General features: G+C 74.0%; 59 protein-coding genes and 1 pseudogene (1 of these 60 only partly in view). 29 read left to right on the top strand and 31 right to left on the bottom strand.

Annotated features, from left to right (window positions below; translation table 11 throughout):
- From KME80_RS21305 to KME80_RS21295, 3 genes are all read right to left on the bottom strand, one after another.
- Positions 1-557, bottom strand: the 5' portion of a protein-coding gene (locus tag KME80_RS21305; RefSeq protein WP_219507672.1) for a hypothetical protein. 1,348 nt of this gene lie to the left of the window's left edge; 557 of the gene's 1,905 nt are visible here — the first part of the coding sequence; it begins with the start codon at positions 555-557; the stop codon falls past the left edge of the window.
- Positions 542-1,306: an ABC transporter ATP-binding protein gene (locus KME80_RS21300; RefSeq protein WP_219507670.1), complete on the bottom strand. Its 765-nt coding sequence runs from the start codon at positions 1,304-1,306 to the stop codon at positions 542-544. Before KME80_RS21300 ends, KME80_RS21305 begins: the two co-directional genes overlap by 16 nt.
- Positions 1,307-1,415: 109 nt before the next feature.
- Positions 1,416-2,336 carry a coiled-coil domain-containing protein gene (locus tag KME80_RS21295; RefSeq protein WP_219507669.1) on the bottom strand — a complete coding sequence of 307 codons (921 nt, stop codon included), beginning with the start codon at positions 2,334-2,336 and terminating at the stop codon, positions 1,416-1,418.
- Positions 2,337-2,437: 101 nt separating this feature from the next.
- On the opposite strand from KME80_RS21295, the gene KME80_RS21290 reads away from it, so the two are divergent.
- On the top strand, positions 2,438-2,896 hold the full coding sequence (locus KME80_RS21290; RefSeq protein ID WP_219507668.1) for a TipAS antibiotic-recognition domain-containing protein: 459 nt from the start codon (positions 2,438-2,440) through the stop codon (positions 2,894-2,896).
- Here the strand turns inward: KME80_RS21290 and KME80_RS21285 are convergent.
- Complete coding sequence (locus tag KME80_RS21285) at positions 2,883-3,473, bottom strand: TetR/AcrR family transcriptional regulator (protein WP_219507666.1); 591 nt, start codon at positions 3,471-3,473, stop codon at positions 2,883-2,885. The genes KME80_RS21290 and KME80_RS21285 overlap by 14 nt on opposite strands.
- Before the next feature lie 47 nt (positions 3,474-3,520).
- Between KME80_RS21285 and KME80_RS21280 the strand changes: the two genes are divergently transcribed.
- Positions 3,521-4,324: a class I SAM-dependent methyltransferase gene (locus KME80_RS21280; protein ID WP_219507664.1), complete on the top strand. Its 804-nt coding sequence runs from the start codon at positions 3,521-3,523 to the stop codon at positions 4,322-4,324.
- A 12-nt stretch (positions 4,325-4,336) separates the two neighbouring features.
- Here KME80_RS21280 and KME80_RS21275 read toward each other — a convergent pair whose 3' ends face one another.
- The 3 genes from KME80_RS21275 to qcrB all read right to left on the bottom strand — a co-directional run bounded on the left by KME80_RS21275 (position 4,337) and on the right by qcrB (position 7,620).
- Positions 4,337-5,479 carry an RNA polymerase sigma factor gene (locus tag KME80_RS21275; protein WP_219507663.1) on the bottom strand — a complete coding sequence of 381 codons (1,143 nt, stop codon included), beginning with the start codon at positions 5,477-5,479 and terminating at the stop codon, positions 4,337-4,339.
- A gap of 6 nt (positions 5,480-5,485) precedes the next feature.
- On the bottom strand, positions 5,486-5,893 hold the full coding sequence (locus KME80_RS21270; RefSeq protein ID WP_219507661.1) for a YciI family protein: 408 nt from the start codon (positions 5,891-5,893) through the stop codon (positions 5,486-5,488).
- Positions 5,894-6,015: 122 nt separating this feature from the next.
- A complete protein-coding gene (gene qcrB / locus KME80_RS21265) occupies positions 6,016-7,620 on the bottom strand; it encodes a cytochrome bc1 complex cytochrome b subunit (protein ID WP_219507659.1) in 1,605 nt (534 codons plus the stop codon).
- 160 nt (positions 7,621-7,780) lie between these two features.
- Between qcrB and KME80_RS21260 the strand changes: the two genes are divergently transcribed.
- Entirely contained in the window at positions 7,781-8,221 is a 441-nt protein-coding gene (locus KME80_RS21260) for a hypothetical protein (RefSeq protein ID WP_219507657.1), read from the top strand.
- Positions 8,222-8,234: 13 nt separating this feature from the next.
- Here the strand turns inward: KME80_RS21260 and KME80_RS21255 are convergent, their stop codons facing one another.
- Positions 8,235-8,975 (bottom strand): SDR family NAD(P)-dependent oxidoreductase, encoded by a 741-nt coding sequence (locus tag KME80_RS21255; RefSeq protein WP_219507655.1) that lies wholly within the window; start codon positions 8,973-8,975, stop codon positions 8,235-8,237.
- 150 nt (positions 8,976-9,125) lie between these two features.
- Here KME80_RS21255 and KME80_RS21250 point away from each other — a divergent pair, with 150 nt between their 5' ends.
- Positions 9,126-10,016: an RNA polymerase sigma-70 factor gene (locus tag KME80_RS21250; RefSeq protein ID WP_219507653.1), complete on the top strand. Its 891-nt coding sequence runs from the start codon at positions 9,126-9,128 to the stop codon at positions 10,014-10,016.
- A gap of 10 nt (positions 10,017-10,026) precedes the next feature.
- Here the strand turns inward: KME80_RS21250 and KME80_RS21245 are convergent, their stop codons facing one another.
- From KME80_RS21245 to KME80_RS21235, 3 genes are read right to left on the bottom strand one after another with little or no spacing between them, the layout of a single operon-like run.
- Positions 10,027-10,785 (bottom strand): ABC transporter permease, encoded by a 759-nt coding sequence (locus KME80_RS21245; RefSeq protein WP_219507651.1) that lies wholly within the window; start codon positions 10,783-10,785, stop codon positions 10,027-10,029.
- Complete coding sequence (locus tag KME80_RS21240) at positions 10,782-11,714, bottom strand: ATP-binding cassette domain-containing protein (RefSeq protein WP_219507649.1); 933 nt, start codon at positions 11,712-11,714, stop codon at positions 10,782-10,784. Before KME80_RS21240 ends, KME80_RS21245 begins: the two co-directional genes overlap by 4 nt.
- A 5-nt stretch (positions 11,715-11,719) precedes the next feature.
- The gene (locus tag KME80_RS21235; RefSeq protein ID WP_219507647.1) at positions 11,720-12,937 is read right to left on the bottom strand and encodes a cytochrome P450; all 1,218 of its coding nucleotides are present in this window, start codon (positions 12,935-12,937) and stop codon (positions 11,720-11,722) included.
- A gap of 147 nt (positions 12,938-13,084) precedes the next feature.
- Between KME80_RS21235 and KME80_RS53225 the strand changes: the two genes are divergently transcribed.
- Complete coding sequence (locus tag KME80_RS53225) at positions 13,085-13,777, top strand: helix-turn-helix domain-containing protein (protein ID WP_219507645.1); 693 nt, start codon at positions 13,085-13,087, stop codon at positions 13,775-13,777.
- Between the two features lie 23 nt (positions 13,778-13,800).
- Here KME80_RS53225 and KME80_RS21225 read toward each other — a convergent pair whose 3' ends face one another.
- From KME80_RS21225 to KME80_RS21205, 5 genes are read right to left on the bottom strand one after another with little or no spacing between them, the layout of a single operon-like run.
- Positions 13,801-14,928, bottom strand: coding sequence for an alpha/beta hydrolase family protein (locus KME80_RS21225; protein WP_219507644.1), 1,128 nt, complete (start codon positions 14,926-14,928; stop codon positions 13,801-13,803).
- Positions 14,925-16,358 (bottom strand): S41 family peptidase, encoded by a 1,434-nt coding sequence (locus KME80_RS21220; RefSeq protein ID WP_219507643.1) that lies wholly within the window; start codon positions 16,356-16,358, stop codon positions 14,925-14,927. Before KME80_RS21220 ends, KME80_RS21225 begins: the two co-directional genes overlap by 4 nt.
- Entirely contained in the window at positions 16,355-17,404 is a 1,050-nt protein-coding gene (locus KME80_RS21215; protein ID WP_219507642.1) for an ABC-2 membrane transporter-related protein, read from the bottom strand. Before KME80_RS21215 ends, KME80_RS21220 begins: the two co-directional genes overlap by 4 nt.
- Positions 17,401-18,291, bottom strand: a complete 891-nt coding sequence (locus tag KME80_RS21210) for an ABC transporter ATP-binding protein (protein ID WP_219507641.1) — start codon at positions 18,289-18,291, stop codon at positions 17,401-17,403. Before KME80_RS21210 ends, KME80_RS21215 begins: the two co-directional genes overlap by 4 nt.
- A complete protein-coding gene (locus tag KME80_RS21205; protein ID WP_246645326.1) occupies positions 18,288-18,683 on the bottom strand; it encodes a GntR family transcriptional regulator in 396 nt (131 codons plus the stop codon). Before KME80_RS21205 ends, KME80_RS21210 begins: the two co-directional genes overlap by 4 nt.
- A 171-nt stretch (positions 18,684-18,854) precedes the next feature.
- Between KME80_RS21205 and KME80_RS21200 the strand changes: the two genes are divergently transcribed.
- The 4 genes from KME80_RS21200 to KME80_RS21185 are packed head-to-tail and all read left to right on the top strand — an operon-like array spanning position 18,855 to position 21,879.
- Complete coding sequence (locus KME80_RS21200; protein WP_219507640.1) at positions 18,855-19,712, top strand: hypothetical protein; 858 nt, start codon at positions 18,855-18,857, stop codon at positions 19,710-19,712.
- Positions 19,709-20,647 carry an ABC transporter ATP-binding protein gene (locus KME80_RS21195; protein WP_219507639.1) on the top strand — a complete coding sequence of 313 codons (939 nt, stop codon included), beginning with the start codon at positions 19,709-19,711 and terminating at the stop codon, positions 20,645-20,647. Before KME80_RS21200 ends, KME80_RS21195 begins: the two co-directional genes overlap by 4 nt.
- Complete coding sequence (locus KME80_RS21190; RefSeq protein WP_219507637.1) at positions 20,644-21,489, top strand: ABC transporter permease subunit; 846 nt, start codon at positions 20,644-20,646, stop codon at positions 21,487-21,489. The genes KME80_RS21195 and KME80_RS21190 overlap by 4 nt, the downstream gene beginning before the upstream one ends.
- Before the next feature lie 33 nt (positions 21,490-21,522).
- On the top strand, positions 21,523-21,879 hold the full coding sequence (locus KME80_RS21185) for an SdpI family protein (protein WP_219507635.1): 357 nt from the start codon (positions 21,523-21,525) through the stop codon (positions 21,877-21,879).
- Here the strand turns inward: KME80_RS21185 and KME80_RS21180 are convergent.
- On the bottom strand, positions 21,876-23,945 hold the full coding sequence (locus KME80_RS21180) for a SpoIIE family protein phosphatase (protein WP_219507634.1): 2,070 nt from the start codon (positions 23,943-23,945) through the stop codon (positions 21,876-21,878). The two genes, KME80_RS21185 and KME80_RS21180, sit on opposite strands and share 4 nt — an antisense overlap.
- A gap of 246 nt (positions 23,946-24,191) precedes the next feature.
- Between KME80_RS21180 and KME80_RS21175 the strand changes: the two genes are divergently transcribed.
- On the top strand, positions 24,192-24,911 hold the full coding sequence (locus KME80_RS21175; protein ID WP_219507633.1) for a VOC family protein: 720 nt from the start codon (positions 24,192-24,194) through the stop codon (positions 24,909-24,911).
- Between the two features lie 186 nt (positions 24,912-25,097).
- On the opposite strand, the gene KME80_RS21170 is transcribed toward KME80_RS21175, so the two are convergent.
- Positions 25,098-25,520, bottom strand: a complete 423-nt coding sequence (locus KME80_RS21170) for a hypothetical protein (RefSeq protein ID WP_219507631.1) — start codon at positions 25,518-25,520, stop codon at positions 25,098-25,100.
- A gap of 119 nt (positions 25,521-25,639) precedes the next feature.
- Between KME80_RS21170 and KME80_RS21165 the strand changes: the two genes are divergently transcribed.
- The gene (locus KME80_RS21165) at positions 25,640-26,263 is read left to right on the top strand and encodes a TetR/AcrR family transcriptional regulator (RefSeq protein WP_219507629.1); all 624 of its coding nucleotides are present in this window, start codon (positions 25,640-25,642) and stop codon (positions 26,261-26,263) included.
- Positions 26,264-26,340: 77 nt separating this feature from the next.
- Here KME80_RS21165 and KME80_RS21160 read toward each other — a convergent pair whose 3' ends face one another.
- Together KME80_RS21160 and KME80_RS21155 are read right to left on the bottom strand one after the other, a co-directional pair.
- On the bottom strand, positions 26,341-26,754 hold the full coding sequence (locus KME80_RS21160; protein ID WP_219507627.1) for a RidA family protein: 414 nt from the start codon (positions 26,752-26,754) through the stop codon (positions 26,341-26,343).
- A gap of 10 nt (positions 26,755-26,764) precedes the next feature.
- Positions 26,765-27,373, bottom strand: a complete 609-nt coding sequence (locus KME80_RS21155; RefSeq protein WP_219507625.1) for a TIGR03086 family metal-binding protein — start codon at positions 27,371-27,373, stop codon at positions 26,765-26,767.
- 55 nt (positions 27,374-27,428) lie between these two features.
- Between KME80_RS21155 and KME80_RS21150 the strand changes: the two genes are divergently transcribed.
- Entirely contained in the window at positions 27,429-27,863 is a 435-nt protein-coding gene (locus KME80_RS21150; protein WP_219507623.1) for a MarR family winged helix-turn-helix transcriptional regulator, read from the top strand.
- On the opposite strand, the gene KME80_RS21145 is transcribed toward KME80_RS21150, so the two are convergent.
- The gene (locus KME80_RS21145; protein ID WP_219507621.1) at positions 27,853-28,650 is read right to left on the bottom strand and encodes an SDR family NAD(P)-dependent oxidoreductase; all 798 of its coding nucleotides are present in this window, start codon (positions 28,648-28,650) and stop codon (positions 27,853-27,855) included. The genes KME80_RS21150 and KME80_RS21145 overlap by 11 nt on opposite strands.
- A 55-nt stretch (positions 28,651-28,705) precedes the next feature.
- Here KME80_RS21145 and KME80_RS21140 point away from each other — a divergent pair, with 55 nt between their 5' ends.
- The 4 genes from KME80_RS21140 to KME80_RS21125 all read left to right on the top strand — a co-directional run bounded on the left by KME80_RS21140 (position 28,706) and on the right by KME80_RS21125 (position 32,971).
- Entirely contained in the window at positions 28,706-29,299 is a 594-nt protein-coding gene (locus KME80_RS21140; protein ID WP_219507619.1) for a TetR/AcrR family transcriptional regulator, read from the top strand.
- 58 nt (positions 29,300-29,357) lie between these two features.
- Positions 29,358-29,768, top strand: a complete 411-nt coding sequence (locus KME80_RS21135; RefSeq protein WP_219507617.1) for a VOC family protein — start codon at positions 29,358-29,360, stop codon at positions 29,766-29,768.
- 114 nt (positions 29,769-29,882) lie between these two features.
- Positions 29,883-32,273: an ATP-binding cassette domain-containing protein gene (locus KME80_RS21130; protein WP_219507616.1), complete on the top strand. Its 2,391-nt coding sequence runs from the start codon at positions 29,883-29,885 to the stop codon at positions 32,271-32,273.
- A 41-nt stretch (positions 32,274-32,314) separates the two neighbouring features.
- Positions 32,315-32,971, top strand: coding sequence for a maleylpyruvate isomerase N-terminal domain-containing protein (locus KME80_RS21125; protein ID WP_219507614.1), 657 nt, complete (start codon positions 32,315-32,317; stop codon positions 32,969-32,971).
- A gap of 16 nt (positions 32,972-32,987) precedes the next feature.
- Here KME80_RS21125 and KME80_RS21120 read toward each other — a convergent pair whose 3' ends face one another.
- Positions 32,988-33,377: a hypothetical protein gene (locus tag KME80_RS21120; protein WP_219507612.1), complete on the bottom strand. Its 390-nt coding sequence runs from the start codon at positions 33,375-33,377 to the stop codon at positions 32,988-32,990.
- Between the two features lie 175 nt (positions 33,378-33,552).
- Here KME80_RS21120 and KME80_RS21115 point away from each other — a divergent pair, with 175 nt between their 5' ends.
- Together KME80_RS21115 and KME80_RS21110 are read left to right on the top strand one after the other, a co-directional pair.
- On the top strand, positions 33,553-34,515 hold the full coding sequence (locus KME80_RS21115) for an alpha/beta hydrolase (protein ID WP_246645325.1): 963 nt from the start codon (positions 33,553-33,555) through the stop codon (positions 34,513-34,515).
- A 60-nt stretch (positions 34,516-34,575) separates the two neighbouring features.
- The gene (locus tag KME80_RS21110; protein ID WP_219507611.1) at positions 34,576-35,220 is read left to right on the top strand and encodes a dihydrofolate reductase family protein; all 645 of its coding nucleotides are present in this window, start codon (positions 34,576-34,578) and stop codon (positions 35,218-35,220) included.
- Here the strand turns inward: KME80_RS21110 and KME80_RS21105 are convergent.
- Positions 35,196-36,161, bottom strand: coding sequence for a helix-turn-helix domain-containing protein (locus KME80_RS21105; RefSeq protein WP_219507610.1), 966 nt, complete (start codon positions 36,159-36,161; stop codon positions 35,196-35,198). The genes KME80_RS21110 and KME80_RS21105 overlap by 25 nt on opposite strands.
- A 100-nt stretch (positions 36,162-36,261) precedes the next feature.
- Between KME80_RS21105 and KME80_RS21100 the strand changes: the two genes are divergently transcribed.
- Positions 36,262-37,293, top strand: coding sequence for a saccharopine dehydrogenase family protein (locus KME80_RS21100; protein WP_219507609.1), 1,032 nt, complete (start codon positions 36,262-36,264; stop codon positions 37,291-37,293).
- Here the strand turns inward: KME80_RS21100 and KME80_RS21095 are convergent.
- On the bottom strand, positions 37,290-38,225 hold the full coding sequence (locus KME80_RS21095) for an RNA polymerase sigma-70 factor (protein ID WP_219507608.1): 936 nt from the start codon (positions 38,223-38,225) through the stop codon (positions 37,290-37,292). The genes KME80_RS21100 and KME80_RS21095 overlap by 4 nt on opposite strands.
- Positions 38,226-38,369: 144 nt before the next feature.
- On the opposite strand from KME80_RS21095, the gene KME80_RS21090 reads away from it, so the two are divergent.
- The gene (locus KME80_RS21090) at positions 38,370-39,125 is read left to right on the top strand and encodes an SDR family NAD(P)-dependent oxidoreductase (protein WP_219507607.1); all 756 of its coding nucleotides are present in this window, start codon (positions 38,370-38,372) and stop codon (positions 39,123-39,125) included.
- A 24-nt stretch (positions 39,126-39,149) separates the two neighbouring features.
- Here KME80_RS21090 and KME80_RS21085 read toward each other — a convergent pair.
- Both KME80_RS21085 and KME80_RS21080 read right to left on the bottom strand, forming a co-directional pair.
- Positions 39,150-40,238 (bottom strand): annotated as a pseudogene (locus tag KME80_RS21085) (CU044_5270 family protein); the annotation flags it as partial.
- A gap of 113 nt (positions 40,239-40,351) precedes the next feature.
- Positions 40,352-40,900 (bottom strand): TetR/AcrR family transcriptional regulator, encoded by a 549-nt coding sequence (locus KME80_RS21080; RefSeq protein ID WP_219507606.1) that lies wholly within the window; start codon positions 40,898-40,900, stop codon positions 40,352-40,354.
- Between the two features lie 98 nt (positions 40,901-40,998).
- Between KME80_RS21080 and KME80_RS21075 the strand changes: the two genes are divergently transcribed.
- Together KME80_RS21075 and KME80_RS21070 are read left to right on the top strand one after the other, a co-directional pair.
- On the top strand, positions 40,999-41,286 hold the full coding sequence (locus KME80_RS21075) for an antibiotic biosynthesis monooxygenase family protein (protein ID WP_219507604.1): 288 nt from the start codon (positions 40,999-41,001) through the stop codon (positions 41,284-41,286).
- 13 nt (positions 41,287-41,299) lie between these two features.
- Positions 41,300-41,908, top strand: coding sequence for a DUF2867 domain-containing protein (locus tag KME80_RS21070; RefSeq protein WP_246645324.1), 609 nt, complete (start codon positions 41,300-41,302; stop codon positions 41,906-41,908).
- Here KME80_RS21070 and KME80_RS21065 read toward each other — a convergent pair.
- Both KME80_RS21065 and KME80_RS21060 read right to left on the bottom strand, forming a co-directional pair.
- A complete protein-coding gene (locus KME80_RS21065) occupies positions 41,886-43,442 on the bottom strand; it encodes an FAD-dependent monooxygenase (protein ID WP_219507602.1) in 1,557 nt (518 codons plus the stop codon). The two genes, KME80_RS21070 and KME80_RS21065, sit on opposite strands and share 23 nt — an antisense overlap.
- A complete protein-coding gene (locus KME80_RS21060; protein WP_246645323.1) occupies positions 43,439-44,470 on the bottom strand; it encodes a glycoside hydrolase family 113 protein in 1,032 nt (343 codons plus the stop codon). Before KME80_RS21060 ends, KME80_RS21065 begins: the two co-directional genes overlap by 4 nt.
- Before the next feature lie 100 nt (positions 44,471-44,570).
- Between KME80_RS21060 and KME80_RS21055 the strand changes: the two genes are divergently transcribed.
- Positions 44,571-45,251: a TetR/AcrR family transcriptional regulator gene (locus KME80_RS21055; protein ID WP_308125860.1), complete on the top strand. Its 681-nt coding sequence runs from the start codon at positions 44,571-44,573 to the stop codon at positions 45,249-45,251.
- 4 nt (positions 45,252-45,255) lie between these two features.
- Here KME80_RS21055 and KME80_RS21050 read toward each other — a convergent pair whose 3' ends face one another.
- Together KME80_RS21050 and KME80_RS21045 are read right to left on the bottom strand one after the other, a co-directional pair.
- Positions 45,256-46,161 (bottom strand): LLM class flavin-dependent oxidoreductase, encoded by a 906-nt coding sequence (locus tag KME80_RS21050; RefSeq protein ID WP_219507597.1) that lies wholly within the window; start codon positions 46,159-46,161, stop codon positions 45,256-45,258.
- 98 nt (positions 46,162-46,259) lie between these two features.
- Positions 46,260-46,724, bottom strand: coding sequence for a MarR family winged helix-turn-helix transcriptional regulator (locus KME80_RS21045; RefSeq protein WP_219507596.1), 465 nt, complete (start codon positions 46,722-46,724; stop codon positions 46,260-46,262).
- Positions 46,725-46,789: 65 nt separating this feature from the next.
- On the opposite strand from KME80_RS21045, the gene sigJ reads away from it, so the two are divergent.
- The 4 genes from sigJ to KME80_RS21025 all read left to right on the top strand — a co-directional run bounded on the left by sigJ (position 46,790) and on the right by KME80_RS21025 (position 50,478).
- Positions 46,790-47,668, top strand: a complete 879-nt coding sequence (sigJ, locus tag KME80_RS21040) for an RNA polymerase sigma factor SigJ (RefSeq protein ID WP_219507716.1) — start codon at positions 46,790-46,792, stop codon at positions 47,666-47,668.
- A gap of 75 nt (positions 47,669-47,743) precedes the next feature.
- On the top strand, positions 47,744-48,844 hold the full coding sequence (locus KME80_RS21035) for an NAD(P)/FAD-dependent oxidoreductase (protein WP_219507595.1): 1,101 nt from the start codon (positions 47,744-47,746) through the stop codon (positions 48,842-48,844).
- A 72-nt stretch (positions 48,845-48,916) separates the two neighbouring features.
- Positions 48,917-49,879 (top strand): GlxA family transcriptional regulator, encoded by a 963-nt coding sequence (locus KME80_RS21030; RefSeq protein WP_308125859.1) that lies wholly within the window; start codon positions 48,917-48,919, stop codon positions 49,877-49,879.
- Positions 49,876-50,478 carry a DJ-1/PfpI family protein gene (locus KME80_RS21025; RefSeq protein WP_219507593.1) on the top strand — a complete coding sequence of 201 codons (603 nt, stop codon included), beginning with the start codon at positions 49,876-49,878 and terminating at the stop codon, positions 50,476-50,478. The genes KME80_RS21030 and KME80_RS21025 overlap by 4 nt, the downstream gene beginning before the upstream one ends.
- Here the strand turns inward: KME80_RS21025 and KME80_RS21020 are convergent.
- Positions 50,475-51,050, bottom strand: coding sequence for a TetR/AcrR family transcriptional regulator (locus tag KME80_RS21020; protein WP_219507591.1), 576 nt, complete (start codon positions 51,048-51,050; stop codon positions 50,475-50,477). The genes KME80_RS21025 and KME80_RS21020 overlap by 4 nt on opposite strands.
- Before the next feature lie 58 nt (positions 51,051-51,108).
- Between KME80_RS21020 and KME80_RS21015 the strand changes: the two genes are divergently transcribed.
- The gene (locus KME80_RS21015; protein ID WP_219507590.1) at positions 51,109-52,158 is read left to right on the top strand and encodes an FAD-dependent monooxygenase; all 1,050 of its coding nucleotides are present in this window, start codon (positions 51,109-51,111) and stop codon (positions 52,156-52,158) included.
- 33 nt (positions 52,159-52,191) lie between these two features.
- Positions 52,192-53,289: AAA family ATPase (locus KME80_RS21010; RefSeq protein ID WP_246645322.1), on the top strand; the 1,098-nt coding region annotated here is incomplete at its 3' end.

Below are 53,289 nucleotides of genomic sequence, written 5' to 3'. Positions count from 1 at the left end.
GAGTGCGTCCCGGCCAGGAGAGCGGCGCTGACGAACCCGGCCAGCGCCGCTCCCGTGCGCGACCGCATGACCTGGCCGAGCAGCGCGGTGACCAGCTTGGACGCCAGGACCGTGCCGCCGAGCTGCAGCACGGCGGCGAGCACGCCGACGGCGACGGCCGCCGGCCCGAGCCCGGCCGTGACGCCCGCGACCACGAGCGCGGCGAGCGCCACCAGCGTGACCACGGGGGCGACGCCGACGAATGCGGTCGCGGCCAGCCCCGTCGCCAGCGCGCGGTGCGTGAACGAGTGCAGCGCGAAATGCTCCGGGCGCAGCGTCTCGTCGCCGCCGCCGAACAGCGCCGGGCCCAGCAGCCAGCCCGCCGTCCACACGGCCAGCGCGGCGGCGACGAGGTCGAACCGCAGCTCGGCGACGGGGTAGTGCTGTCCGGCCAGCAGCAGGACGCCCGCGGCCAGCGCGAGCCCCACCAGCCCGCCGGTGATCATCTGGGCCGCGCGCGGGCCGGTCATGGAGTTGCGCAGGACGGCCAGCTTCATCCGGATCAGGACGCCAGCCACGTCAGCTCCCCCACCTCAGGCAGCTGGCCGCCGACCAGGCTCACGAACCGCTCCTCCAGGCTCAGACCGCCGCGCACCGCCGCCAGCGGCCCGGCGGCCACGACCCGGCCGGACGCGATCACGGCCACGTGGTCGCAGAGCTGCTCCACCACGGCCATGACGTGGCTGGACAGCACGACCGTCCCGCCGCCCTCGACGTAGCGGCGCAGGATGACCTTGATCGTCGCCGCCGAGACGGGGTCGACCGCCTCCAGCGGCTCGTCCAGCACCAGCAGCCTCGGCGCGTGCAGCAGCGCGGTGGCCAGCCCGATCTTCTTGCGCATGCCGGTCGAGTACTCCATCACCAGCGTGCGGCCGGCGCCGTCCAGGTCCAGGACGGCCAGCAGCTCGTCCGCGCGCCGGTCGACGTCGGCGCGGTCCATGCCGCGCAGCAGCCCGGTGAAGCGCAGCAGCTCGCGGCCGGTCAGCCGTTCGGGCAGGGCGAGCCCGTCGGGCAGGACGCCGATGAGGCGCTTGGCGGCGGGCGCGTCGGCCCACACGTCGACGCCGAAGATCTCGGCGCGGCCCGCGTCCGGCCGCAGCAGGCCGATCGCCATGGACAACGAGGTGGTCTTACCCGCCCCGTTGGGCCCGACCAGGCCGAAGAACGACCCGTCGGGCACCTCCAGGTCGAGGGCGTCGACCGCGCGCTTGGGCCCGAACGTCTTGGACAGGCCGGCGAGCCGCAGCGCCGGCGGATGGCCACGCATGACTTCCCCTTCATGCTCTGAACGGCACGTGTCGTACCGTTTCGAGGGCAAGTGTGCGGGCGGCGTTCTGCTCGTGTCAATACGGTACGTGCCGTGCCATTCGCTGTGGTCAGCGGTTGCGCAGCTCCGCCGCCACCGCGCGTTCGCGCAGCCGCTCGGCCTCCGCCCGGGACGCCTCCAGCTCGGCCCGCAGGTCCTCCAGCCGCGCCCGCTCCAGCCGCAGGTCGAGCAGCACCTGGTCACGCTCGCGCCCGGCCGCCGCCGTCTCCTCCCGGGCGCGCTCGCTCTCCCGCCGCGCCCGCTCGGCCTCCTCGGCGGCCTGTACGGCCTGCGCGCGGGCCTCCTCGGTGCGCGCCTGGGCCGCCTCGACGCGCTCGGCCAGCTCCTGAACGGCCTGATCCCTGGCCCGCTCGACCAGCTCGACGTGCCGCGCCGCCTCCTCGGCCCGCCGCTCGGCCGCCTCCGCGCGCCGCCCCGCCTCCTCCGCGGCCTGCAACGCCTGCCGCTCGGTGCTGGCCGCCTCCCGCAGCGCGGCGAGCGCCTGCTCCCTGGCCCGTTCGGCGTCGGCCAGCGCGGTGTCACGCTCGGCCTCGGCCTCCTCCAGCCGCACCCGCATGTCGGCCGTCTGCCGCCGGGCGTGCTCGGTGGCCTCGCGGGCCAGTCGTACCTGCTCGAAGGCCTGCTCGCGCTCGGTGCGCGCGATCGCCACCCGCGTGTAGGCCTCCGCCTGCACGGCGCTGAGCCGGGCCTCGACCCCGGCGGGGCTCAGCTCCTCGGCCAGCGCCCGCGCCAGCGGCTCGATGGCCGCCGCGAGCCCGCTCTCCATCCGCTCGTAGAGCTGCTCGGCCCTGGCCAGCGCCCCTTCCAAGCCCGGTGTGGCCCGCCGCAGCTCCCGCTCGCGCTTGGCCGTGGCCTGGCAGTCGCGGCCCGGACAGTATTCCTTGGGCCGGCCCCGGCCCCGCTTCTGCTCGATCGCCGCTCCGCACTGCTTGCACGGGGTCACGGTGACGGCGTCGTCCGGGGCGGTCATTGGCGCACTCTAGCATTTCTGTTTTCCAGAAATTGAAAATCAGAAATTCGGTCACACGACGGCTTGACTCTCACGTGACGTGAGTCCGTACGGTCACCGGCATGGCGAAGAAGATGACGTCCCCCCTCACCGCCGAGGAGAAGCGTGAGGTCTGGGGCGAGTGGGCCGACCGGGAAGAGGAGTACCTGGACGAGGTCGAGCAGCGGTGGGGCGACTCCGAGGCGTACGCGCAGTCGGCGAAGCGGGTCGCGACCTACGGCAAGGAGGACTGGGAGCGGATCAAGAGCGACAACGCGGCGATCGAGGCGCGCATCCGCGAGCTGATGGACGCCGGCGCCGACCCGGCCGGCGAGGCGGCCATGGACGTGGCCGAGGCGCAGCGGCAGCACATCTCGCGCTGGTTCTACGACACCACGCACGACTTCCACGTGCTGAAGGGCGAGCTGTACGTGGACGACCCGCGCTTCCGGGCGGGCATCGAGGCCGGCACGCGGCCGGGCGCGGCCGAGTGGCTGCGTGAGGCGATCCGCGCCAACGCCGAGCGGTTCAGCCGCGGGTGACGCCGCCGACGACCGTGGTCACCATCCGGTGCACGGCGTCCGGCTCGGGCCGGGCGCCGGTGCGGTCGGCGTAGAGCAGGTGGCCGGCGCCGATCAGGGTGGCGCCGAGCGTGTCGACGTCGGCGTCGGCGGCGACGCGGCCCAGCTCGCGTTCGGCGGCGAGGTAGGCGGCCAGCATGGTCGCGGCCTCCGTCAGGACCGGGATGCCGACGGGCCACGTCTCGCGCAGCCGGGCGCGCAGCTCGTCGCGGAAGACGACGAGCGCGACGATCGCCACCGCGACCGACTCGAACAGGGCCGACAGCGCGGCCGTGAGGTTGCCGGCGACGGTCCCGGTGCCCGCGGCCTCGCGCAGGGCGGTGATCTGCGGGGCCATCCGGTGGACGCGGTCGAGCACGAACTCGGCGAGGAAGGCGTCGAAGTCGGCGAAGTGCCGGTGCAGGACGCCCTTGGCGCAGCCCGCCTCGGTGGTCACCGCCCGGCTGGTCAGCGCGTTGGGCCCGTCGCGGAGCAGGATGCGCTCGGCCGCGTCGAACAGCTGATCGCGCACGTCGCGAATGGCCACACCGGTCGGCATCGTGCGTCCCCCTTGTCTAGTGGGCAGTTGCCCACTATGGTGGGCGCATGCCCACTATACCGTTGGGGGCCTCCGAGCCCCATCATGCCCGGCAGGTCGCCGAGGGGTTCGGCGCGGACGCGACCCTCTACGACCGGACCCGCCCCCGCTATCCCGGCGCCCTGATCGAGCGGATCGTCGCGAGCAGTCCCGGAGCCGACCTGCTCGACGTCGGCAGCGGCACCGGGATCGAGGCCCGGCAGTTCCAGGAGGCGGGCTGCCGGGTGCTCGGCGTCGAGCCCGACGAGCGGATGGCCGCCTTCGCCCGCCGCACCGGGGTCGAGACCGAGGTGGCGGCCTTCGAGACCTGGGACCGCGCCGGCCGGACCTTCGACGCGGTCGTCTCCGGGCAGGCCTGGCACTGGGTGGACCCGGTCGCGGGCGCCGCCAGGGCCGCGGAGGCGCTGCGGCCCGGCGGCCGGCTGGCGCTGTTCTGGAACGCGTTCCAGCCTCCGGCCGACTTCGCGGAAGCCTGCGCGGAGGTCTACCGCAGGGTGCTGCCCGAGCTGCCGATCTTCAGCCGTACGGTGCCCGACGTGGAGACGTACACCGCACTGCTGGACAGGGCCGAGGACGGCATCCGGAAGGCGGACGCGTTCGACGAGCCGGAGCGGTGGCGCTTCGACTGGGAACGGCGCTACACCCGGGACGAGTGGCTGGAACAGGTTCCGACGTTCGGCGGCCACAACCAGCTCCCGCCCGGCAAGCTCCGCGACGTCCTGGCGGGCGTCGGCGCCGCCGTCGACGCCTTGGGGGGCGCCTTCACGATGGGGTACGCCGCGGTCGTGGTCACCGCGCGGCGTCGCCCGTGACGTGAAGGGCGGCTATCCGGCCCTCTCCCGCAGCCGGGCGGCCTGGCGGGTCAGGTGGTCGCGCTCGGCCGGGTTCGGCGCCTCACCGGCGGCCTCCGCGTAGAGCCGTGCCGCCGTCACCAGGTCGCCCGCCCGCTCGTGCAGATACGCGGCGGCGGCGGTGTGGCGCGGCAGGGCCGGGTCCAGCTCCGCCAGGGCCGCCAGCCCTGCCCGGGGGCCGTCGGCCTCGCCCAGGGCGACCGCCCGGTTGAGCCGCGCCACCGGGCTGCCGGTGAGCCGCACGAGCTCGTCGTACCACTCGACGATCTGCACCCAGTCGGTCTCCTCGGCCGTCCTGGCGTCGGCGTGCAGCGCGGCGATGGCCGCCTGGGCCTGGAACTCGCCCAGGCGGTCCCGGGCCAGCGCCGCCTGGAGGATGTCGACGCCCTCGGCGATCAGGCGGGTGTCCCACAGGCCGCGGTCCTGCTCGGCGAGCGGCACCAGGTTGCCGTCGGCGGCCGTGCGCGCCGGGCGCCGCGCGTGGTGCAGCAGCATGAGCGCGAGCAGCCCCGCGACCTCCTCGTGCCTGGTCATGGCCGCGAGCCGGCGGGTGAGCCGGATCGCCTCGGCGGCCAGGTCGACCTCACCCGAGTAGCCCTCGTTGAACACCAGGTAGAGCACCCGCAGCACGGTCGCGAGGTCGCCCGGCCGGTCGAACCGGACCCCCGAGACGATCCGCTTGGCCCGGCTGATCCGCTGGGCCATCGTCGCCTCCGGCACCAGGTACGCCCGGGCGATCTGCCGCGTCGTCAGGCCGCCCACCGCGCGCAGCGTGAGCGCCACCGCCGAGGCGGGCGTCAGCGACGGGTGCGCGCACAGGAAGTAGAGCTGGAGCGTGTCGTCCACCGCCGGGCCGGGAACCGGCGGCGGCTCCTCCTCGACGCGCGCCTCGCGGTGCCGCCGGGAGGCGTCGGCGCGGGCGGCGTCGAGGAACCGGCGCCACGCCACGGTGATCAGCCAGCCCTTGGGGTCGCGCGGCGGGTCGTCCGGCCACACGCGCACGGCCTCGGCCAGCGACTCCTGCACGGCGTCCTCGGCCCCGGCGAAGTCGGCTCCGCGACGGACGAGGACGCCGATCACCTCGGGGGTGAGGATCCGCAGCAGGGAGTCGTCCACCGCCCGTCACTCCGCGTCGGCCGGCGCGTCGCTCAGCAGCGGGCGGACCTCCAGCCACTCGCGGACCGGCTCGCCGCCCGCGCCCGGGGCCGCCGACAGCTCGGCGGCCAGTTCGAGCGCCCGGTCGTAGCTCTCGACGTCGATGAGCATCCAGCCGGCGATCAGGTCCTTGGTCTCGGCGAACGGGCCGTCGGTGACCGGCGGCCGGCCCTCCCCGTCGTAGCGGACGAACGTGCCCTCCGGCGAGAGCGCCCGGCTGTCGACGTACTCGCCGGACTCCACCAGCCGGTCGGCGAAGTCCCGCATGTACTGCACGTGGGCCGCCAGCTCCTCGGGCGTCCACCGGTCCATCGGCACGTCGTTGACCGCGGCCGGCGCGCCCCGGTAGTGCTTGAGCAGCAGGTACTTGGCCATTGTGTTCTCCTTCAGGCGGGCGGCCTCAAGGTGTGCCGAGGTCGCCCGTGGGTTCATGAGTTCCTTCCCATCGGTGTCATCCTGCCCTCGATCGCCGCCCGCCGTACGGGACGCCCTCGACCTCAGCGCGTGAGCGTCCGCTCGTGCTCCTCCTCGTCCAGGGCGACCTTCTCCCCGCCGTACGCGAGCGACATGCGGGCGCGCAGCCGGCCGAGCGGGCCGCGCAGCTGGGCGGGCGGGACCTCGGAGGCGGCGGGGGCGGCGTCGGCGAGCATCGGCACGGGCTCCTTGCCGCGCAGGTGCGCCTCCATGTCCTCGGCCAGCGGCGCGTGCACCTCGGTGAACGCGCCGCCGGGCAGCCGCTTGATCACGCCGGTCGGCAGGCCGTGCCCGACGAGCTCGGCGTCGGAGCGCTGCAGGCCCAGGCAGATCCGGTACGTGATGACGTACGCGAGCACGGGCCCGGCGATCACCAGCACGCGACCGGCGTAGGTGGTGGTGTTCAGGCTGATGTGGAAGGTGGCGGAGAGCTCGTCGTTGGCCCCCAGCAGCCACAGCACGCCGTAGAAGACGACGGTGGTCATGCCGATCGCGGTGCGGTGCGGGTTGTTGCGCGGCCGGTCGAGGACGTGGTGCTCGCGCTGGTCGCCGGTGATCCAGCGTTCCAGGAACGGGTAGAGCACCATGCCCGTGAGCACGAGGCCGAGCGGCACCAGCGCCGGGACGACGACGCTCAGCGGCACCGTGCCCGCCTGGCCGGTGCCGAACAGGTTGACCTCCCAGGCGGGCATCAGGCGCAGCGCGCCCTCCAGGAAGCCCAGGTAGAAGTCGGGCTGGGAGCCGGCCGAGATGTCGGCCGGGGTGTAGGGCCCGTACAGCCACACGGGGTTGATCTGGGCGAAGCTGGCGAGCCCGGCCACCGAGCCCAGCGTGAACAGGAAGAACGCGCCGGTCTTGGCCATGAACGACGGGTAGAGCGGGGCGCCCACGACGTTCTTGCGGGTGCGGCCCTTGCCCGGCATCTGGGTGTGCTTCTGCACCCACATCAGCACCAGGTGCACCGAGACGAGCGCCAGCAGGATGCCCGGGATGAGCAGGATGTGCAGCGCGTAGAAGCGGGAGACGACGTCCTCGCCCGGATACTCGCCGCCGAACAGCAGGAAGGTCGCGTACGTGCCGACCACCGGCAGCGACATGAGCACGCCCTGGGTCACCCGCAGGCCGGCGCCCGACAGCAGGTCGTCGGGGAGCGAGTAGCCCGTCAGGCCCTCCAGCAGGGCCAGCGCGAGCATCGTGACGCCGATGACCCAGGTGAGCTCGCGCGGCTTGCGGTAGGCGCCGGTGAAGAACACGCGCAGCGCGTGGACCATCATGCCGCCGATGAACAGCAGGGCGGACCAGTGGTGGATCTGCCGGATGAGCAGCCCGCCGCGCACCTCGAAGCTGATCTTCAGAGTGGAGGCGTACGCCTCCGACATCTGCACGCCCTTCAGCGGGGCGTACACGCCGTCGTAGACCACGTGGCTCATGCTCGGCTTGAACCAGAACGTCAGGAACGTGCCGGTGAGCAGCAGGATGACGAAGGAGTAGAGCGCGATCTCGCCCAGCAGGAAGGACCAGTGGTCGGGGAAGATCTTGCGCAGGTTGCGGTTCAGGAAGCGGGCCGCTCCCAGGCGTTCGTCGAGGAACGACGATGTCCGGGCGACGCCGCCGGGGACCGTTTCCATGCGTGCTACTTCCCTTCTGTCCGCGTTCACCACTAAGACGCCGCAGGGCCAGGAAATGTGACATCGGCGACGTCGCACGGGGTGGCCCGATGTCACAATCGGCGCGCCTGCGGCGTCTTATGGGCGACTGACGCACGTTCGAGACACGGCGAGGTGAGCCATGGCGATCCCTTCACACACCGGCCCCGGCTCGTGGCACATCGTCCTGGAGGCGACCGAGGCGAAGCTGACGGCGCGCGGCCTGAAGGGGCCCCGGCTCCTGTTCGCGCCCACGCGCCTCGACGGCGCCTTCTACCTGCGGCCCGACGCCGCCCTGGCGGGCTTCGCGCTGGAGCTGCCCCTGCCCTCGCACCGGGCCGAGCCGCCGGTGCTGCGCTGGGAGTCGGCCGAGCTCGACCGCGACGGGCACGCCTGGCTGCGCTTCGGCAGCCAGGCGGTGCGCTCCCCCGTCACGGTCATGTGCGCGGAGATCCCCGGTGAGCGGCCCTACGTGAAGATCGTCCTGGAGACCGTGTTCTCCTCGCGGAACCTGCGGCTGCCCGCCTGGTGCCTGCCGAGGACGGTCACGCTGCGGCTGTTCACCGAGCTCCGCCCCTGGTGATCGGGGGCGGTCCTCACCACGAGATCGGGCCGAGCCGGTCGCTGAAGGTCCCGGTCGGCCCGTCCGCGCCGATCGTCGCGAGCCTGACGATCGAGTCGGTGCCCTCGGTGACGGTCAGCGTCCCGGTGTGGTGGTTCATGTCGGTGGCGGCGTAGGTGCGGTTCACGACCTCGCCGGGCGTGATGGCGTTGAACTTGATCTCCGGGAGCGCCTGCGCGTAACGGACGGTGAGCATGTTCAGCGCGGCCTTGGACGAGGCGTAGGCGAGCTCGTGCATCGACGCGGAGGGCTGGTCCGGGTCGGTGATCACCGCGAAGGAGCCGGCGCCGCTCGACACCATCACCACCCGCGGGCACTCGGCCTCCCGCAGCAGGGGCAGGAACGCGTGCGTGACCCTGACCGGCCCGTACACGTTCGTGTCGTAGACGGCGTGGATCTCCTCCGCCGTCGCGTCGGCGGGCGGGACGCCCCTGCCGGACGCGCCGGCGTTGTTGATCAGCACGTCCAGCCGGTCGGTGTGCTCCCGGACGAGCGTGACGGCGGCGGCCACCGACTCCTCCGACGTCACGTCCAGCGGCACCAGGACCACGTGCGCGCCGCCTGCGGCCAGCTTGCCGGCCGCCTCCCGCCCCCGGCCCTCGTCACGCGAGCCGAGAAAGATCGTCCACCCCAGCTCGCCGAGCCGCCGGGCGGCCTCCAGGCCCAGCCCCTTGTTGCCCCCGGTGATCAGCGCCGACGTCGTACGGACTGCCATGTCCACTCCCCATGTCATGTGCGGGTCGTTCATTCGGTCGGCCATGAAGATGCCGGTGACCCGGCCTTTGTGACGTCGAGATGTCACAGATTCGGGGGAAGTGGCATCTTGTGCACGAAACCGATGGCGCACGACCAGTCAGGAGCACTCATGTCCAGCGGCGCGGATCCCGCCACCGAGGCGTTCGTCGCCCACCGCAACCTGCTGTTCACGGTCGCGTACGAGATGCTCGGCTCCGCCGCCGACGCCGAGGACGTGCTGCAGGAGACCTGGATGCGCTGGGCGGGCGTCGACCTCGGGGTCGTGCAGGACCCGCGCGCCTACCTGGTCAAGATCACCACCCGGCAGGCGCTGATGCGGCTGCGCGCCCTGGGCCGGCGCAAGGAGTCCTACGTCGGGCCGTGGCTGCCCGAGCCGCTGCTGACCGCGCCCGACGTGGCCGAGGACGTGGAGCTGGCCGACAGCGTGTCGATGGCGATGCTGCTGGTGCTGGAGACGCTCACGCCGACCGAGCGGGCGGTGTTCGTGCTGCGCGAGGTGTTCGACGTGGGTTACGACGAGATCGCCGACGCCGTGGGCAAGAGCGCGGCCGCCGTGCGGCAGATCGCCCACCGGGCCCGCTCCCACGTGGCCGCCCGCCGGCCGCGCGGCGACGCCTCGCCCGCCGAGATCCGGGGCGCGCTGGAGGCGTTCCGGCGCGCGGTCGAGACGGGCGACCTGCAGGGGCTGCTCGACATCCTCGCCCCCGACGTCGTCGTCCTGAGCGACGGCGGCGGCGTCAAGCAGGCGCTGCTGCGGCCCGTGCGCGGCGCCGAGCGGGTCGTCCGCGTCTTCGCCACCGGCCTGAAGAGGTTCGGCGCCGCGATGTCGCTCGAACCGGCGCAGGTCAACGGCGGCCCCGCGATGCTGATCCGGCTCGACGGCGAGCTCGACGGCGTCCTGGCCGTACGGGTCGAGCACGGCCTGGTCACCGGCCTGTACTACGTGCGCAACCCGGAGAAGCTGTCGCGCGTGACGAGCGAGACCGCCATCCACCTGTGACCCGCGCGGGCTAGCGGTTGTAGAGCCGCCGCGCCAGCAGGTAGCCGGTCAGCGCGATGACCGCGCTCCACACCGCCGCCTGCGCCAGGCTCGCCCCCGGCGCGCGCCCGTCCAGCAGCGCGCGCAGGGACTCGATCACCGGCGTGAACGGCTGGTTCTCGGCGAACCAGCGCAGCCCGGCCGGCATCGACTCCGGCGGGACGAAGCCGCTGCCCAGGAACGGCAGCATCATCAGCGGCATCGGCAGGTTGCTGGCCGTGGCGACGCTCTTGGACATCAGCGCGAGCGCCACCGCCAGCCAGGTGATCGCGAAGGTGAACATCGCCAGCACCGCGGCCACGCCGAGCCAGTCCAGCACCGAGGCGGCCGGACGGAAGCCGATCAGCAGCGCCGCCAGCAGCACCACCGCCATCGCGATGAACGTCTGCACCATCGCGCCGAGCACGTGCCCGGTCAGGACCGAGACCCGGGCGATGGCCATCGTCTTGAACCTGGCGATGATGCCTTCGGTCATGTCGGTGGCCACCGAGATCGCGGTCCCCTGCGCGGCCGCCGCGACCGTCATGATCAAGATGCCGGGAGTGAGGTAGCCGGTGTAGGCGGCCCGGTCGCCGCCGATGCCCACGCCCATCGTCCCGCCCAGGACGAAGACGAACAGCAGCAGGAACACCACGGGCACGGCCGCGAACGTGATGATCAGCGTCGGGTAGCGCCAGATGTGCTTGACCTGGCGGCGCAGCATCGTGACCGAGTCGACGACCGCGTTCATCGGGCGGGCTCCTTGGTGAGGGTGAGGAAGACGTCGTCCAGGTCCGGGCTGTGCACGGTCAGCTCGGCGACCTCGACGGCCTGGTCGTCCAGCCAGTCGAGCAGCTTCTTCAGCGTCCTGACGCCGCCCTCGTTGGGGATCTGTGCGGTCAGCGTCGCGTCGTTGCGCGAGGAGGCGCCCAGGTGCGGGACCACCCTGCGGTAGCCGTCGGCGTCGGCGAAACGCACGACCACGCGGCCGCCCGGCACCAGCCGCTTGAGCTCGTCCGGAGTGCCCTCGGCGACCAGCCCGCCCTGGCTGAGCAGGGCGATGCGGCCGGCCAGCTCGTCGGCCTCCTCCAGGTACTGCGTGGTCAGGAAGATGGTGACGCCGTCCTGCTCGACCAGGTCGCGGACGATCTGCCACATCGTGCGGCGGCTGCGCGGGTCCAGGCCGGTGGTCGGCTCGTCGAGGAAGATGAGCCGGGGCGTGCCGACCATCGTCATCGCCAGGTCGAGCCTGCGCCGCATGCCGCCCGAGTAGGTGGCCGCCGGCTTGCCCGCGGCCTCCGTGAGGCCGAAGCGCTTCAGCAGGTCGCGGGCGCGTGCCCGGCCCCGGGCGCGGCCGAGGTGGAGCAGGTCGGCCATGAGCCGCAGGTTCTCCTCGCCGGTGAGGAAGCCGTCCACGGCCGAGAACTGGCCGGTGACGCCGATCGCGGCACGCACCTTGTCGGGCTCCGCGGCCAGGTCGTGCCCCGCCACCCGGATCTCGCCGGCGTCGGCCTTGATCAGCGTGGACAGGATCTGCACCGTGGTGGTCTTGCCCGCGCCGTTGGGGCCGAGCAGGGAGAAGATCGTGCCCTGCGGGATGGTGAGGTCGATGCCGTCCAGGACGCGGTGCGGCCCGTACGCCTTGCGCAGCCCGGTCACCGAGATGGCGGCGTCCGCCACCGCGCTCACCTCCGGTCCCAGGTGACGGGCAGGCTGATGACGCCCTGCACCTGCGTGGGGTCGGTGCGCGTCCGCACCTCGTGCTCCGGCACGGCCAGGCGCAGGCCCGGGAAGCGGGCGAGCAGCGCGGGGAAGGCGACGCGCATCTCGACGCGGGCGAGCTGCTGGCCGAGGCACTGGTGCACGCCGTGGCCGAACGCGAGGTGCCCGGCGGTGGCGCGGCGCAGGTCGAGCAGGTCGGGGTCGGGGAACTTGGCCGGGTCCCGGTTGGCGACGTCGAGCGCGACGACGACCGTGTCGCCCGCCTTGAGCTGGACGCCGTCGAGCTCGACGTCCTCCCGCACGCCGCGCATGCCGAGGGCGGCGATGGACAGGTAGCGCAGCAGCTCCTCGACGGCGCCGCCGATCAGGCCGGGGTCGGCGCGCAGGGCGGCGAGCTGCGCGGGGTTGCGCAGCAGGGCGTAGGTGCCGAGCGCGAGCATGTTGGCGGTGGTGTCGAGCCCGGCGCTGAGCAGGAAGGCGGCCACGCCGCCGAGCTCGTCGTCGTCCAGCTCGCCGCCCCGCGCCAGGTCGCTGAGGAGGTCGTCGGTCGGCTGGGCGCGCTTGGCGAGCGCGAGCTCCCGCAGGTACACGCCGAGCTCGGCGAACGCGGTGTACTGGGCCTCGGCGGCCTCCGCCGTCCCGGCGTCGGCGAGCGTCCGCGTCTGGTCCTGGAACCGGTCGCGGTCCTCGTACGGGACGCCGAGCAGCTCGCAGATCATGAGCGCGGGGACGGGCCGGGCGAAGACGTCGAGCAGGTCGGCGGGCGGCCCCTGCCGTTCCATGACGTCGAGCCGCTCGCGGGTGAGCTCGGTGACCCGTTCGGTGAGCAGGTTCATCCGGCGGACGGTGAACCGGCCCGTGAGCAGCTTGCGGAAGCGGGTGTGCTCGGGGGCGTCCATGCCGGTCAGGTCGCCGACGGGGGCCGGCGGCAGGTGCCCGCCCATCAGCGGGTGGTACAGGGTCTCGTAGCGGGAGCTGAAGCGCGGGTCGGCGAGGATCTGCCGGACCGCCCCGTAGCCGGTGGCCAGCCACACGCCGGGCGCGCCCTCGGGCGTGGCCAGGCGGGCGATCGGCCGCTCGGCGCGCAGGGCGGTGAGCGCGGGGGCGGGATCGAAGGGGCAGCCGGGCGCGCGGTCCAGGGACGGGGCGACCGGCTCATCGCGATAGTACGTGTTCGACATACATTGAAAGCTACGTTGCGTTCGGAAATGCTGTCAATCAATCGGATTGTACTTGCACAGGTCAGAGCCGTGAAACTGGTGCAATGACAATGGGGGCGAATGCACCGACTTGTTGCAATGGATGGCGGCGAACGCAATACTGACGGCATGCCTGGAGGACGCTTGACCCAGCGGGACCGGCAGCGCATCTCGGCCGGGCTCGCCCAGGGGCTGCCCTATGCCGAGATCGCCCGGCGGCTCGACCGGCCGACCTCGACGATCAGCCGGGAGATCGCCCGCAACGGCGGTCCCGCCGCCTACCGGCCCGAGCAGGCCCACCGGGCGACCGAGCGGCGGGCCCGGCGCGGCCCCCACGCCGCTCCCCGGTCCGCCGGATCGGCCGACGGCGACGCCGGCCGGGCCGCCCAGGCCGAGGACACCGTCGTCGAGATGGCGGTCGCGATGGGGCTGCCCAGGATGATGGCCCGCGTCCTCATCGCCCTGTGGCTGAGCGACGAGGGCAGGCTCACCTCGGCCGGGCTGTCCGACCGGCTCAAGGTCAGCCCCGCCTCGGTCTCCCTGGCCGTCGGCTACCTGATCCAGCAGGGGCTGATCAGGCGCGAGCGCGATCCGCAACGCCGCCGCGACGTCTACGTGGTCGACGACGACGCCTGGTACCAGGCGATCGTGACCAGCGCGTGGCAGACGCTCCACGCGGCGGAGACCGCCAAGCAGGCGGGCGAGAGCTTCGGCCCCGAGACGCCCGTCGGACGCCGCCTCGCCCACGGCGGCGCCTTCCTGGAGCGGATCAGCCTCGACGTCCTGGAGTCCGCCGAACGCTGGCGCCACCTGCTGCCGTGACCGGCGCCTGGTCAGGTCCGGTCCTAGGCGCGTTCCTTGCCGAACGTGACGTCGGGGTGTCGCGGCGACGGCCCGTCCAGCAGCGGCTGCCGCGTGCCCCTCAGGTGCCGGTCGAGGAAGGCCGCCACGTACGTGCGGGTGAGCTCCACGGCGCGCCCCGCCGCCATGATCCCGGTGGCGGGTTTGACGCCGAAGGCGGCCGTCAGCACCGGCCCGTCGGTGAACGACTGGTGCTCCGCCCCGGCCACGACGAGCCGGCGCTTCCACCCGGTCAGCAGCTTCCAGTCCCGGTCCCACGAGCCGTCGCCGCCGCTGGGCCCGTGCTGCGGGGTGCCGACGAACATGAACGGCCGCGCGAGCCCGCCCCGGGGGATCCTGGCGTAGGTGCTGCCGTCCAGGTCGATCCCGGCGCGTACCCGGGGGTCCGTCACCATGGCCGCCAGGGCGGCGGCCCCGCCGATCGACTGGCCCGCCATCGCGATCCTGCCCGGATCGACCAGCCCGGTGTCCGCCAGCCGGTCCAGGACGAACGACACGTCGGCCGCCCGGCCGCGCACCACGCGGGCGCCGAAGCCGGGGTCGGTGTCGCTGTCGCAGGCCAGGCACTCCGCGACCGTCCCGTCCCGCCACGTGGTCGCGTAGCTCTCGTGGGTGTGGTCGATCCCCGCCACCGCGTACCCCCGGCTGGCCAGGTCCTCGGCCAGCGACGTGAGCAGGCTGACCGGCTTGGTGAAGCCGGGCGACAGCACCACCAGCGGCAGCTCGCGCCCCGCCGGCTCGGCGTCCTTGACGGCGTGCGTCCGCGTCCGGCTCAGCAGGTCGTACGGGACGCCCGCGATCCGGCCGCCCTTCAGGTTGAGCTCCGACTCCTTCGGCGTCATGTACGGCGCTGGCTCCCCGTCCCGCCGCTCGGCCGGGTACCACAGCGTGACCTTGAGCCGCCGGGTCCGGGCGTCGGGATCCCAGGGGTCGGGGCGGGAGTCGTCCTCCACGTACATGGTCCTGGTGCCGACCCGGTGCGGGCCGGTGGGGGCGGGCAGCGTGGCGGGACCGGCCGGCGGGGCCGGGGCGGCGGCCGTCCGGGGCGGGGCGGGCGCGCCGCACGCGGTCGCCAGCGTGACGACGGCGAGCGCCGCCAGGATCGCTCTCATGAGGCCTCCCTCAACAGGCGCAGGCCCTGCGCCAGCGCGGGATCGCGCCCGGCGGCGGCGTCGCGCGGGGTCAGGGGCGCGTAGTGGTCGGGCGGCACGCCGATCCGGTCGATCACCTCGCGGCGCGGCCCGAGATGGCGCTTGCCCGGCAGGCTCAGCGTGGTGTGGTTGCCGAGCCGGTACGCCTGCGCCGGGCCGGAGATCACCCCGGCGGTCCTGGTGCCGACCAGCCGCCCCGCGCCCAGGGCCTTGACGGCGGAGCTGAAGTGCTCGCACGCCGAGGCGCAGCTGCGGTCGACGAGCACGACCAGCGGCAGGCCGACCAGCTCGACGGTGTCGTCGGTGCGCGACGTCTCGCACCGGCCGTCGCCCGCGCACTGGTAGGCGGTGACCTGGCCGTGCGCGAACGCGCTCACCAGCCGCACCGCCTCGTCCGGGCTGCCGCCGCCGTTGCCGCGCAGGTCCAGCACGACACCGGCGAGCGTCCGGCCCGCGCGCAGCCGCGCGATCGCCCTGAGCGCCCGGTTCGCCGAGTCGGGCGCGAACCCGGCCACCCGTACGTAGGCGACGTCGTCGTTCAGCAGCCTCGACCGCACCACCTGCAGCTCGGCCAGGTCCCGCTGGTAGAGGCCGGGCCTGAGCGTCACGCTCCAGCGGCGGCCGGTGCCCTCCCGCAGCAGGCTCAGCCGGACCGGCCGGGCCCGGGGGTAGGGCTCGTACAGGGCGGCGATCGCGGCCGTGGCCTTCCCGCCGATGAACGGGGCCGATCCGTCGATCGACTCGATCACGTCGCCGGGCCGCAGCCCGGCGGCCCGCGCCGCGCCGCCGTGCACGGCCGTGACGAACAGCGGGGGCACGGCGGCGGCTGGGTTGCCGTGCACCTGCGGGCCGTCGGCGCTCGCCTGGAGGCCCAGGCCGTAGCCGTCGCCGTCGTAGTGGCCCGGCGGCCGGGCGAGGCCGTGCGTCCAGCGGGCGTGGTTGTCGCCGAGGCTGGCCACGATGGCCTCCAGGGTGACGACGGCCGGCTGGTCGCCCAGCCCGGGGACCTGGCCGGTGATCTTCCGGAAGGCGGTCTCGAACGCGGCCCAGTCGGCCTTCCGGTCGCCGGTCAGCGCGGGCATGGTGGCTTCGGGCAGGTCGCGGCCGTGGCGGTCGAGTTCACGCGCCAGCGCGGCGAACCCGGCGGTCAGCAGCGAGCGGGCGTCCAGGGCGGCGCCGCCGTAGTAGGAGCCGAGGATGCAGAAGTACGCCTGCTCGATGACGTCGATCGTGGTGGCCGTCTCGGCGGCGGGCGGGCCCGCGGGCCGCTCGCAGGCGGTCCCGGCCGCTGTGCCGCCCGTGCCGCCCTGGCCGCGCGGCGGCGCGGGCGCCGTGCACGCGGTGGCGGCCAGGAGCAGGGCGAGCCCGGCGGCCGCTGTCCTGGCCGTCATGACAGGCGCCTCCGCACCCACCGGAAGGACAGCCCCGTCAGGGCGGCGGTGAGCAGCGCGTAGATGCCGGTCTCCATCCACTGCAGCGCCCAGAAGCGGTCGAGGGGCTGGTAGGCGGCCCGCTGCCGGTAGCCGAGCCGGCTGAGCTCGGCCAGGCAGGCCCCCGGGCCCTGCCGCGCCTGCTGTGTCCCGCAGGGCCCGGACGTGACGGAGACGCCGTGGACGACCGCCTCGTCACCGCTCGCGGCCAGCGTGCGGCCCGAACCGTCGATGAGCTCGCTCGACAGCACCCACGCCCCCGTGTGCCCGGGGATCGCCTGGGTCAGGGTCACCGTGGTCAGCCCGTCGCGGCGCACGCCGAACATGTCGACGTTCTCCTGGGCGAGGTCGAACGTCGAGGTGACCGGCGGCATCAGGTGCGGCCTGACCAGCAGCGGCATGGCGACCTGGACCGCGGTGAAGACGAGCAGCGTGAGCGCCATCGCGGGCAGCGTCCGCTTGACGAGCATGCCGATGCTCACGCCGAGGACGAAGGCGAAGGCCGCGAACCCGAGCGGAAGGATGCCGCGCGCGCTGAACACCAGCGGGTCCATGAGCGCGAAGCCCTCCGGCGCCGACTGGTCGAGCGGGCCCGACCACCAGGTGACCGCGAGCCCGCTGACCCCGGCGGCGGCGGCCGCGACCAGGCCGGTGAGGGCCAGCTTGACCGCCAGCCAGCGCCTGCGGGTGATGCCCTGGTTCCACACCAGCAGGTGGGTGCCGGCCTCCAGCTCGCGGGTGATCAGCGGCGCCCCCCAGAAGAGGCCGACGAGAGCGGGCAGGATCAGGACCACGAGGGTGCCGGCCAGGAACGGCATCCGGTACGCGTCGAAGAACCGGTCGTAGAAGTGCAGGCACTCCGCGCCGGGCGCGCAGGCGGCGAGCCCGGCCGCGTAGTCGGCGGCCAGCCGCGAGCCGGTCGGCGCCAGGACGGCGGCGAGCGCCACGAGCAGGGCGGACGTCATCAGGGCCGCGCCGCGGAACTGCCGCCAGGTGAGCCAGATCATCGCCGCACCTCCAGGGCGGGCCGCGGGCCGGCGGCGGTGGAATCGTCCATGTACGCCAGGACCAGGTCCTCCAGCGTGAGCCGGCTGACCGTCCACGCCGGGTCGAGGATCGGCCGGCCGGTGCGGACGACGTACGTGCTCTGCCGGTCGGTGTGCCGGGCGGAGACGACGTGCTGGTCGGCGGGCAGCGTGCCGGGGTCGCGGCGCGGGCCGGTGAGGCGGTGGTGGGTGGCCAGCAGCCGCTCGGCCTCCCCCGCGATCCGGACCCGGGAGTCGACCAGCACGATCAGGTAGTCGCACGTCCGTTCCAGGTCGGAGACCAGGTGGGAGGAGAGCACGACGCTGAGCTCGTGCTCGACCGTCGCCTCCATCAGCCCTTGCAGGAACTCGCGGCGGGCCAGCGGGTCGAGCGAGGCGACCGGCTCGTCCAGGATCAGCAGCTCGGGCCGCTTGGCCAGGCCGAGGGTGAGGGCGAGCTGGGCGCGCTGGCCGCCGGACAGCCGGCCGGCGCGCTGGGCGGGGTCGAGGCCGAGCCGGGCGATCCGCTCGCGCGCCATCGCGGCGTCCCAGCCGGTGTTGAGCCGGGCGCCCAGCCGCAGGTGCTCGGCGACGCTCAGCCCGGCGTAGACGGGGGTGTCCTGGGCGACGAAGCCGACCTTGGCCAGTTGCGCGGGCCCGGCGGCGGGCCGGCCGCCCAGCACCGAGAGCCCGCCGGTCGTCGGCTGAAGCTGGCCGCCGGCCAGCTTCAGCAGCGTGGTCTTGCCGGCTCCGTTGGGCCCGACCAGCCCGACGACGTGTCCGTCGGGGATGTCGATGGTGCACTCGCGTAACGCCCAGCGTCTGCCGTATCGCTTGCCCAGCCCGCGGGCCTCCAAGACGGAACTCACGCGATGTCCTCCTGTGCGGCGGTCCTGAATGTGGTCATGAAGAGGGCCTCGATGCTCTCGTCGTCGAGCCCGGCTCGGCGCGCCTTGGCCAGCCAGTGCCGCAGCTCCAGCCGCAGCGGGCCGTGCGCGGCCAGCGACGTGCCGGTGAGCGTCGCCGTCACGAACGTCCCGACGCCCGGCCGGGCGGCGACCAGGCCCTCGTGCTCGAGCTCCCGGTACGCCTTGAGGACGGTGTTGGCGTTGATCGCCAACTGCGCCACGACCTCCTTGAGGGTCGGGAGCTGGTCGCCTTCGTGGAGCAGCCCCAGCCGGAGCGCGTGCCGTACCTGCTGGACGATCTGCTGGTAGGGCGCGAGGCCGGACTTGGCGTCCAGGTAGAACTCGATCACCATTTCTCCATTTATCTAGTGTTCTAGGACGTTAGATGGTTGCAGATATGGCCAGGGTTAACTACTCCGTAAGCGCGCACGACCTGCACAGGACCCGCACACAGGCTGCGCGGCGCCCGCAAACCCGTCTGCTTTGATGACGCCGTGGCCGAGGGGACAAGGAGCCGAACCGTCATGCGTCATCCCACAGAACACCCGCCCCGGCGCGCCGTCCGGGCCGTCCTGCGCAGCCCCGTGGCCGCCGCGCTCGCCGTCGCCGTCGTCCTGGCGGGCGCGGGCACGGCCGCCGCCAACGACTGGGTGCCGATCTTCCGGACCGAGCGGATCGAGCCGGTCGGTGTCGGCGCCGCCGACCTCGTCGCCCTGCCCGACCTGAGCACGTACGGCGACGTCGTCGTGACCGGCGGCGACGGGCCGCGCGAGGTCCCGGACGCGGCGGCCGCCAAGGCGCGCACCGGGCTCGACGTGCCCGTGGTGCGCACGCTGCCGCGCGGCGTCGCCGGCGAGCCCGTCCACCAGGTCGTGGGCGAGATGACCGCGACGTTCACGTTCTCCGCGGACCGGGCCGGCAAGGCCGCCGCCGAGGCCGGGCAGCCGCTGCCGCCGCCCCCGCCGGGGCTGGACGGGCAGCGGGTGCGCCTGGTCGCCGGGCCCGGTGTGGCCGGGATCTGGTCGCAGCCCGCCGGGGTGCCCGCCCTCGTCGTCGGCCGCGCCGTCGCGCCCCGCGCGCTGTCGTCCGGCGTCCCGTACGCGAGCGTGCGCGACTACCTGCTGACGCTGCCCGGCCTGCCGGACGAGGCCGCCGCGCTGCTGCGCGCGTTCGGCCCGGAGCGGGACACCCTGCCGCTGCCCGTGCCGGCCGGGCGGTTCACCACCTCCCGGGCGAGCGTGCACGGGGTGCCGGCCACGGTGATCGCCACCCGCGACCGGACGCTGGCGGCCGTCGTGTGGGTGGACGGCGGCGTGGTGACCGCCGTGGCGGGCGCGCTGGACGCCGCCGAGGTGCTGGCGGTCGCCGGGGACCTCCGATGACCGGCGGCACGCCGCCGAGCCCGCCCGCCGTGCGGTGCTCGGGCCTGCGCAGGCGCTACGGCAGGCGGCCCGCCGTCGAGGACGTGTCGCTGGAGGTGGGCCGCGGCGAGGTGGTCGGGCTGCTCGGCCCGAACGGCGCCGGCAAGTCCACGGTGATCAAAATGCTGCTCGGCCTGGTCCGCCCCGACGCGGGCGAGGCGGTGCTGCTCGGCCGGCCCGCGGGCGATCCCGCCTCCCGCGCCCGCGTCGGCTACCTGCCGGAGCTCTTCCGCTACCAGCCCTGGCTGAGCGCGGCCGAGGTGCTGGCCCTCCACGTCAGGCTGGCGGGCGTCACCGTGCCCGCGCCGGAGCGGCACGACTGCCTGTCCCTCGTCGGGCTGGGCGAGCGCGCCGCCGACCGCGTGGGCGGCTTCTCCAAGGGGATGCAGCAGCGGCTCGGCCTGGCGGTCGCCCTGGTGGCCCGGCCCGAGCTGGTGATCCTGGACGAGCCGACCAGCGCGCTGGACCCGCTCGGCCGCGCCGACGTGCGCGACATCGTCCTGGCGCTGAAGGCGCGCGGCGTCGCCGTGCTGCTCAACTCGCACCTCATCGGCGAGGTCGAACGGGTCTGCGACCGCGTCGTCATCCTCGACCGGGGCCGGGTCGCCGCGTCCGGGACCCTCGGCGAGTTGCTCGGGCGGCGCGAGCTGCGGCTGCGCCTGACGGACCTCTCCCCCGAGGCGCAGGCGCGGCTGGCCGCGACCGGGGACGTGCGGCGGGACGGCGACGGGTTCACCGTGGCGCTGCCGGCCGGCGACGACGAGGCGGCCGTCCCTGAGCTGGTGCGCGACCTGGTCGCGCTCGGCGTGCGCGTGCACGCGGTCGAGCCGGCGCGCGTCAGCCTGGAGGAGCGCCTGCTCGGCATCCTGCGGGCCGGTCAGGAGGACGCCGCATGACGGTCCTCACAGTCGCCGCGCTCACCCTGCGCGAGGCCTCCCGGCGGCGCGCGCTGCTGGCCGTCGTCGTGCTCACGGCCGCGCTGCTCCTGCTGAGCGGCTGGGGGTTCTCCCGGCTGGCGGCGGAGAGCGGCCTCGGCACGCTCACCAGCGGCCAGGCCAGGCTGGCTGCCTCCCAGCTGCTCAACCTGGTGATGTTCGGCCTCAGCCTGATCGCGGCGCTCGGCACCGCCTTCCTCGCCGGGCCCACGCTGTCGGGCGAGACCGAGTCGGGCATCGCGCTCGCGGTGCTGGCCCGGCCGGTCCGCCGCTCGGCGGTGCTGCTGGGCAAGTGGCTGGGCCTGGCCGCGTTCGGCAGCGGCTTCGTCGTGCTCGCCGGGCTGGCGCAGTGCCTCGTCGTCCTGGCGACGGTCGGCTACTGGCCGCCGCGACCGGCGACCGCCCTGGCGCTGCTCGCCGGGCAGACGGTCGTGCTGCTCACGCTGGGCCTGCTGCTGGCCACGGTCGTCTCGCCGATGGCCTCCGGCGTCGTCGCGGTGGGGCTGTTCGGCGCCACCTGGGTCGCCGGGGTGGTGGGCGGCATCGGCGAGGCGCTCGGCAACGACGGCGTCGCGCGCGTCGGCGCCGTCTCGCGGATGCTGCTGCCCACCGACGGGCTGTGGCGCGGCGCCATGCACGCCTTGCAGGACCCGGTGGTCCTGGCGCGGTTCGGCGCCGAGTTCGACGGCTTCCCGTTCCTGGGCGAGGCGCCGCTCTCGGCCGCCTACCTCGGGTGGGCGGCGGCGTGGGTGGCGATGATGTGGGCGCTCACCGCGGTGTCCTTCCAGCACAGGGATCTGTGACTGGTACGGGCCTTCGCCCCGCTTTACGATCGAATGGTGGAGATCCTCCCGTACGTGCTCGCGGCCGGAGGCCTCACCGTGGTCGTCACCGGCTTCCTCGGCCTGACCGAGCGGCTGCCCCGCAACGGCGCCGTCGGCGTCCGCACCCCCGGCACGATGCGCAGCGAGGCCGCCTTCCGGGCCGCCAACAAGGCCGCCGGCGTCCCCATGCTGGTCGCGGGCGGCATTGGGCTGGCCGGCGGCGCGGCCGTGTGGCTCATGCCGTCCGGGCAGGTCACCGCCGCCTACGTGACGATCGCCGGCCTGCTCGTGATGACCGTGGCGGGCGGCGTGGCCGGCGTCCGGGCCGCCAAGGCCGTCGACGACGGCGACGCCCGACCGTCCCGCTAGCCGGGGCCGGGCATGCGCAGCGCGATCATGGCGACGTCGTCCTGCCCGGAGACCGGCATGCGGCTCAGCACCTCGTCGCAGAACTGCTCCAGCGGCGCCCGCGCCAGCTCGCCCGCGTGCTCGCTCAGCCGGGCCAGGCCGTCGTCGAGGTTCTCCCCCGGCCGCTCCACCAGGCCGTCGGTGTAGAGGAGCAGCGTCGCCCCCGGGGGCAGCGGCTCGCGCGCCGAGACGTACTCGCGGGGGTAGGGCACGCCGAGCAGGGGGTTGGCCCCCGCCGTCAGGAAACGCCCCTCGCCCGCGTACGTGACCAGCAGCGGCGGCGGGTGCCCGGCGACCGCGTAGTTGAGCCGGTGGCCGCCGTCGTGCGGCTCGATCCTGGCCAGCACGCAGGTCGCCGTCTCGTCGCCGTACAGCGTCTCGGTCGCCATGTTGAGCCGGGACAGGATCTCCCCCGGCGGCTCGCGCCGGTCGACCACCATGCCGCGCAGCATGTTGCGGAGCTGGCCCATCGCCACGGCGGCGCGCAGGTCGTGCCCGGCCACGTCGCCGATGGCGAGCACGGTCGCGCCGTCCGGCAGCACGAACGAGTCGTACCAGTCGCCGCCCACCTCGGCGGCGGCCAGGCTGGGCCGGTAGCGGGCGGTGATCAGCAGGCCGGGCACGCGCGGCGGGTCCGCGAGCAGGCTGTGCTGCAGGGCGAAGGCGATCTGGCGGGTCCGCTGGAAGTGCATGACGTTCTGCAGCGCGTCGTGGGCCTGCTCGAAGATCTGCCGCAGCAGGTCGATCCCGGCCCGGCCGATCGGCGGGCGGTCGCCGCAGGTCGCCGCGGTGACCACGGCGGCGACCGTGCCGTTGACCGACACCGGCAGGATCGCCAGGCTGTTGGCGTGGCTGAGCTCCAGCCAGGTCCGGGTGCCCGCCGGGCCGAGGTCGGGCGGCGGCGAGCCCGGCGGGAACGTCTCCAGGAACGGCCTGGCCTGGCGCACCGCGCGCACGAACCGCGCGTCGGACGGCAGCCGCTGGGCGCTGAAGCGCGGCATGCGCGGCAGCCCGGGGCCCGCCGCCGTCGCCACCCGCTCGACGACCAGCGTCGTCTCCCCCGCCAGCCCCTCCGCCAGATCGGTCACCAGGTGGACGCCGCAGCCGTCGGCGAGCTCGGGCACGATGACGTCGGCCAGGGCGCCGAGCATCTCCTCCACGGACGTGCGGTTGGCCATCGCCTCGGCGGCCCGGCTCAGCAGGCGCAGGCGGCGCTGCGCCTGCCACTGCTCCTCGATGTCCGTGCAGCTCCCCACCCACTCGATCACCCGGCCGTCCTGCTTGATCGGCACGGCGCGGACCTGGAAGTGCCGGTAGCCGCCCTCCGTGGTGCGCAGCCGGTAGGTGTGCTCCCACCGGTCGGGCACCCGCTCCAGCGCGCGCTGCCACGACTGCGCCGCCTCGGCCCGGTCGTCGGGATGCAGGGCGTGCAGCCAGCCCTCGCCGCGGAACTCCTCCCACGGCTGCCCGGTCACCCGCTCCCAGCCGGGGCTCGGCTCGCTCACGCCGCCCTGGGGACCGGTCACCCAGATGATCTGCGCGCTCACCCGTACCAGGCTCTCGTAGCGGCGCAGGATGCGGCGGCGCTCGTCGGCGATGTGCTGGATCTCGCGGGCGGAGCCGACCTGGTCCGTCACCTCCAGGCACATCACCAGGACGCCGCGCCGGTCGGCGAGCGGCCGGTCGTCGAACGTCGTCTGGGACAGGCTGAACGTGAAGAACCGCTCCTGCCCGCTCTCGGTCAGCAGGGTCGGATCGCCCGGCATGTCGGTGACGACGATCGGCTCACCGGTGTCGAAGACCTGGTCGAACAGCAGGAAGTAGTCCTTCTTGACGAGGTCGGAGAACGCCTCCCGGATCGGCACGCCGAGCGGGCGCTCGCCGAACAGCGACCGGTAGCCGCGGTTGGTGTAGAGCAGCCGGTGGTCGTGGCCGAGGGTGACGGCGATCCCGACGGGCGCGGGCTCCAGCACCTCGAAGGTCAGCCCGCTGACACCGTCGCCATCGCGCTCCCCGGCACCGCTCATGATGACTCCTCCCGATGACGCGCGCGAGCAGGACGTCATCACATGCTGGGCGGCGGACGGTCAGCACGAGCCGCGTGACACGCGTGACCGTACGAAGGAGTTCACCAGTCCTGGTCAAAGGCATGCCAACCGTGCGTCGCCGTCCGGCGCATATTCGTTGGCGTGGCGGCTCGGGCGCGGGCTAGCGTTGCTGCCGCGATCCGCCCATACGTGACAGACCCGTACCTGATTGATTGGAGACGCGGGATGACCTCTCAGCTCGTCGCGCTCAGCTTCGACGCCCACGATCCCGTCCGGCTCGCCCGGTTCTGGGCCGGAGTCCTGGGCTGGGAGTCGGCCGACGATCCCCGCGAGGGCATCACGCTCCTGCCGGCCGACGACACCGGGTTCCGGCTGCGGTTCCTCCCGTCCCAGGAGGACAAGCCCGTCCAGAACCGGATGCACTTCGACCTGACCAGCAGTTCGCTGGAGAACCAGCGCGAGACGGTGGCCTGCGCGCTCGAACTGGGCGGCCGGCACATCGACATCGGGCAGAGCCCCGACGATCCGCACGTCGTCCTCGCCGACCCCGAGGGCAACGAGTTCTGCGTCATCGAGCCGGGCAACAAGTTCCTCGCCGACTGCGGGTTCATCGGCGCGCTCTCCTGCGACGGCTCGCAGCAGGTCGGCTACTTCTGGAGCGAGGCGCTCGGCTGGCCGCTGGTCTGGGACCAGGACGAGGAGACCGCGATCCGCTCGCCGCACGGCGGCCCCAAGATTGCCTGGGGCGGCCCGCCGGTGGAGGAGAAGCACGGCAAGTGCCGGCCGCACTTCGACCTCACGCCCGCGGACGGCGACCAGCGGGCCGAGGTGGACCGCCTTCTCTCGCTCGGCGCGCAGCGGGTCGATCTCGGCCAGGGCGACGTCCCCTGGGTGGTCATGGCCGACCCCGACGGCAACGAGTTCTGCGTGCTGCCTGCCGGCTGACCCCGCTGGAGGGTGCGCCGGTGGACGCGGAAGACCGGGTGGGCGGGCGCGATCCGGTGAAACTCCCGCATCGGTGACCTCGGGGTGAGCCCCAGGTGCGGGCGGGCGCCGGGGGCGGCGGTGACGTAGCCGCGCAGGATCCCGGCCCGGTGCTCCGGCGCTTGAGGGCGGCGAGCGCGCGGCCGGTCACGCCGGTCTTCTCCAGAGCGCGACGGCGGCGAGTCCGGCCGCGCACGGCAGGACCTGCAGCCAGCCCAGCAGCGGCGCGAGCCCCACGTCCCCCGAGGTGTCTCGGACGGTCAGCGCGGCGACCGCGACGCAGGCCCCGGCCACGAGCAGGCCGATCGCCGCCGCGCGGGCCCACCGCCTGCCCGCGCGGGCCGCCCAGGCCGTGCCGAGCCAGCCGGCCAGCCCCAGTGCCCCGGCCGTGGCCAGGATCACCAGGTAGGCGGTGACGGCGGCGTCGATCGCGCCCGTTCCGTAGGACGGGTAGCCCGCCCTGATGTGACCGGCCAGGAGTGACCGGCTCGCGAACGGGACGAGGGCGGCCAGGGCGGTGAGCCCGGCCCCCAGATACAGCAGCGCCAGCGCGCTTCGGTCTCTCGTCATCGTCTTACCCCTTCTTGGTTTGAGACAGTCACTGTCTCAAGCATGTGACTGTACGTCCCGTGTTTCAGACAGTCAATGTCAGAAGAGAGCAGCTTGCTGGAACCTGGTAGGGTGCCGGCATGACCGGGCTACGCGAACGCTGGCGGCTCAAGGCCATGCGCGCCATCCAGGAAAGCGCCCTCGACCTGTTCGACGAGAAGGGCTTCGGGGCCGTCACGATCGAGGAGATCGCCGCCGCCGCCGAGGTGTCGCCGTCGTCCGTCTACCGCTACTTCGGCACCAAGGAGGGCATCCTGGTCGCCGACGAGTTCGACACCATGAGCCCGGAAAGGCTCAAGGAGTTCCTGGATCCGCGCGACCCCGTCGGCAGCCTGCTGCGCGCCGTCCGCGCCTACGAGGCCGCGCCCGATCCCGGGGAGGCGGCGCCGGCCGGCAGGAGCCCGTGGCGCAGGGTGCGTTACTTCTTCGCCGAGCCGTCGGTGCGCACGGCCGTCTGCGGCACCCTCGACCGCGCCGGTCAGCGGATCGCCCCGCTGATCGCGGAGTCGGGCGAGGTGAGCCGGACGCAGGCCCGGGTGATCGCCAACGCGCTCGCCTTCGGCTACTTCGCCGCGCTGGAGCAGTGGTATCTCGACGGCGGCGAGCGCCCCATCGCCGACTACGTCGAGGAGGGCATGCGGCCGCTGAGCGCGCTCTGGAGCGCCCCCCGGCAGCCGGTCAAGCCGCCGCCGCGCCGGACATGACGGCGCCCTCGCGGCGCTGCCGCTGGCCGTCCTCGTCGTACGGCCGTGGTTCCGCCCGTACGACGAGGGCTCTGAGCTCAGCCGCCCGCGCCCGGGAGCACGGCGACGGCCTCCACCTCGACGAGCTGGTCGTCGTAACCGAGCACGGTCACGCCGAGCAGGGTGCTGGGCACGTCGTGCTCGCCCATGTACTCCCGATAGACCTCCCAGGCGGCGACCAGGTCGGCCTGCCGGGAGGAGGCCACGTACACGGTGGTCTTGGCGACGTCCGTCAGTGACGCGCCGACCTCCTCCAGCGAGATCACGAGGTTGCGCATCACCTGGTGCGTCTGGGCGACGTAGTCGCCGGCCGCGACGGTGTCGCCGTCGAGGTCGAGGGGGCACGCGCCGGCCACCCAGATGTTGCGCACCGGCGCGTCGGCGACGGCGGCGTAGGCGTAGTCCACCTGCTGCGTGAGCCGGGGGTTGCGGACCAATCTGACACTGCTCATGGCATGCTCCTCATGGTTGTTGCCGGGGCCAGCTCGGTGAGCGGCCCAGGTGTGCGACGATCTCGTCCAGCTTCGTCCCGCCCTCCCAGGCGAGCGCCGGCGCGAAGGGCGCCCGTGGCGCGCGGCGGGTGTCGCCGTCGGGCACGGCCTTGGCCACGGCCAGCGCGGCCTCCAGCAGGCCGGGCGGGAACTCGACCCCGGCGCCCAGCGCCTTGGCCAGGTCCCAGGAGTGGACGACGTAGTCGATGAAGTGGAAGCCGATCGCCTGCCTGCCGGGGAAGACCGCCCCGCTGCCGAACTCGGGCAGCGGGAAGTCGCGCTCCGGCACGCCGTCGACGGCGAACGCCGCCAGCACGTGCTCGGCCGAGGCCCGGTAGCCCGCCGCCGGGTCGGCGCCGAGCGGGCGCGTCTCCCAATGGGCCAGGCCGCCGTCGCCCCTGGACGCCGCGGCGAACCCGTGGTGCTGGGCCGCCATGTGCGCGAGCAGGTCGTGGACCGTCCATCCGGCGCAGGGCGTCGGGCGTGACAGGTCCGGCTGCCGCACCCTGGCGGCCAGCTCCACGCTGACCTGGACCGCCTGGGCGTCGAGCGCGACGATCGGTTCCCCATTTGTAGGCATTGGCTTATGATCTGCGCATGCTTATCATCTGTCAAAAGGTTTTCGCGGGCGTGTCATGAGCCGACGCGACCTGGCCGAGATGCTGCATCCGCTCCTGCAGGCGCTCATCGCCGCCGAACGGCCCGTACTGGCGGAGCACGGGGTGACCATGTGGGGCTACGCCGTGCTCGGCGCGCTCCACGACGGCTCGGTGCGCACCCAGGCGGCGCTGGCCGAGGCGATCGGCGCCGACAAGACCCGCATCATCGGCACCCTCGACCGGCTCCAGGCCGCCGGGCTCATCACCCGCGAGCCCGATCCGCGCGACCGCCGCGCCCGCATCCTGGCGATCACCGGCGAAGGCCACCGGCTGTGCGGCTCGATCCGCGCCCGGATCCAAGAGGCCGAGGACCGCCTGCTTGCCCACCTGCCCGAGGCCGACCGCGAGACCTTCCTGCGCGCCCTGCACACGCTCCACCGGCTGGTCCGGGAGGCGGAGGTCACGCTCTGACGGGGCCGCCCAGGGCGCGGACGGCCTGCTCGAAGCGCCGCGCCTCGGCCGGGTCCACGGTGATGGCGACGGGCCTGCCCTTCTTCCAGGCCGTGAGCGGCGCCGCCGGCGGCTGTTCGACGAGCGCGGCGATCGGCGGCACGGCCTTGCTCACGGACTGCGCGAACACGGCCGACCCCGCCCGCACGAGCGCGCGCAACGGCTGCCGGAAGGGCGTGTGCAGGCTCGTCGCGACGAACACCGGGTTGTAGAGCACGTACCGGATGCCGGCGGACCCGTAGGCCGCCCCCAGCAGCTCGCTCGCGCGGGCGCCCTGCATGGTCGCGGTGAAGCCCCGGTAGCCGTTCCTGAGCTGGAGGTCGTCCCAGTGGATGCGGCCGCCCTGCCCGGCGCCGCACAGGTTGACGATCACCGGTCGCGGCGCCTGCTCCAGCGGGCCGCGCAGCCCTTCGGCCATCAGCCAGCGGTTGATCACGTACAGGGCGAAGGTGTGCTCGAAGCCCTCCTCCGTCTCGACGCGCGCCGGGTTGAACCGGAACGCGGCGAGCACCAGGGCGTCGATGACGGGGTGTTCGGCGGCGAGCCGTGCCACCAGGTCGCGGGTCCGGCTCACCGAGCTGAGATCGCACCTGACGAACCGGGCTCCCGGCGCCTCCTGGCGCAGGCGGCGGCCGCCTTCCTCGCTGCTGCCCACGGCCACGACGCGGTCGCCGCGCCCGGCGTGGTGGCGGGCGAGCGCGAGGCCGATGCCGCTCGTGCCGCCGGTGATCACGATGGTGCGGGACATAAGTTGAGATCCTCCTCAAGTTGAGATGGACCTCAAGTTAGCTAAGCTTGCGGACATGCGCAAGGACGCCGTGCACAACCGCGAACGCCTCCTGGAGGCGGCCCGGCGGCTGTTCGCCGACCGCGGGCTCGACGTGCCGCTCGAGGAGATCGCCCGCACGGCCGGGGTGAGCATCGGGACGCTCTACAACCGCTTCCCCACCCGTGACGCCCTGGTGGAGGCCGTGTTCGCCGACCGGGTCGCCCGGGTGAGCGAACTGGCCGAACAGGCGCTCGCGGCCGGCGACGCCTGGGAGGGGTTCACCGCGTTCCTGACCGGCGTGTGCGAGCTCCAGGCCGCCGACCTCGGCTACAACGACCTCGCCGCGCGGACCGCGGCGGCCGGCGACCGCGGCCCCGCGCTGATGGAAGAGATCCTCGACCGCGCCCGGCGGTCCGGTGACCTGCGCGACGACGTCACGCTCACCGACCTGGCCTTCGTGATCTGGGGCGTCGCGGCGACCGTCAAGGCCACGCACGACGTCGCGCCGGGAGCCTGGCGGCGGCACCTGGCGCTCTCGCTCGACGGCCTGCGCGCCGCCGCCGCCCGGCCGCTGCCCGCCCCTCCCCTGTCGGCCGAGCAGGCCCGCGCGGCGATGCGGGCGTGCTGAGCGCATCGGTCAGGAATGGAGAAGCGCCCCGCCCCTCCCCCGGCCTAGCGTGACCTGCATGGACATCACCATTTACGCAAGCTTCCTCCCGTACGACGACCCGGACGCCTCCCTGGCCTTCTACCGCGACGCCCTCGGCTTCGAGGTGCGCGGCGACGTGGGCGCCGAGGGGATGCGCTGGATCACCGTCGGCCCGCCCGGCCGGCCCGGCACGTGCATCGTGCTGGAGCCGCCCGTCACCGACCCGAACGTCAGCGAGGACGAGCAGCGCGCCATCGCCAGCCTCATGGACAAGGGCGTCTACGCCGGTATCACGCTGGCCACCCCCGACCTCGACGAGACGTTCAAGCGCGTCCAGGCCGCCGGCGCCGACGTCGTCCAGGAGCCGACCAGCCAGCCGTGGGGCGTGCGCGACTGCGCCTTCCGTGACCCGGCGGGCAACCTGGTCCGCATCAACGAAGCGCGGTGACCGGCGCGCCACGCACCTGAGACCGACGAATAACCTCGAAGCTGGTCGGATCACACCCCGGCGAGTGCGCGAAGGCGACCTCAGCGAGCCTGAGCAGAAACAGATGGAGAGAGCATGAGCACGGCCCCTGGCCAGGACGCGCAGTCGCCTGCGCGGCACGACGCCGACACGCACGACCTGATCCGCGTCCACGGCGCCCGCGTCAACAACCTCAAGGACGTCAGCGTCGAGATCCCGAAGCGCCGGCTGACGGTGTTCACCGGCGTTTCGGGCTCGGGCAAGAGCTCGCTGGTGTTCGGCACGATCGCCGCCGAGTCGCAGCGGCTGATCAACGAGACCTACAGCGCGTTCGTCCAGGGCTTCATGCCCTCGCTGGCCCGGCCCGAGGTCGACGTGCTCGACGGGCTGACCACCGCGATCATCGTCGACCAGCAGCGGATGGGCGCCGACCCGCGCTCCACCGTCGGCACCGCGACCGACGCCAACGCGATGCTGCGCATCCTGTTCAGCCGCCTCGGGCAGCCGCGCATCGGCTCCCCCCAGGCGTTCTCGTTCAACGTCCCCACCGTCCGGGCCAGCGGCGCGATCACCGTCGAACGCGGCGCGCGCAAGACGGAGAAGGCGACTTTCACCCGCATCGGCGGCATGTGCACCCGGTGCGAGGGCCGAGGCACGGTCTCCGACATCGACCTCACCCAGCTCTACGACGACTCCAAGTCGATCTCCGAAGGCGCGTTCACCATCCCCGGCTGGAAGTCCGACAGCTTCTGGACCGTCCGCGTCTACGCCGAGTCCGGGTTCGTCGACCCCGACAAGCCGATCCGCGACTACACCAAGAAGGAACTGCAGGACTTCCTCTACAAGGAGCCGACCAAGGTCAAGGTCGACGACGTCAACCTCACGTACGAGGGCCTGATCCCCAAGATCCAGAAGTCGTTCCTGTCCAAGGACCGCGAAGGCATGCAGCCGCACATCCGGGCGTTCGTCGACCGGGCGGTCACCTTCACCACCTGCCCCGAGTGCGACGGCACCCGGCTCGGCGAGGAGGCCCGCTCCTCGCGCATCGCCGGGATCAACATCGCCGACGCCTGCGCCATGCAGATCAGCGACCTGGCCGAGTGGATCCGCGGCCTCGACGAGCCGTCGGTCGCGCCGCTGCTCGCCAAGCTGCTGCACACCCTGGAGTCGTTCGTCGAGATCGGGCTCGGCTACCTCTCGCTCGACCGGCCCGCGGGCACGCTGTCGGGCGGCGAGGCGCAGCGCACCAAGATGATCCGCCACCTCGGCTCCGCGCTCACCGACGTCACCTACGTCTTCGACGAGCCCACCATCGGCCTGCACCCGCACGACATCCAGCGGATGAACAACCTGCTCAAGCGGCTGCGCGACAAGGGCAACACCGTCCTGGTCGTCGAGCACAAGCCGGAGACGATCGCCATCGCCGACCACGTCGTCGACCTCGGCCCCGGCGCCGGCACGGACGGCGGCAGCATCTGCTACGAAGGCACCTACGAGGGCCTGCGGGCCGGCGGCACCATCACCGGCCGCCACCTCGACGACCGCGCCCGGCTCAAGGACACGGTACGCAAGCCGACCGGCAAGCTGGAGATCCGCGGCGCCAACCGGCACAACCTGCGCGACGTCGACGTGGACATCCCGCTCGGCGTGCTCTGCGTCGTCACCGGCGTCGCCGGATCCGGCAAGAGCTCGCTGATCCACGGATCGATCCCGGCCAGGGCGGGCGTCGTCTCCGTCGACCAGAGCGCGATCAAGGGCTCGCGGCGCAGCAACCCGGCGACCTACACCGGGCTGCTCGAACCGATCCGCAAGGCGTTCGCCAAGGCCAACGGCGTCAAACCGGCGCTGTTCAGCGCCAACTCCGAGGGCGCCTGCCCCACCTGCAACGGCGCCGGGGTCGTCTACACCGACCTGGGGATGATGGCCGGCGTCGCCACCACCTGCGAGGACTGCGAGGGGAAGCGGTTCCAGCCGGCGGTGCTCGACTACCGCTTCGGCGGGCGCGACATCAGCGAGGTGCTCGCCATGCCGGTGACCGAGGCCGCCGAGTTCTTCGGCTCCGGAGAGGCCCGCACCCCGGCCGCGCACGCCATCCTCGGCCGCCTCGCCGACGTCGGGCTCGGCTACCTCAGCCTCGGCCAGCCGCTCACCACGCTGTCCGGCGGCGAGCGGCAGCGGCTCAAGCTCGCCACCCACATGGCCGACAAGGGCGGCGTCTACGTCCTCGACGAGCCGACCACCGGGCTGCACCTCGCCGACGTCGAGCAACTGCTCGGCCTGCTCGACCGGCTCGTCGACGCCGGCAAGTCGGTCATCGTCATCGAGCACCACCAGGCGGTCATGGCGCACGCGGACTGGATCATCGACCTCGGCCCCGGCGCCGGGCACGACGGCGGCCGGGTCGTCTTCGAGGGCACGCCCGCCGACCTCGTCGCCGCCCGCTCCACCCTCACCGGCGAGCACCTGGCCGACTACGTGGGCGCGTAGCGACCGGCCCGTCAGCGGCGGCGTCGGTTAGCGTACTCGTCGTGGAGTCCTTCATCCGGTCGTGGGCGGCGTTGCGCGCCGCGGTCGCAGAGCTCACCGACGACGATTTCGCGCGGCCGTCCGGCTGCGCCGGCTGGCTGGTGCGTGACCTGGTGTGCCACCTGGTCATCGACGCCCAGGACGTCCTGATCACGCTCGTGACCCCCGCCGACGCGGAGCCGACCCGCGACGCGGTGACCTACTGGGAGGTCAGCCGGACGCCGCCGACCGGTGACGACCCGCTCGACGCGCTGATCGTCCGGCTCGCCGCCGCATACGAGGAGCCCCGGCTGCTCAAGTTCCACCTCGACGACGTCGGCTCGGCCGCCGGGCGCGCCGCCGCCCTCGCCGACCCGAGCCTGCGGGTGAGCACCCGTGACGTGGTGCTCACCGCGGGCGACTACCTCACCGCCTACGTCCTGGAGTGGACGCTGCACCACCTCGACCTGGTCGCGCACCTGCCCGGCGCGGCCGGGCCGCCCGCCGAAGGGGCGGCCCGGTCCAGGGCGATGCTGGAGCGGATCGCCGGCGCCGCGTTCCCCGCGTCGTTCTCCGACGCCGACGCGCTGCTGGTCGGCACCGGACGGCGCGCGCCCACCCGCGCGGAGGCGGCGGACCTGGGCGAGCTGGCGGCCAGGCTGCCCTTCGTCATCGGCTGAACCGCCCCGGGGCGGTTCAGCACTCGCCGCCCCAGTACATGTTCCTGATCGTCGCGCCCACGGCCCCGTCACGCAGGTCGAGCTTGTAGCCGCTGCCGGGGTAGAAGTGCAGGCACTTCGGATACCACTTCGAGCCGCCCTGGTGCCGGTACTCGAAGTACACGTGGTCGGCGCCGTTCTGCTGACGGCCGTTGTTGACGATCACCCAGAACGACTTGCCGTCCGGAACGTTCCCGGCGGTCTGGTAGTGGAGGTAGTCCGGGGTCTGGTTGCCGTTGTACAGGCACACATTGCCCGGCTTGCAGCCCCAGACGGTGGTGTCGCCGGCCGAGGCCGGGGGCGCCATCAGCGCCAGCGCGAGGGTCGCGGCGGCGGACAGCGCGATCACGGTGCTCTTCCTGGTCATGAGCGGTCCTTTCCGTTAGGCGGCGGGGGCTTCGTTCGGCTTACCTGACCAGGGACGTTACGCCCGCCCGCTTTCGACGCGCTTTCGCCGCGACCGCCGGGGCCCTCGCCCGCGGGCCGTTCGGGGCGCACGATGGCACCACAGCCGAAAGCCACCGAGAGTCCGGAGGACTTCCTTGAGCTCACCACCGGTGCCGTTCGATCCGGAGCTGGGCGCGGCGCTGGCCGTGCTGGCCGAGTACGTGTCGCCGTCGATGACCCTGGACACGCTCGACGCCCTGCGGGCGGCCCGCGAGGTCATCCCGTCGCAGACCGACGAGGAGCTGTCCCGGGGCGGCGCGCTCGTCGTCGGCGAGCACACGGCCCCCGGCCCGCACGGCGACGTGCCGCTGCTGGTGTGCCGCCCGGCGGGTGCCGCCACGCCGCTTCCGGCGATCTACTACACGCACGGCGGCGGCATGATGTTCGGCGACGCCCGCACCGGGCTCGACGACCTGCTCGACTGGGCGCTGGAGCTGGGCCTGGTGGTGGTGTCCGTGGAGTACAGGCTCGCCCCCGAGCATCCGCATCCCGTGCCGGTGGACGACTGCTACGCGGGCCTGGTGTGGACCGCCGAGCACGCCGCCGAGCTGGGCGCCGACCCGGCGCGCCTCGTCGTGGGCGGGCCCAGCGCGGGCGGCGGACTGGCGGCGGCGCTGGCCCTGATGGCCCGTGACCGGGGCGGCCCGGCCCTGATCGGCCAGTTGCTCATGTGCCCGATGCTCGACGACCGCAACGACACGCCGTCGGCGGCGCAGATGGCGGGCCTGGGCATCTGGGACCGCACCTCGAACGAGACCGGCTGGACGGCCCTGCTCGGCGACGCGCGCGGCGGGCCGGACGTGTCCCCGTACGCGGCCCCGGCGCGGGCCGGCGACCTGTCCGGGCTGCCGCCCGCGTTCGTCGACGTCGGCTCGGCCGAGACGTTCCGCGACGAGGACGTCGCCTACGCCACCCGGCTCTGGCAGGCGGGCGGACAGGCGGAGCTGCACGTGTGGCCGGGCGCCTTCCACGGGTTCGACCTGATGGCGCCGCAGGCGGTGCTGTCACAGGAGGCGAGGGCGGCCCGGCTGCGCTGGCTGCGGCGGCTGCTGGCCTGAGCGCAAGAATCCGCCGGCGGCTCCGACCACCTCCGAGACGAAGCTGTCAGAGGAGGACGAATGTCGCAGTTGCTGAAGGTGCAGTGCTTCACCGTGTCGAGGGACGGGTTCGGCGCCGGCGAGGGGCAGAGCCTGGAGCGGCCGTTCGGCCACGCCGATCCCGGCCCGATGTGGTCCTGGGCGGGCGCCACCGCGAGCTGGGTGAACCGGACCGACCCGGGCGGCACGCGCGGCCTGGACGACTACCTGACCCGCGACTGGGGCAACAACATGGGCGCGGAGATCATGGGCAGGAACAAGTTCGGCCCGCAGCGGGGCCCGTGGGAGAACCACGACTGGCAGGGCTGGTGGGGTGACCGGCCGCCGTTCCGCACGCCGGTCTTCGTGCTCACCCATCACGTACGGCCGTCGTTCACGCTGGCCGACACCACGTTCCACTTCCTCGACGCGAGCCCGGCCGAGGCGCTGGAGCGGGCCAGGCGGGCGGCCGGCGGCCGGGACGTGCGCCTGGGCGGCGGGGTGGCCACGATCCGCGAGTTCCTGGCGGCCGACCTGGTCGACACGCTGCACATCGCCGTCGCGCCGGTCGAGCTCGGGCGGGGCGAGCGGCTGTGGGAGAGCCACACCGAGCTGCTCGACCGCTTCCATCTCGACACGGTGCCGAGCCCGAGCGGCATGACTCACCTGCTGTTCTGGAGGCGCTGATCGGCGGCGCGTGAGCGGAAGGTGCGGCGGTAGGCGTCCGGGGCCACGCCCACCGCGCGGTTGAAGTTGCGGCGCAGCGTGGTGGCGGTGCCCATGCCGGTGGCCGCCGCGATGGCGTCCATGCTCTCGCCGGTGGTCTCCAGCAGCTCCTGGGCGCGCCGGATCCGCTGCGTCAGCAGCCACTGCAGCGGCGTGGTGCCGGTGACCGACCTGAAGTGGCGGCCCAGGGTGCGCGAGCTCATCCGCGCCTGGCGGGCCAGGTCCTCGACGGTCAGCGGCTGGTCGAGCCGTTCCATCACCCAGGGGAACAGGCCGGTGAGCGGATGGTTGCCCGGCTCCGGCACCGGCGTGGTGACGAACTGGGCCTGGCCGCCGTCCCGGTGCGGCGGCACGACCAGCCGCCGGGCGACCACGTTGGCCACCGAGGAGCCCCGGTCGAGGCGTACCAGGTGCAGGCACAGGTCCATGGCGGCGGCCTTCCCGGCGGAGGTCAGCACGCTGCCGTTGTCCACGTACAGGACGTCGGGGTCCACCGTCACCTCGGGGTAGCGGGACGCCAGGACCTCGGTGTGCGCCCAGTGGGTGGTGGCGCGCCGCCCGTCGAGCAGCCCGGCGGCGGCCAGCACGAACACGCCCGTGCACAGCGAGACCACGCGCGCGCCCGCCTCGTGCGCGGCGCGCACCGCGTCGACCAGGTCGGCGGGCGGGTCCACGTCGACGTCGGCCCAGCCCGGGACGATCACGGTGTGGGCGCGCGGGAGGTGGCCGAGGCCGTGGTCGGGCTCCAGCAGGAACCGGCCGGCGCGTACCGGGGCCGGGCCGCACACGGCCAGGTCGTACCAGGGCTCGACGCCGGCCGGGGCGAACCCGAACACCTCGTAGGCGAGGGACAGCTCGAAGTGCAGCATGCCGTCGGTGACGGCCAGCGCGACGGTGGTCATGTCCGGAATTGTATGGGTAATGGCGTTCCGGACACTCGTGCGAGCCGCCCGTGATCGGAAGGATGAACGCAACAGATCGACGCGAGTTCGGGGAGCACCCATGCAATCATCAGCGCACACGGTGGCGGTTTTCGGCGCGTACGGACACACCGGGCGTTTCGTCGTGGCGCGGTTGCGGGAGCGCGGGTTCGTCCCGCTGCTGACCGGGCGCGACTCGGCCAGGCTCAAGGAGCTGGCCCACGAGACGGGGCTGGAGTTCCGCACGGCGTCGGTCGACGACCCCGGCGCGCTCGACCACGCGCTGGCCGGGGCGGCGGCCGTGGTCAACGCCGCCGGGCCGTTCGCCACGACGGCGGCCCCCGTGATCGAGGCGGCGCTGCGCGCGGGCATCCCGTACGTGGACGTGGCGGCCGAGATCGAGGCCAACGCCGACACGTTCGCGCACTTCGGCGACCGGGCCCGGGCGGCGGGCGCGGTGATCGTCCCCGCGATGGCCTTCTACGGCGGCCTGGGCGACCTGCTGGCCACGGCCGCGATGGGCGACTGGACGTCGGCCGACGAGGCGCACATCGCGTACGGGCTGAGCGGCTGGCACCCGACCGCCGGGACGCGGGCGGCGGGCGTGGTCTCCCGGCAGCGGCGGGACGGGCAGCGGGTCCGCTTCGCCAACGGCCGGCTGGAGTACCGCCACGACGAGCCGCCGGTCCTGGAGTGGCCCTTCCCCGCGCCGCTGGGCCCCCGGCCGGTCGTGGGCGAGTTCTCGATGGCCGACATCGTCACCGTGCCGAGCCACCTGTCCATCCCCGAGGTGCGCACGTACATGACGGTCGAGGCGGCCAGGGAGGTCGTCGCGCCCGACACGCCGACGCCGGCCCCGGCCGACGAGCTGGGACGGTCGGAGCAGACGTTCCTCGTGGAGGTCGTCGTGCGCTCCGGCGGCGCCGAGCGGCGGGCCGTGGCGCGAGGGCGCGACATCTACGCCTTCACCGCGCCGCTCGTGGTCGAGGCGGTCGACCGCCTGCTCACGGGACGGACCAGGGCGACCGGCGTCGTCTCCGCCGGTGAGGTCTTCGACGCGCCGGACTTCCTCCGCGCGCTGTCCGCCGACCTCACCGTGGAGCTGGAGTCCTAGCCGCCGGGCTCGGGCGGGAGCCGGCGGGCCCGCGTGGCCTCGCGGACCACGGCCCAGGCGTCCGCGACCGGGCCCAGGTGGGCGAGCTTGTCGGGGTTCAGCACCGTACGGATCGTCTGGATCTGCCCGTCGAGGATGTCCAGCGACCAGATGTTGACGATCCGGCCGTCGCGGTCGCGGAAGATCGCGCCCGGCCGCCCGTTCACCTCGCGCGGCTCCACGGCGCCGCCGATCCGGACGAACGGCGGCACGATCGAGGCCAGCGTGCGGGCCACGTTCGCGGCGCCGAACACGCCCTCGCCCCACAGCGGGGCCTTGCCGCCGCTGTCGGCGACCAGCTGGACGTCGGCGGCCAGCAGCTCGCGCAGCCCGGCGACGTCACCTTCGGCGAAGGCGTCGAAGAAGCGCCCGGCCAGCTCCTCCCGCTCGCGCCGGCCGGCCTCGAAGCGGGCGCGTCCCGCGTCCATGTGACGGCGGGCCCGCACGGCGAGCTGGCGGCAGGCCGCCTCCGACCGGCCGACCGCCGCCGCGACCTCGCCGAAGCCGAACCCGAACACCTCACGCAGCACGAACACGGCCCGCTCCAGCGGGCTCAGCCGTTCGAGCAGCAGCAGGGCCGCCATCGACACCGAATCGGCCAGCTCGGCCGCCCGCTGCGGATCGTCGTACGGGTCGGTGAGCAGCGGCTCGGGGAACCACGTGCCGACGTACTCCTCCCGCCGGACACGGGCCGAGCGCAGCACGTCGATCGCGATGCGGGTCACCACCGCCGACAGGAACGCCTTGGCCGACGCGGGCGGCGTCGTGATCGCCTCGTAGCGCAGCCAGGTCTCCTGTACGGCGTCCTCGGCGTCGCTCACGCTGCCCAGGATGCGGTAGGCGATCGAGAACAGCAGCGGCCGCAACTCCTCGAACTCCTCGGCCCTGCTCATGCGGGCTCCTTCCCGTCGTCGCGCCTGTTTCCGGTACCTGAGACGACACAGCCCGCCGTTCTGTGACATCGGCCCACATGTCACAGAACGCCGGGCTGTCTCGTCTCGGGGCGGACACACCGTACGGACGACAAGGGGTTGATCATGAACGAGCGGAAGGTCGCGCTGGTCACCGGCGCCAACAAGGGCATCGGCCGGGCCGCCGCCGCCCAACTGGCGGCGCGGGGGATGACGGTGCTGGTCGGCGCCAGGGACGCGCGGCGCGGCGAGGAGGCCGCGACAGCCCTGCGCGCCGCCGGCGGGGACGCGCACGCCGTCACCCTGGACGTCACCGACCCGGCCACGGCACGGGCCGCCGCCCGGCTGGCCGAGGAGCGATTCGGCCGCCTGGACGTGCTCGTCAACAACGCCGGCATCACCGGGTCCGGGCAGGTCGCGCCGCAGGACGCGCTCGACCAGCTCCCCAGTGTCGTCGACGTGGACATGGTGCGGGCGGTCTTCGAGACGAACGTGTTCGGGGTGATCACGGTGACCAACGCCATGCTGCCGCTGCTGCGCCGCGCCCCCGCGCCGCGCATCGTCAACGTCAGCAGCGGGGCCGCGTCGCTGACCATCGCCGCCACCCCGGGCGGGCCGCTGGCGGCGCTGCCCGCCTCGGCCGCCTACACGCCGTCGAAGACCGCGCTGAACGCGCTGACCGTGCAGTACGCCAACGAGCTGCGCGAGGACGGCATCCTGGTCAACGCCGCCGACCCCGGCTACGTCGACACCGACATCAACGACCACCACGGCTTCCGCACGCCCGACGAGGGCGCGGCCGTCCTCGTGCGGCTGGCGACGCTCGACGACGACGGGCCGAGCGGCGGCTTCTTCAACGACAGCGGCCCGGTCCCGTGGTGACGCCCCCGCCGCCCGGGCGGCCCGTCACGGCAGCGGGCGGGCGCTGAGCCGGCAGTCGCGGGGCCGCTGGGGGCGCTCGCCGGTCCAGCCCGCCTCGGGGGCCCAGGCCTGGTAGGTCATGAACGTCCCCTTGGCGAGGCCGTCCGTGCTCTCGTCCGCGATCGCGGCGCCCTCCGCCAGAACGGCGCCGGTCCGGGGGTCGAGGATGGTGGTGTACCGCTGCGCCACCTCGTCGTCGGCGCCGAACTCGGCGGTGAAGCCCTCGCTCTCCCTGAAGGTGACCGCGATTCCCGGACGTCCCAGCGGGTCGGTGATCGTGCCGCGCACCTGGGTCGTCGGCAGTCCGGCGAGCAGACGCAGGGCGGCCGCCCTGACCGAGGGCTTCACCGGGAGCTCCAGCAGTGCGGTGGAGGTGGCGAGGAACTTCTCGAAGCTGTAGCCGGGCTCCTTGTCCCGCAGGATCTTCCAGTAGGCACGCAGTTTCTCCCGGAGCTGTCCGGCGTCTCCGGGCAGCTCCGCGAGGTCGGCCAGCGTGAGCTCACCGATCCGGGAGTCGCCGAGCACGCCGTCCGGCTCGACCGCGCGCGTGTAGACGCACTGCGTGGGCTTGGACCGCAGCCGGAGCTTCGCGCAGTCTCCCGCCCGGGTGCCCGGCGTGCACACGCGCTGGACCGTGCCCGGGGAGCCCGCCGCCCGCCACGCCCGCTCGTCCGCCTCGGTGGCGGGGCGGACGAACTGCTGCCACTGCTCCGCCTGTACGGGGTCGCGGGGGTCGCGCGGCTGCCAGAGGTCGATCCGTGACGAGAACAGCACGTTGAACGCCTGATTGCCCGCCCGGACCCGGATCAGCGCGTCGTTGAGCAGTGGCCGCCGCCAGTAGGCGCCGCGCTCGTCCGGCAGCTTCGCGACCCGGTCCGCCAGCTGGAGCAGGGCGCTGTTGCCGCCTTCGGGCACGAGCACCGGTGCGGGAGCGGGCGTCATGTTCGCCACCAGCGTGACGATGGCCAGGACGACGGCGATCGTCGTCGCGGCGGCTCCCAGGGTCCATCCCCAGGCGGGGCCGCGCCGGCGCGCTCCTGCCGGCGGTCCCTGCTCGCGCCGGGCGGCGGCGAGCCGGAGGCGGGCGTCTCCGCGGGGTCAGATGAACGGTGGTCGCCCCTTCCTGCCCGAAGCGCCCTGCCGCTTTCACGGGCCGCCGTCGCGGGCGGGTGACCTGGCCGGCTCCGTCAGGCGTTGAGGATGAGGTCGGCGGCGCGCGAGCGCACCTGGGCGGGGGTGCGGCCGTCGTGCTCGGCGGCCAGGAAGTGCTGGCCGATGGTCAGGCAGAAGGCGAGCAGGCTGCGCGCCTCGACCTCGTCGGGGTCGGCGCAGAAGGTGCCGATCTGTTCGCGCAGCAGGTCCATGCGCCGGTTGTCCACGCGCCGCAGGCGTGCGGCGACGGCCTCGTCACGCCGGGCCCAGTGCCGCACCGCCAGGTCGATCGGCAGCAGCCGCTCGGAGAGCGTGAGCTGCCCAGCCAGCCGGACCTTGGTGCGGGCGTCGCCTCCCGCGCGTTCGACCCGGTCGAGAACCTCGTCGATGCTCTCCCGCTCCCAGGTGTCGAGCATGGCCTCCAGCAGGGCGTTGCGGTCGGTGAAGTAGCCGTAGAAGCCGCCCTTGGTCACCCCCAGCGCCTTGGCCAGCGTCTCGACCCGGACGGCGTCCACCCCGGACGCGGCCAGCACCCGCAGCCCCTCCTCGATCCACTTCTCCCGTGGTGTACGCAACGAGCCCATCTGTGGCCCACCTCACCTCTCGCCCGGTTGTACGGTGCCGTACAACAGGTCTAACCTTACGTTATACGGCACCGTATAACGGAGAGAGGAAACCCGTCATGTCATTCGGTTTCGTCGCGTTCCACTACCCCGCCCCCGAGCACCTCGAGGCGTTCGTCAAGGAGTGCCACCAGGTCGCCGAGATGTCGCGGAGCCAGCCGGGCTTCGTGTCCGTCGGGGTCTGGGTCACCCCGGACGGAGACGCCGTCGTCACCACCGGCGAGTTCGAGTCCGAGGAGGCGTTCCAGGCGGCGGCCCGGATCGGCCGCGAGATCGGCGCCACGCCCGACGGCATTAGTGACCTCGAGGTCCGGCCCCGCGAGGTCACCTTCCTGGTGTCGCGGTGACGGGGCGGCCGACATGTCCATGAGGCTCCCCGTCACCGAGCACACCTCGCGGCCGTGGCGCATCCACGAGATCGCCCCGGACTTCCGCATCGAGGACGTGTGGGCCTTCCGCACGCCCGGCGCCGGCCCGGACGACTTCCCCGCGATGCTGGCCGCGCTGCGTGCCCGCACCGCGCCGCAATATCAGTCCTGGCCGGTCCGGTTCCTGTTCGCGGTCCGGTGGAAGCTCGGCGCGCTGTTGGGCTGGGACGAGCCCGGCGCCGGACTCGGCGGGCGGGTCGGCTCCCTGCTCGACCGCCTGCCCGACGACCTGCGCCGCTCCCCCGGCGTGAACGACCCCAACATCCCGTTCACACCGCTGTACGCGGTCGCCGAGGAATCCGCCCAGGAACTGGCCAACAAGACCGTCCACACCGTCTGCCACCTGGGCTGGGTGCCCACCGCCGACGGCGAGTTCGAGCTGCGCATGGCGGCCCTGGTCAAGCCCAACGGCCTGTTAGGCAGGGCGTACATGGCCCTCATCAAGCCGTTCCGCTACCTCGTCGTCTACCCGGCCATGACCCGCCGATGGGAGCAGGCCTGGCGCGACCGCGCCGAGCTCACGTACGGGCGGGTTCGCTGACGCCGAACCACCGCCGCAGGGTCGCCCGGAGCGCTTCGAGCTCCGCGGGGCCGGGCCGGGGAGACGCGGACGCCCAGGCCACGTAGCAGTCCGGCCGCAGGAGCAGGGCCGTCGGCGCGGGAGCCTCGGCGCGGGCCGTGACGATGTCGACCTGGTCGTGGCCGAGAGCCCGCGACAGTGAGGCGTCGTCGGTCAGGTCGAGCAGCAGGGGGCGCGCGGTCCTGGTCAGCTCGGCCAGGCGGACCGGTCCGGCGGGGGTGCGCAGGTCCAGGTCCGGGGCGAAGCGGCCGGTCAGCGGGTGCGCCTCGCCGCCGCCCAGGTCGTAGCGGACGTCGGCGCCCGTGGTGAGCTCGGCCAGGCGGCGCACGGCGCCGGGGTCGCGGAGCAGTTCGGCGAACACCTCGCGCAGGCCGGTGACGTCGCTGCCGGGGGCGATCAGGGCCGCCTGCGCCTGCGCGTTCAGCACCATGCGCCGGGCGGCCGCGCGCCGCTCCGGCTCGTAGGTGTCCAGCAGTCCGGGCGGGGCGCTCCCCCGGATCTCGGCGGCGAGCTTCCAGCCGAGGTTGACCGCGTCCTGCAGGCCGAGGTTGAGCCCGGGACCGCCCCCGGTGGCGGCGTACACGTGCGCGGCGTCACCGATCAGGAACACCCGGCCGTCGGTGAATCGCTCGGCCACCCGGGTGTTGCCGCCGGTCAGCCGGCGCAGCGCGTGCGGCCCCGGGCCGCCGGGCGGGCCGAGCGGCAGCTCGACGCCGAGGACTCGGCGGACGCTCGCCCGCAGCTCCTCCAGGCTCATCGCGGCGGCGGTCGCCGGCTGGTCCCATTCGGTGGTGCTGACCAGCGGAGGGTGGCCGGGCATCGGCGCGTAGGAGAACCCGCCGCGCTCGGTGCGGTGGGGCATGAACGGCGCGACGGCGCCGTAGCCGGGCACGTGCAGCGCGCCGGTCGCGGGATCGACCCAGTCCGCCGGGACCGTCGCGTGCGCCGAGCGCACGGTCATGCGGTCGTAGGTGACGCCGGGGAACCCGATGCCGGCGAGCTTGCGCGTGGCACTGTGCGCTCCGTCCGCCCCGACCAGGTAGCGGGCCCGCACCTGGTACGTGCCGTCCGGGCCCGCGACGTCGGCGGTGACCGCGTCCCCGTCCTGCGCCAATCCGGTGAGCTCGTGGCCGCGCCGGATCTCCACGCCGAGCTCGATGGCGCGCTCCTCCAGGACCTGCTCGATGCGCCGCTGCGGCACCGGCAGGGTGTGGACGGGGCTGTGCTCCAGCAGGCTCAGGTCCAGGCCCAGCGCGCCGAACATGAAGTACGCGGAGTTCGGCCGCGGCGGTTCCGCGCTGCCGCTGAGGGGTCCGCACAGTCCTCGGTGGTCGAGCATGCGGACGACCTGGCCGAGCAGCCCGTTCGCCTTCGGCTCCTCGCTCGGCCGGGGCAGCCGCTCCAGCACGAGCGGCCGGACGCCGGCCAGGCTCAGCTCGCAGGCCAGCATCAGCCCGTTCGGGCCGCCGCCGGCGATGACGACATCGGTGATCAACGTGTGCTCCCGTGGTAGTGGCCGGCGAGGGCGGTGAAGGCGGCCTTGGGCTCCCAGGGCAGGCCGGGGTAGGCGTCCCCGTGGCGGCCGTCGAGGACCTTGACGATGCCGGGGCTGGCGAGGTCGAGGTCGTCACGCGGGTCCCCGCCGGGCCGGTGCGGGAAGTTGCCGAGGGCGAAGAGGAAGACGAAGGCGCTGTCGACACCGGCGGCGTCGAAGATCTCCAGCAGTTCCCGCAGGTAGGCGGCCTGGCCGGGCTCGTCGCGGACGCATGCGCGGTTCAGCCGGATCGGCGCGCCGGTCTCCCGGTCGAACTCGACGACCTCCAGGACGCGGCCGCCGCTGTCGCCCGCGCCCCGGTAGGCGGCGGTGCCGAACTCGGTGATCGCGACCGGCTTCCCCTGCGCGACCAGGGCGCGGACGGCCTCGGCGAACCGGCCGGCGACCTCGGCCGACCGGTAGAGGTCGACGCCCACGAGGTCGAAGGGCGTCCAGTCGACGCGTTCGAGCGGGACGGCGGCGTACGTGATCCGGCCGCCGAACCGCTCGCGGACGAGGGCCACGGCCTCGGCGAGGAAGTCGTTGAGCCGCGCGCTGAGCTCGCCGATCCGCTCGGGCAGCCGGTCCCGGTCGGTCAGCAGGGCGAGCCGGTCCTCCTGGGTCCCGCCCGGCAGGAAGCCCTTGTTCATCAGGCTCAGCTCGGCGCCGGTGACGAACACGACCTCGGCGCCCTGCCGCCGGATCCGCTCCGCCCGCCCGGCGCAGTCGGCGAACAGCGACAGCGTCTCCTCGGGGGTCAGCTCCAGCGGGTAGGGCGAGAACCAGACCTCCAGCCCGAGTCCGGCGGCGTACGTGGCGGCCAGCTCCAGCCGCTCCGGGTCGCCGCCGATGGCGCGGACCGCGGTGCAGTGCAGGTCGTCCCGGATGATGCCCAGCTCGCGCCTGACCGCGACCGGGTCGAAGCCCTCACGGGACGACCCCCCGTTGCGTACGAACCCTGTGTCGTACGTGATGCCCTTGGCTCTCATGGCATGGGTCCTTCCGGTGGGATGGGACGCTCACGCTAGGCCAGAAAAGTGCGCGCACGCAAGTTTGCGTACACGCATTGAAGGGTGGGATGCTGGGCGCGTGACGACGAGACGGACGGGGCTGCGCGAGCAGAAGAAGCAGGCCACCCGGGACGCCCTGCGCACGGCCGCCCTGCGCCTGGCGCTCGAACGCGGACCGGACAACGTCCGCGTCGACGACATCGCCGAGGCCGCCGGGGTCTCCCCCAGGACGTACAACAACTACTTCTCCAGCCGCGAACAGGCGATCGTCGCCGCCGTCACCGGCGAGCGGGAGGCGCGGGTGGCGGCGGCGGTGGCCGCCCGGCCCGCCGATGTCGGGCTCGCCGACGCCGTCATCGAGGCGGTCGTGGACCAGTACACCGCCCCGGACGCCGCCGGCCGGGACGCGCTGCTGCTGATCACCACCCGCCCCGCGCTGCGCGAGGCGTTCGTCGAGGCCACCACCGCGATCGAGCACCCTCTCGCCGAGGCCATCGCCGCGCGCGTCGGCGATGGCGGCGAGCATCAGCACGCCGCGCGGGTGCTCGCCGCGAGCGTCGCCGCCGCGGTCCGCGTGGCGCTGGACCAGTGGCTGAGCGCGACCGTCTCGTCCGTCACGGCCGGCGGGCTGGTCGTGCCGTCCGGGTCGCTCCCGGACCTCCTTCGCGCCGCGCTCGCCCCCCTCGCCCCCGCCCTGGATGCCGCCGACCGCGCCCGAGGCGGTGGGACCCGTGACGACGGGCCCGCTGGCCGGGCCTGAGCGGTTACTTCGCGACGGCCTCGCGGACGGCGGGGGCGACCTCCTGGCCCCAGCGGGCCAGCAGGGTGAGGTCGGCGGCGCCGTGGCCGGTGTCGAAGAGCGTGAAGCCGGACGCGCCGTGCTCCAGCACCGCCCCGGTCAGCTCCTCGACCCACTGCGCCACCGAGCCGCCGATCCACCGGCCGTCGCGGTCGCGGGTGGCGGGCAGCGGCCGGTCGGTGATGCGGCCGGGCAGGTTGAACACGGTACGGATCTCGCCCGGGTCCCGGCCTGCCGCTGCCGCCGCCTCGTCGATGACGGGACGCGAGGTCCGGTAGCGCTCGCTGAGCCAGTCGGCCGCGTGGCCGGGGATCCACCCGTCGGCCACCCGCCCGGTGGCGGCCAGCGACTTCGGCCCGACCGAGCCCGTCCACACCGGCGGCGCGGCGACGGGCGCGGGCTCGATGCGGCGCACCCGGTAGTGGTTTCCCTCGTAGGTGACCGGAGGGCCGCCGCCGGACAGCAGCTTGACCAGGACGATCGCCTCCTCGAAGGCGTCCACGGCCGCGCCCGGCGACAGCCGGGGCACGCCCATGTCCGTGATGCGGTCCCACAGCCCGCCCGCGCCCATGCCGAGCACGACGCGGCCGCCCGACAGCGCCGACAGCGACGTCACCGTCCGCGCCAGCATCGGGGCGGGCCGGGTCGGCAGGTTGGTCACGTTGGCGAATCCCGCGATGCGCTCGGTGCGGCCCAGCAGGAAGCCGAGCGCGGCGTAGGCGTCGAGGCGCCCGCCGAGGTACGGGTGGTCGGAAAGGGTGAAGATGTCGAGCCCGTCCCGGTCGGCCTGCTGGGCCATGCGCAACAGCTCCGGCACGTCGTCGATGCCGGAATGCGCGCCGAAGCCGAAGACGACGTCATGTGCGGACATGGTTATGCCTTTCCCTCAGGCCGCGCCCAAAAAAGTTTGCGGTTCGTGCCACGAACCATATTAGTTCGTGGCACGAACCGCAAATTCCGGCTTTCGTCTCAGCGCACCTGATCGGGCTCCAGGAAGACGGTCGGCACCTGGTTGTCGGTCACCACGCGGCCCAGCAGGGCAGCCAGCGTGTCGCGTTCGGCGGCGGTGAACCCGGCCGTCAGCTCCTCGACGCGGCGGCAGGTCTCGGCGTAGAACTCGTCGGCCAGCCTGGCGCCGCGCCGGGTGAGCGCCACCCGCACCGCCCGGGAGTCGCCGGGGTCGGGCCTGCGCTCCACCAGGCCGTTGCGCTCGGTCCGGTCGACCAGGCCGGTGAGGCTCGACTTGGCCAGGCCGAGCACCCCGCCCAGCTCGGTCATGCCATAAGGCTGCGCCATCAGCACGCACAGCAACTGACCCTGCTGCTGGGTGATGCCGTATTCGCGGGCCGACTCCACGTACACGGCATTGACCAGGAACGTGGAGCGCACCAGCGCGGCCACCGCCCCTATCTCGCCGGCGACATTCTCACTCATCGGCCAAGCGTAACAAATTCGTGCCGCGAACTACCCGGCGGCCTAGCATCGGGCGCGTGGAAGCGATGGGTGAAGAGACGCTGGAGGCAGTGTTCGAGGAGCAGCGGCCCAGGCTGTTCGGCCTGGCCTACCGGCTGCTCGGCTCGGCGGCCGAGGCCGAGGACCTGGTCCAGGAGACGTTCCTGCGCTGGCGTCAGGCCGGCCGGGCCGACGTGCCGGCCGCCTGGCTGACCAGGGTGATCACGAACCTGTGCCTGAACGAGCTCGCCTCCGCGCGGCGGCGGCGGGAGAGCTACGCGGGGCCGTGGCTGCCCGAGCCCGTGCTCACCGGCGACGGCGCGCTCGGGCCGCTGGAGACCGTCGAGCAGCGCGAGTCGGTGTCGCTGGGCCTGCTCGTCCTGCTGGAACGGCTGAGCCCGGCCGAGCGGGCCGTGTTCGTGCTGCGCGAGGCGTTCGGGCACAGCCACGCCGAGATCGCCGCCATGCTCGGCCTCGGCGAGGCGCACTCCCGCCAGCTCCACCGCCGCGCGCGCGAGCACGTCGGCGCGGCGCGCAAGCGGTTCGACGCCGACCGCGACCAGCACCGCCGCATCGTCGAGAGGTTCCTGGCCGCGACCCTGGACGGCGACGTGGCGGGCCTGGAACGGCTGCTGGCCGCCGACGTCGTCGCCTGGGCGGACGGCGGCGGCTCGACCGCGGCGCGGCGGCCGGTGCGCGGGCGCCTCAGGGTGCTGCGCTACCTGGGCGGGCTCAGCCTCCGTCCCGAGGCGGCGGCGGTGACGGCCGTGATCGCCGAGGTCAACGGCGAGTACGCGGCGCTGCTGCGGCACGACGGCGAGCTGCGCGCGGTCATGGCCGTGGAGGTCGCCGGCGAGCATGTCGCCGCGGTGCGGACGATGGTGAACCCGGACAAGCTGGCATTCGCCGCCGCCCAGCTCGTGTGAGCACGCTCACAGCGCGACGCTGTCACGAATCGCCCGGCTCGCCGGTTCAGGTGGGGACTTCGAACGGGAGGAACCATGACAGGACACATCGTCGTGCTGGGCGGGGGCTACGCCGGGCTGGGCGCGGCCAAGCGGGCGGCCCGGCGGCTGCGCGGCGCCGGGGCCCGGGTGACGCTGGTGAACGCGGCCGACCGGTTCGTGGAGCGGGTGCGGCTGCACCAGCTCGCCGCCGGGCAGCGGCTGCCCGGCCTGCCCCTGCGCGGCCTGCTCGACGGCGCCGGGGTGGAGCTCGCGGTGGCCACGGTGACGGGGATCGACCTCGCCGCCCGGGTCGTCCGGCTCGACGCGGCCCCGTACGAGCTGGGCTACGACGTGCTGGTCTACGCGCTCGGCAGCGGCGCCGACCTCGGCGCGGTGCAAGGGCTGGCCGAGCACGCGTACACGGTCGCCACCGAGCGCGAGGCGGCCCGGCTGCGTTCCCGCCTCGCGGCGGCGCGGTCGGTCGCCGTGGTGGGCGGCGGGCTGACCGGGATCGAGGCCGCGGCCGAGTTCAAGGCGGCCCGCCCGGGACTGGAGGTCCGGCTGGTGTCCGGCGGCCCGATCGGGGCCGGGCTGTCCCCGCGGGCCCGCCGCCACCTGCGCCGGGCCTTCGACCGGCTGGACGTCGCCGTGCGCGAGCACGCCCCCGTCGCCGAGGTCGGCCCCGGCGGGCTGCTCCTGCGCGACGGCGGCGAGGTGCCCGCCGACACGGTGGTGTGGGCGGCCGGGTTCCGCGTCCCGGAGCTCGCGGCGGCCTGCGGGCTGGCCACGGACGAGCACGGCCGCATGCTGGTCGACGCGACCCTGCGCTCGCTCTCGCATCCGGAGGTGCTCGGCGCCGGCGACGCCGCCGCCGTGCGGGGCTCGCGCATGTCGTGCCAGACCGGCCTGCCGCTCGGCCTCCAGGCAGGCGACGCGGCGGCCGCGCTGCTCACCGGCCGCGCCCCGCGACCGGCGCGGATCCGGTACGTGTGGCAGAACATCAGCCTGGGCCGCCACGACGGCGTCACCCAGTTCACCCGCGCCGACGACAGCCCGAGCGGGCCCGTCCTGACCGGGCGGCCCTCCGCGCTGTTCAAGGAGGTCATCACCCGCGGCACCGTCTGGCGGATGCGGCACCCCCACCTGTCGCCCTGACGAGGGCCGATGGCGCGATCTGTGGGGTGCGTGTCGTTGACGCCATCGGGGTGCGGGCTGGACCGTGGAAGGGTGCAAGCACACCGCATCGCCTTCGTGATCTACGAGGGTTTCCAGTCGCTCGACCTGGTCGGGCCGCACGAGGTGTTCCAGCTCGCCGGAGGCTACGACTGCGCGATCGTCGCCCCCGTTCCCGGGCCGGTCCGCGCCGAGCACGGGCTGCCGGTGCACGCCTCCCACGGCGTCGCCGACCTCCCGCCCGCCGGCTTCGACACGCTGGTCGTCGCGGGCGGCGGGGGCGTCTACGAGGCCAGGAACGACCCGGCGCTGACCGGCTGGATCGCCGCCGCGGCCGGCGGCGCCCGGCGGGTCGCCTCGGTGTGCAGCGGGGCGTTCCTGCTGGCCGAGGCCGGGCTGCTGGCCGGTCGCCGCGCCACCACCCACTGGGCCAGGGCCGAGCGGCTGGCCCGCGAACACCCGGAGGTCACCGTCGACCCCGATCCGATCTTCGTCCGTGACGGGCCCGTCTGGACGTCGGCCGGGGTGACCGCCGGGATGGACCTGGCGCTGGCGCTGGTGGAAGAGGACCACGGGCAGCGGGCCGCGCTGGAGGTGGCCCGCCACCTCGTGCTGTTCCTCCGCAGGCCGGGCAACCAGTCCCAGTTCAGCGTGGGGCTGTGGTCCGCGCAGCCCTCCTCCGACCCGGTGCGCCGGGCCGTGGCGGCCATCCACGCCGACCCCGGCGCCCGCCACGACATCACCGACCTGGCCGCGCACGCCGGGCTCAGCCCCCGCCACCTGCAACGCCGCTTCACCGCCGAGCTCGGCCTGCCGCCAGGCGCCTACGTCGAGCGGGTCCGGGTGGAGGCGGCGCAGCGGGCCCTGGAGGACGGCGGCGACCCCGTCGACGTCATCGCCCGCCGCTACGGCTTCGGCACCGCCGAGACCCTGCGGCGCAGCTTCCACCGACGCCTGGGCGTCGCGCCCTCCGACTACCGAGACCGTTTCCGATCCACCACGGGAGGACATCCGTGACCACGTACGGACTGCTGATCTTCGACGACGTCGAGGAGCTGGACTTCGCCGGGCCCTGGGAGGTGTTCACCACCTCCGCCATCCTGCGCGCCGACGCCGACCTAGCGGTGCTCGTCGCCGAACGGCCCGGCCCGGTCCGGGCCGGCAAGGGCCTGCGGGTGCTGCCCGACTGCACCCTGGACGACAACCCGCCGCTGGACGTCCTGCTCGTGCCGGGCGGGCGCGGCGCCCGCGAGGTCCAGCCGCACAACCCGGCCGTCACCGGCTGGATCGCCAAGACCGCCGAGCAGGCCACCTGGGTGGCCAGCGTGTGCACCGGGGCCTTCCTGCTCCACGCCGCCGGACCGGCGCGCGGGCGCCGGGTGGCCACCCACTGGGCCTACGAGGACGCCCTGGAGGCGCGCGGGGACGTCACCGTCGTCCGCGACGCCCGCTATGTCGTGGACGGCAACGTGATCTCCACCCAGGGCGTCTCCGCCGGGATCGACAGCGCGCTGTGGCTCGTCGGCCGGCTGCACGGCCGCGACCACGCGCGCGCCGTCCGCCGCGAGATCCAGTACGACCCCGCCCCGCCGTATCTGGCCGACGAGCCGCTCTAGGCGGGCGGGTAGGCCGTCGAGACGAGGCGGGCCAGGAAGGCGTCCAGGTCGTCGAGGCCGTAGGCGGCCAGGACGTCGGGCGGCTGGGTGAGCAGGTAGGTCAGCGCGCTGTTGATCGCCAGCGTCACGGTGGCCGCGCCGTGCCGGGTGGCCGGGAGCCCGGCGGCCCGCTGGGCGGCCAGGTGCAGGTCGAGGTCGGCGCGGGTGAGGCGGGCCAGGGTCTCGCGCACCTGGGCGTTGCGCGCGGCCTCGGCGTGCAGTTCGAGGTAGGCCAGGATGCGGGACCGGTTGTCCGTCAGCGCCCGGTCGATCATGCGGCGCAGCAGCGTGAGCAGTCCGTCCACGTCGTGGACCTCGGCCTGCTGGAGGTCGCTCCAGTAGCGCTCCACGCACCGCTCGGCGGCGGCCCGCAGCAGGCTGTCGCGGGTCGGGAAGTAGTTCTTGGCCGTGCCCTCCGGCAGCCCGGCGACCCGGTCCAGCGCGCGGTGGGTCAGTCCGCGCCCGCCCTCCCCGGCCAGCACCTCGATGGCCGCGTCGCGCAGCCGGTCGCGCCGGTCCCTGTTCTCCACCATGACGGCCCATTCTCCCGCTCGACACAACCACCACAAACGTGGTACCACATTTGGGGTGATGAGAATGAGGAAAGCCGCCGTCGTGGGAGCCGGGGTCGGCGGGCTGACGGCCGCCATCGCCCTGCGCCGCATCGGCTGGGAGGTCTCGATCTTCGAACGCTGGCCGCGCATCGTCGCCGAGGGCACGGCTCTCGGCATCCGGCCCGACGCCCAGGCCGCCCTGGCGAGCCTCGGCCTGGGCGAACGGCTGCGCGAGCGCACCGTCCCCTACCGGCACGCCCGCATCCGCACCCCCGACGGCCGCCACCTGGCCGACCTGCCGCTGGAGCGCATCGAACGGCGCGGCGGAGCGCCCGTCCGCATGCTGTCGCGCGTGTCGCTGATCGAGATGCTGGTGGAGGAGGTGGACCCGGCGACGATCAGCACCGGCGTGGAGATCACCGACCCCGCCGCGCTGCGCGACTCCCACGACCTGGTGATCGGCGCCGACGGCGTGCGCAGCGCGGTGCGCCGGGCGTTCTTCGCCGCCCCCACCCGGCCCCGCTACGCCGGCATCGTCGCCTGGCGCGGCGTCGTCCACGGCTTCGAGCCGCAGGACTACGGCGAGACCTGGGGGCGCGGGCAGATGTTCGGCATGACGCCGCAGTCCCCCGGCGTCACCAACTGGTACGCGCCCGTACGGACCCCGAAGGGGGTGCGCGAGACCCTCGACGACCTGCGCGCCCGCTTCGCCGGCTGGCACGACCCGATCCCGCGCGTGCTCGCCGCCGCCGAGGCGGACGCCGTGCTGCGGCACGAGGTCCACGACCTCGCCCCGCCGCTGGCCTCGTACGTGACCGGCAACGTGGCCCTGCTGGGCGACGCCGCCCACGCCATGACCCCCGCGCTCGGGCAGGGCGCCTGCCAGGCGCTGCTCGACGCGGCCGCGCTGGCCGCCTGCCTGCGCGACCACCCCGGCGACGTGCCCGGGGCGCTGCGCCTGTACGACGCCAGGCGGCGTCCGGCGGCCGAGCGGATGGTCACCGCCTCGCGCTGGATGACGCGCCTGGCCGGAGCGGGCCGCCTGGCCGGGCCGCGCAACGCCCTGATGCGCCTAGGGAGGCGGTGAACCCGGTTCGCGAAGAATGCCAGGATGGGGCGCATGGGCGCGGGGGAACTGCACGGGAGAAAGCCCGAAGAGGACACGATCGCCGAGCTGCTGACGGCGGCCCGGGGCGGCGCCAGCTCGGCGCTGGTGCTGCGCGGCGAGGCGGGCATCGGCAAGACGGCGCTGCTCGACCACGCCGCCGCCACCGCGGGCGACCTGCGGGTGGTGCGCGGCACGGGGGTCGAGTTCGAGGCGGAGCTGCCGTTCTCGGGCCTGCAACTGCTGCTGCGCCCGGCGCTCGGATCACTCGGCGCGCTGCCCGGCCCGCAGCGCGCCGCCCTGGAGGGGGCGTTCGGGCTCGGGCCCGCGACGGGCTCCGAACCGATGCTGGTGGGGCTGGCCGCGCTCTCCCTGCTGGCCGAGCACGCGGGTGAGACGGGGCTGCTGTGCCTCGTCGACGACGCGCAGTGGCTCGACCGGGCGTCACGGGACGCGCTCCTGTTCGCCGCCCGGCGCCTGCACGCCGAGGGCATCGTCATGATCTTCGCGGCGCGGGACGGCGAAGGGTCCTTCCCCGCCCCCGGCCTGCCCGAGCTGCGCCTGTCAGGGCTGGCCCCGGAGGCCGCGGCGGCCCTGCTCGACCGGCATCCGCTCGCGCCCGCCGTCCGCTTCCGGCTGCTCGCCGAGGCGGGCGGCAACCCGCTGGCACTGCTGGAGCTGCCGATCGCGCTGGCCGCCGAGGGCGGCAGCGCGTTCGCGCCGGGCGCGCTGCCCCTCACCGGCCGCCTGCAACTGGCCTTCCACGGCCAGGTCAGCCGGATGCCCGCGGCCTGCCAGAGCCTGCTCCTGGTGGCGGCGGCCGACGAGACCGGCGAGCTGGCCGTGATCCTGCGCGCCGCCGCCGAGCTGGGCGCCACGGTCGAGGACCTGTCCCCCGCCGAACGGGCCGGCCTGGTGGTGCACGGCGACGCCGACGGCACCGTGATCCGCTTCCGCCATCCGCTGATCCGCGCCGCCGTCCACCAGCGCGCGCCGCTCGGCGAACGCCTCGCCGCGCACCGCGCGCTCGCCGCCGCGCTCGGCTCGCCCGAGCACGCCGACCGCCGCGCCTGGCACCTGGCGGCCGCCGCCACCGGCGCCGACGAGGAGGCC

The sequence above is a fragment of the Nonomuraea ceibae genome, assembly GCF_019396325.1.
Classification (GTDB): Bacteria; Actinomycetota; Actinomycetes; order Streptosporangiales; family Streptosporangiaceae; genus Nonomuraea; species Nonomuraea ceibae.
This window is presented reverse-complemented; position numbering and strand designations above follow the sequence as displayed.

Bases quoted from the DNA above. Each gene is read 5' to 3' on its own strand.
- KME80_RS21060 (WP_246645323.1), bottom strand. From the start codon at position 44,470: ATGAGAGCCAAGGGCATCACGTACGACACAGGGTTCGTACGCAACGGG.
- KME80_RS21205 (WP_246645326.1), bottom strand. From the start codon at position 18,683: ATGGTGATCGAGTTCTACCTGGACGCCAAGTCCGGCCTCGCGCCCTAC.
- qcrB (WP_219507659.1), bottom strand. From the start codon at position 7,620: ATGGAAACGGTCCCCGGCGGCGTCGCCCGGACATCGTCGTTCCTCGAC.
- KME80_RS21070 (WP_246645324.1), top strand. From the start codon at position 41,300: ATGTCCATGAGGCTCCCCGTCACCGAGCACACCTCGCGGCCGTGGCGC.
- KME80_RS21020 (WP_219507591.1), bottom strand. From the start codon at position 51,050: ATGGTGGAGAACAGGGACCGGCGCGACCGGCTGCGCGACGCGGCCATC.
- KME80_RS21110 (WP_219507611.1), top strand. From the start codon at position 34,576: ATGTCGCAGTTGCTGAAGGTGCAGTGCTTCACCGTGTCGAGGGACGGG.
- KME80_RS21255 (WP_219507655.1), bottom strand. From the start codon at position 8,975: ATGGCAGTCCGTACGACGTCGGCGCTGATCACCGGGGGCAACAAGGGG.
- KME80_RS21290 (WP_219507668.1), top strand. From the start codon at position 2,438: ATGGCGAAGAAGATGACGTCCCCCCTCACCGCCGAGGAGAAGCGTGAG.
- KME80_RS21090 (WP_219507607.1), top strand. From the start codon at position 38,370: ATGAACGAGCGGAAGGTCGCGCTGGTCACCGGCGCCAACAAGGGCATC.
- KME80_RS21155 (WP_219507625.1), bottom strand. From the start codon at position 27,373: ATGCCTACAAATGGGGAACCGATCGTCGCGCTCGACGCCCAGGCGGTC.
- KME80_RS21225 (WP_219507644.1), bottom strand. From the start codon at position 14,928: ATGAGAGCGATCCTGGCGGCGCTCGCCGTCGTCACGCTGGCGACCGCG.
- KME80_RS21245 (WP_219507651.1), bottom strand. From the start codon at position 10,785: ATGAACGCGGTCGTCGACTCGGTCACGATGCTGCGCCGCCAGGTCAAG.
- KME80_RS21080 (WP_219507606.1), bottom strand. From the start codon at position 40,900: ATGGGCTCGTTGCGTACACCACGGGAGAAGTGGATCGAGGAGGGGCTG.
- KME80_RS21130 (WP_219507616.1), top strand. From the start codon at position 29,883: ATGAGCACGGCCCCTGGCCAGGACGCGCAGTCGCCTGCGCGGCACGAC.
- KME80_RS21015 (WP_219507590.1), top strand. From the start codon at position 51,109: ATGAGAATGAGGAAAGCCGCCGTCGTGGGAGCCGGGGTCGGCGGGCTG.
- KME80_RS21195 (WP_219507639.1), top strand. From the start codon at position 19,709: ATGACCGGCGGCACGCCGCCGAGCCCGCCCGCCGTGCGGTGCTCGGGC.
- KME80_RS21100 (WP_219507609.1), top strand. From the start codon at position 36,262: ATGCAATCATCAGCGCACACGGTGGCGGTTTTCGGCGCGTACGGACAC.
- KME80_RS21215 (WP_219507642.1), bottom strand. From the start codon at position 17,404: ATGATCTGGCTCACCTGGCGGCAGTTCCGCGGCGCGGCCCTGATGACG.
- KME80_RS21170 (WP_219507631.1), bottom strand. From the start codon at position 25,520: ATGACGAGAGACCGAAGCGCGCTGGCGCTGCTGTATCTGGGGGCCGGG.
- KME80_RS21050 (WP_219507597.1), bottom strand. From the start codon at position 46,161: ATGTCCGCACATGACGTCGTCTTCGGCTTCGGCGCGCATTCCGGCATC.
- KME80_RS21165 (WP_219507629.1), top strand. From the start codon at position 25,640: ATGACCGGGCTACGCGAACGCTGGCGGCTCAAGGCCATGCGCGCCATC.
- sigJ (WP_219507716.1), top strand. From the start codon at position 46,790: ATGGGTGAAGAGACGCTGGAGGCAGTGTTCGAGGAGCAGCGGCCCAGG.
- KME80_RS21045 (WP_219507596.1), bottom strand. From the start codon at position 46,724: ATGAGTGAGAATGTCGCCGGCGAGATAGGGGCGGTGGCCGCGCTGGTG.
- KME80_RS21150 (WP_219507623.1), top strand. From the start codon at position 27,429: ATGAGCCGACGCGACCTGGCCGAGATGCTGCATCCGCTCCTGCAGGCG.
- KME80_RS21145 (WP_219507621.1), bottom strand. From the start codon at position 28,650: ATGTCCCGCACCATCGTGATCACCGGCGGCACGAGCGGCATCGGCCTC.
- KME80_RS21035 (WP_219507595.1), top strand. From the start codon at position 47,744: ATGACAGGACACATCGTCGTGCTGGGCGGGGGCTACGCCGGGCTGGGC.
- KME80_RS21200 (WP_219507640.1), top strand. From the start codon at position 18,855: ATGCGTCATCCCACAGAACACCCGCCCCGGCGCGCCGTCCGGGCCGTC.
- KME80_RS53225 (WP_219507645.1), top strand. From the start codon at position 13,085: ATGCCTGGAGGACGCTTGACCCAGCGGGACCGGCAGCGCATCTCGGCC.
- KME80_RS21185 (WP_219507635.1), top strand. From the start codon at position 21,523: ATGGTGGAGATCCTCCCGTACGTGCTCGCGGCCGGAGGCCTCACCGTG.
- KME80_RS21220 (WP_219507643.1), bottom strand. From the start codon at position 16,358: ATGACGGCCAGGACAGCGGCCGCCGGGCTCGCCCTGCTCCTGGCCGCC.
- KME80_RS21190 (WP_219507637.1), top strand. From the start codon at position 20,644: ATGACGGTCCTCACAGTCGCCGCGCTCACCCTGCGCGAGGCCTCCCGG.
- KME80_RS21135 (WP_219507617.1), top strand. From the start codon at position 29,358: ATGGACATCACCATTTACGCAAGCTTCCTCCCGTACGACGACCCGGAC.
- KME80_RS21270 (WP_219507661.1), bottom strand. From the start codon at position 5,893: ATGGCCAAGTACCTGCTGCTCAAGCACTACCGGGGCGCGCCGGCCGCG.
- KME80_RS21180 (WP_219507634.1), bottom strand. From the start codon at position 23,945: ATGAGCGGTGCCGGGGAGCGCGATGGCGACGGTGTCAGCGGGCTGACC.
- KME80_RS21105 (WP_219507610.1), bottom strand. From the start codon at position 36,161: ATGACCACCGTCGCGCTGGCCGTCACCGACGGCATGCTGCACTTCGAG.
- KME80_RS21260 (WP_219507657.1), top strand. From the start codon at position 7,781: ATGGCGATCCCTTCACACACCGGCCCCGGCTCGTGGCACATCGTCCTG.
- KME80_RS21095 (WP_219507608.1), bottom strand. From the start codon at position 38,225: ATGAGCAGGGCCGAGGAGTTCGAGGAGTTGCGGCCGCTGCTGTTCTCG.
- KME80_RS21250 (WP_219507653.1), top strand. From the start codon at position 9,126: ATGTCCAGCGGCGCGGATCCCGCCACCGAGGCGTTCGTCGCCCACCGC.
- KME80_RS21075 (WP_219507604.1), top strand. From the start codon at position 40,999: ATGTCATTCGGTTTCGTCGCGTTCCACTACCCCGCCCCCGAGCACCTC.
- KME80_RS21140 (WP_219507619.1), top strand. From the start codon at position 28,706: ATGCGCAAGGACGCCGTGCACAACCGCGAACGCCTCCTGGAGGCGGCC.
- KME80_RS21175 (WP_219507633.1), top strand. From the start codon at position 24,192: ATGACCTCTCAGCTCGTCGCGCTCAGCTTCGACGCCCACGATCCCGTC.
- KME80_RS21285 (WP_219507666.1), bottom strand. From the start codon at position 3,473: ATGCCGACCGGTGTGGCCATTCGCGACGTGCGCGATCAGCTGTTCGAC.
- KME80_RS21235 (WP_219507647.1), bottom strand. From the start codon at position 12,937: ATGTCGAACACGTACTATCGCGATGAGCCGGTCGCCCCGTCCCTGGAC.
- KME80_RS21300 (WP_219507670.1), bottom strand. From the start codon at position 1,306: ATGCGTGGCCATCCGCCGGCGCTGCGGCTCGCCGGCCTGTCCAAGACG.
- KME80_RS21120 (WP_219507612.1), bottom strand. From the start codon at position 33,377: ATGACCAGGAAGAGCACCGTGATCGCGCTGTCCGCCGCCGCGACCCTC.
- KME80_RS21160 (WP_219507627.1), bottom strand. From the start codon at position 26,754: ATGAGCAGTGTCAGATTGGTCCGCAACCCCCGGCTCACGCAGCAGGTG.
- KME80_RS21295 (WP_219507669.1), bottom strand. From the start codon at position 2,336: ATGACCGCCCCGGACGACGCCGTCACCGTGACCCCGTGCAAGCAGTGC.
- KME80_RS21280 (WP_219507664.1), top strand. From the start codon at position 3,521: ATGCCCACTATACCGTTGGGGGCCTCCGAGCCCCATCATGCCCGGCAG.